Raw genomic sequence first — 57,671 nt, 5'->3', positions numbered from 1 at the left:
GAGACTATTAGGTTCGCAACCATCAGCAGAATTTATTAACGCATTGCGCGATCGCCAAGTCAAACCTCTGTCAGTTGGTCGTGTAATTGTCGCTACATGGCATCCCCATGAAACCACAGTTTTAGAAACTATCCGCCACTTGGGATTAGAATTACAAGTCATATTGAACAAAGCTGCGGTGATGGTTCTACCGTCAGGAATTAATAAAGCCACAGGGTTAGCCGCCGTTTTGGCTCAGATGCAGTTATCATCTGAAAATGTAGTCGGGATTGGCGATGCAGAAAATGACTGTGATTTCCTGAGTTTTTGTGGTTATTCAGTAGCAGTTGCCAATGCTTTACCGATGCTCAAAGAGCGCGTGGATTTTGTGACTAATGGTAGTCGGGGGGATGGTGTTATCGAACTAATTGAAAAACTCCTCACCTCAGATTTAGCTTAATTGTACAGTGACTAATTACAGCAGTTTGCAACAAGCGTGAGGTACAAAACCGAGGACTCAAAAATTAAATTATTCTTCTGCCTCCAGCATAACTGCCTCCTGCCTCCTGCCTCAAAACTAGTGACTTTGTACTTCATCCAAACGAAAACTGCTGTAAATGTCGCCGTGACAAATTAAAGCTAGGTGGGAGCGATTTCATTTTAATCCTCGTCCTAGCCAAAAAGAGCTGGAGGCGATGTCTGCGACGGGCTTCGCCTATGCATCTGTAGTAAAGCTAGATGCCAAAACTACCCATCTCAGGCAAAGTCAAATGCTCTCTCTTTTCTCTCCCTTACTCCATAAGCCTTACATCCAAGTGTTTCTTCAGAGTTACAAACTATCTGAGTCAATACCGCGCTGTTTGAGACGATTTTGCAAGTCTTGTAGAGCTTGTTCTGCTTGTTCGGCTCGCTGTTGAGCTTGTTCGACTCGCTCATCTGGACTAGAAAAGCGATCGCCAGCTCGATCAAACCAAAACAACCATTCCCGCTCCCAACCTTTGTAAATACCCGCAGCTACACCAATCGCCAGTTGCAATTCCGGTATCCAAAACTTCTCTTGCGATTGCAAAATAAACTTATCGTCAAATCGCTGGTACACTTCAAAGGGAGCATGATTATCTCGCTGCCAATAGTCAGGATTGTAGATCGCGTAATACAACACTCCCAAATCCAGATATTTGCCTAGTTTAATGTCGTATTCTCCGTCATAGGTTTGGGAAACAACTTCTACAACCAAAGTTGGTGGAATCCAATTCTCTTCCCACAGCACGTAACTGAGTCTTCCACTCGGTTGTCGCCGCCGTTCCACACCCAAGCTCAAAAAACCATCGGGGACGATGGCTTTCCGTGGCGCAGTCGGTAGGTAATAGATGCCCATATCCACACCAAAGAACCAATCCTGGCGATCGCTCCAAATAGCTGACAAAATAGCCAATAGTAAGTTAGGAACTAGGTTTTGCAGTTCGTTATCCACAGGGCAATCGTCAGAGTCGGGAAGTTCAGCCGCCGTTGGGAGCAGAGGTAGAGCAATGGGGTTTTCCACAGGATTGATTCTCTGGCAACAGATAAGCCGATTCTATCAAAGGATGGAAACGAGTAATACCTTAGCTCGACTTTATTCATTTTCTTCGCAACGCGATCGCTTGATTTCAAAATATGCGTTGGTGTACCCAAACCCAGGCATCGTTTAATGACAGTTTCAGGTAAAAAGAGGATGGATGCCTTGGCGTAGCCCGCACTTCTCTGCCAGTTGCAAAGGTTGTTCGTGCGATCGCGTGGATAAGGCTATTCAAAAGAATGGGCTGAAGTTGCAACCGTCCTCTCAGCAATGGGAGGGTTGAAAGACAAACAACCGTCCCCACGGGTAAAGCAGCATTGCTTGCAACCGTCCTCTCAGCAATGGGAGGATTTAAAAATCTTTCAAACTGAGATTAGAGCTAGGTTTTAGTAATTATTAAATTTAGGGATGCGTTGAAAGCAAATCCTTTCATCCGCTTGTTTTAATTGTTCTGTATGATAATTACAGGGTGTATTATCTTAACGAGATTAAATTTGTCTCTAGTCCTTAAGCGACACTAATTTGTCATAATGACATTTTAATTGTCATTATGAGATTAATCTGTCACCGACGATAAATAATTAGTCCTTGTATAACAGATGAGCCTGTTGACTCATGCGATTTTCCACAATTACAAGTGCGGATGAAAGGACTTGAACCTTCACTCCTTTCGGAACTAGAACCTAAATCTAGCGCGTCTGCCAATTCCGCCACATCCGCATCAGTTTATTATATTACCATAAGAAATTATTTTTGGGAATAGGGAATAGGAAATAGGAAGTGGACAATAATAAAGCAGAGCAAAAGTTGCAGTAAGTCTTCTTCCAATGCCCAATGCCCTTCAGGAGTGCTGAGTGCTGAGTGGGGAATCTCACTTCTTTACTCAGCACGGGCTAAACGCCCCGCTTCCGCTAACGGAACTCGAAACTCGGAACTGTTTTGTCCCATGCCCAATTACATAACTGCAACACGAGGCAGACGATGCTTGAATCCACAGAGAATTTCCCAAGAAATAGTGTTTAATTGTTTTGCCCAATCGTCTGCTGAAATTTGTTCTTTTCCCTGTTCCCCTAGCAAGGTGACTACTTCCCCTTCTTGGATATTGGGTATGGCACTCACATCCAGCATCAACTGATCCATTGTAATTGTCCCAATTTGCGACACCCGCTGACCGCGAATTAACGCCTGCATTTTGTTGGAAAGACTACGGGGAACACCGTCAGCATAGCCAATTCCCACGACGGCGAGGCGAAGTTCACGTGGGGCAATAAATTGATGCCCGTAGCTAACAGCAGTTCCTGCGGCAATTGTTTTGACTTGGGTAACTCGTGCCTTAAGTTCCAAAACAGGCTTGAGGTCGATCGCATTTTGTAAATGCGGTGCTGGATATAATCCGTAAACAGCTAAACCTACACGTACCATGTCGTAGTGCAGTGCTGGATTTGTGAGTGCAGCAGCTGAGTTTGCCAAGTGCAAACAGCGTACTTGAATTCCCATTGCTTTGATTTGAGCGATCGCATCCTCAAATCGTTTATGCTGTTCTTCCATTGCCGTGGTATCGGGATCGTCTGCTGTCGCCAAATGAGAATAAATACTGGCAATGTCAAGATGTGGTAATCGCTGCACTAATTGCACAAATTCGCCAGCTTGCTGCCAATTAGTTCCCAATCTAGACATTCCCGTGTCTAATTTGATGTGTACGGGTACTGGAGAATCATGATTCATCGATTCTAGAGTATCAGAAAATACTAAAGCTTGTTTAGGGCTACAGAGTGTGGGCTGAAGTTTCCATTGAGCGATCGCATGAATCTGCTCTAGTGTATGAGTTGCCCCTAAAATCAAAATGGGCGCTTCAATCCCGCCTTCTCTCAATTGAATAGCTTCTGGAACTGTAGCCACTCCCAGCCAACTAGCTCCCGATTGGATGGCAATTTGGGCGACTGTTACCGCTCCATGTCCATAGGCATCAGCTTTTACTACTGCCATCAACTGGGTACACGGCGATAAAAACTCCACCAATTGCTTTACATTGTGCGACAACGCCTCTAAATCAATTTCGACCCAAGCTCGTTGCGAAAACCATGCGTAGGTATCGCACTGCTGATTAGGAACTACACCAGGGATTTGTTTGCGACTTAACATTTGTACTGACTCCTATCCCGCCACGGCTAAACTTTCAAGTTATCTATCTATACACGCTCCTAAAAGCGAGATCAGATTAAATAGGAAGTTTAACCTTCAGATTGGAATTGATACAAGATGTTGCGGCGCTAAAGTTAAGAGTTATGAGTGAGGAATTAGGAGTTAAAAGTAAATCTTACGGCTTCACTTTTCACTCCGTTCTTCTCTACAAGACGCTGCGCGATTGCGTCAGTCTACGTAATAATTTTAATCAAGTTATAAATTTTACTTCTAAACTCCTAATTCCTCACCCCTCACTCAATTTCCAAATTCTCTCCAAAGTATAATTTCTTCTCATTTCCCTAGCAGGGTGTATTTGTGTTAATATATTGTAAAACTCATACCCTGAGCGCAAATAATGGGGAAGGTTTTAGTCTTAAACGCCTCTTACGAACCTCTCAATATAACGAGTTGGCGTCGTGCTGTAGTTCTTTTAATCAAGGGCAAAGCAGAACGCGTGGAACACAACGGTAAATTTCTGTATACGGATTTCCCGTTGCCGACCGTGATCCGGTTGCGTCATTATGTACGCGTTCCTTATAAAGAAATCCCTCTAACTCGCCGAAATATATTGCACCGTGATGGTCATGCCTGTCAATACTGTGGTTACACAGGGGATGAGTTGACACTAGACCATGTAATACCGCGATCGCGCGGCGGGGGCGATGCTTGGGAGAATATTGTTACCGCTTGTGTCCGTTGCAATGTCAAAAAAGGCAGTCGGACTCCCCACGAAGCTCACATGCCTTTGCGTCATCCTCCGCGCCAACCTTATAGCAGTCTCTATTTCGAGGTCAGCAAACATCTTAAGAGTGGACTGCATACAGAGTGGCAAAAGTATGTTATAGGGCTTTGAACAAAAAATCAGAGGAGCGGAGGAGAAAGAAGAAATACCCTTTTTATTTGGGAGATAGCCAATAACTTTAGTTATGGAGTGTTGAAAAATTGGCGGCTATATGGCTTTTGACAACGAAGGCGCAATGCGTCAACGCTCAAGCCTTTACATTTGTTATTATAGAGTTTCCCCTTTGCTCCTCATTTCCCCTGTATTTTGCCCTTTTTTATTAGAGTTCACTCTAAATTTTCAAAATTTTTGAAGAGGATACGAAACACGCCTTGTTCATCAAAAATAATTGTTAATTGCTCAATAGTCACAAGAATGAGAATATTAAGCATAAGAATATTTCAAATATCAAGGACTAATCCTAAAGTACAAGATAGAAAGTATACCTTAAGTTAGATAAAAATCCCTCTGATTCAATTTACGGAAGAGAAAAAACTCCTAAAACATATTTATGCTGCCAAATACAGCTTGATAAACTAAAGTTCCTTGCTGTACGCCCTCTAGTAGGATTGAGTTGATTGTTGAGCGCTGTCACTGATAAGAAATATACTTAGATGTATAGTGCAATGTCTTGAGATTTTTGCGAAGATCATAATTATGTGGCTAAATTCAGTGAATTGCTGCTCGTAGTATTTCTGAATGAAAGGAGCCTCACACTTTAAAAAAGTTCCCTATGTACTTTAATTCTCCCGTTACTCAGTTTGAGAGTTTGTCATTGACCACAGAGCCAAACCCAGAGGAACCTGAAATCGAGAAAGCGCCAGTGGAAGTTGCATTTAAAAGTCCGTCATTACCGCCATCGGTAGGTGATGGGGCTATATATCTTAGTCAGCGTAGTAATTCTCTGACACAACAAAAGTCAGAAGAACTGCAAAAAACCCTTTTGGCACACCGACACGATCGCCAACTGATAATTCTGCAAGACTTTCCTGACCCTGATGCCCTTTCCTGTGCCTGGGCTTACCAGTTAATTGCCCAGCAATATGATATCAAATGTGAAATCATTTACGCTGGCGCATTGAGCCATCAAGAAAATATTGCCTTGGTAAGGCTGACTAATTTACCTATCCAACGCTGGACAACGCAAACCTTGAAAACTAAAGATTTGTCATCTTATCAAGGTTTTGTATTAATTGACAACCAGGGAACCACTTCACAACTACTGTCAGCGGTGCAGCAGGCTGGAATTCCTTTAGTGGTACTCATCGACCATCACAGTATCCAAGGCGATTTGCAATCAGAGTTTGAGGATATCCGTCCTTATGTAAGAGCGACAGCAACAATTTTTACTCAATACCTCCAAACGGGATTATTGGCATTAGATAGCAGCATAAATCAACACGTCAAGTGCGCTACTGCTTTGATGCATGGCTTGCGTTCAGATACAAATCGGCTCATGCAAGCGCAAGAAGAAGATTTTATGGCAGCTGCGTATTTAAGCCGATTTTATGACGCCCAATTGCTGAACGCCATTTTACAGGCGAACTGTTCCAAGCGGGTAATGGATGTGATCGAGCGATCGCTAAAAAATCGCATCGTCCAAAATAACTTTTCCATTGCCGGTGTTGGTTACTTACGCTACGAAGACCGTGACGCCATCCCCCAAGCGGCTGATTTTCTCGTCACTGAAGAAAATGTTCACACCGCCGTAGTTTATGGCATTGTTCACGACGAAGACGAAGAACTAGAAATAGTCATTGGCTCCCTGAGAACCACCAAACTCACCCTTGACCCCGATGAATTCATCAAAGAAGCCTTTGGACAAGATAGTGCAGGGCGCTTTTTCGGTGGTGGAAGGACAAGCGCAGGCGGCTTTGAAATTCCGATGGGCTTCTTATCTGGCAGTAACGAAAATTCTGCATACGCGAAAATGAAATGGGAAGTATTCGACACTCAAATTAAGCAAAAACTGCTGAGGTTAGTTAATCCCAGAGATAACCCGATTCAGTCAGAATAGAGGGAGATGATAGAGACGGGAAGAACTTCTAACTCATGCAGCAGTCAAAGTGTTTGGTCAGATAGCATCCCTAAATCATTCATGATAAACATATTTCCCGACTTTTCTAAAAGGCCGGGAATTTTGGTCTTTTCACAGAGGCTGAACTGATTGAGAATTTAGTTCGTGCTTAATGTTAAATAGGTAGGCAAAAATAAAATTAACTCGCGCCTACCTATTTTATTTGCGAAGAAGGAGCGCCATGAAGTCTATAGAACTGCAAATGTTACAAACTCTCTATGAGCAAGATTTTTGTGCGTGGGTAGAGAAGACAGCAGAGCTTTTGCATTCGCACCAGTGGGACACGCTGGATTTAGAACACTTAATCGAGGAAGTGGTGGACTTGGGTAAAAGTCAACAACGGGCGTTGCAAAGTGCGTTGCGGTTGGTGTTGTCGCATTTGCTAAAGTGGAACTATCAACCCGAATGTCGCAGTCGCAGTTGGCAAGTTATTATTACCCGTGAGCGACTTAATATAGATGAATTACTGCAAGAAAGTCCTAGCTTGCAGCGTTTGTTAAATGATGCTGAGTGGATTAATACTATCTATCAAAGAGCGCGGCGAGAAGCAATGGTGGAAACTAGTTTATCAGAGGATAACTTTGCGATCGCCTGTCCTTTTTCTGTAGATGAGATTTTAGACTTAGACTTTTATCCTAACGCTGAGGAATAGCTATGCAGAAATTTTGTATAAGTGTAGATATGCCCAATATCATGAGGAGTCATCTGTGAAAATTGCTGTAAGTTTGTTAACTAATTATCAAGATATGCACTTGGAATGCGAATAATACCTTTTGAATTTCTCATCCCCAGACGACCTGTTTCGTTACAGACAAAGAAAAGAGAAAATCTTCAGGCATGGAAGAATTTTGTGCGCGTTGAAGCCCAAAAGGTTTGGAAAGATAATAGTCCCATCACAAAAGGCGATCTACAGTTAACGCTAGTTTATCTTTGTGATGAGTATCCGGCTGACATCAATAACATTATCAAGCCAATTCAGGATGCACTTGTAGACTTAGTTTTTGAAGATGATAGCTTAGTCTCAGATGTAGATAGTCATCGTCGGTTTCTGTCTGAGCCGATTGAGATTAAAAGTCTACCTTCCTTATTACAGAGTGCTGTCATCACAGGTAAAGAGTGTGTTTATGTAAAAGTGAGTGAATCTCAATCACTGGAAAAATATTTATGATTAACAATACTAAAACTCTACATGATGAAAAAATAAAATCTCTGGCAGATAAGTATGTTAGTGAAGGATTTCACGTTTTGATTAAACCGAAAACGGATGAATTACCCTTTTATTTGGATAACTACCAGCCAGATATCATTGCTACTAAGAATAACTCAGGTTTAGTAATCGAAGTAAGAACCAGCTTCAGCCGAATTTCTGTGGAGCGTTTACAGGCTTTAGCAGAGCAAGTTAGTACGCATCCAGGTTGGCGTTTTTTATTGGTAACGCTTGAAGACATCGAAGCCAAGTCATTACCTGGAACATACGAACAACTTCCTTCATGGCAAGAGCTAACCAATCGGTTTGTCCAAGCACATAAGCTTATTGAAAATGATGAAGTTGAGCCTGCTTTTCTTTTTATGTGGAGTATATTTGAGGGAGCTTTAAGAAAGCGAGCAATCGATGTTTCAATTCCTATTGAACGTTTCCCAGTCATAGGATTACTAAGACATTTGTATTCTTTGGGAGAATTATCAATTTCTCAATTTGACCTTGCTCTAGTTTGCTTTGAAATTCGGAATCCTCTTGCTCACGGATACATTGAAAGGCTAAATTTGCAAGTTTCGCATGATTTTGACAATTTAGTTCGTGAATTGCTAAAGGAATGGGTAAATGAAAGTGAGATAAAAAAAATAGCGGCGATTCTGATGAAAAGACTGACAAAAGATTATCAGACATTTAACGAAATCGTTGCTTCAGAATTAGGGGATATTGACAAAGAAACAAAGGGTAAAATACTCTTAAGTATTAAAACTCGTTTACAACAAGAAGGTTTAGAAAATCAGTTCAATGACTTACAACACTTAATTGATGAGTCTTTTGACTCTTCTATTGTTGAATCAAATAACCAGCAGTTAAAGACAAACCAAATAGTTGAATCTGCCTATCAATCACCTGATATTGACTTGATAAATGATAGCTTTATTGGGATGTGGAGCGATCGCCAAGATTTAGCTGATAGCACTGCTTGGGTACGTGGTGTTCGAGAAAATCAGTGGTCAAAGTCACATGACTAACTCAACCATCGTTGATACTGATATTCTAATTGATGCAGGTCGCGGTGTTCTGGAAGCAGTAAAGTGTTTGCAAAATCTGAAAGCTAGTTCTGGCATAGCAATTAGCATAATCACACAAATGGAACTAATGGTTGGTTGTGCTAACAAAGCAGAGCTACAAACACTAGAAAACTTTCTCAAGCAGTTTTACATCATTAAGATTGACCAGGCTGTATCTGACACAGCAGTTGATTTATTGCGGTCTTATCGGCTCAGTCATGGTTTAGTCATTCCTGATAGTCTTATTGCAGCTACAGCAATAGTGGGAAATTACCCGTTTATCACAAAAAACCAACGTGATTACAGATTTATTCAAGGTTTAAACCTATTGCCATATCCATAATACTTAGAATGTCTAACACCGTACTGTAAAGGACAGATGGCACGACGAATACGTAATAATGATTAAGATTAGGATAGATTAAGTCACACCAGACTTAACTCCTAACTCAGTACGGGCTATACCCCGCTACGCTAATAATATTAAAAATATGGAACTATACTTAATTCGTCATGGCATCGCCGAAGACAAGGGATTAGGCATCAAGGATGAAGAACGCAGCCTTACCAAAGAAGGAAGGCAAAAAACTGAGAAAGTTGCCCAGAAACTTGTTAAATTAGGTTTAAACTTTGATTTAATTCTCACCAGCCCCTTAGTGCGGGCCCGCCAAACGGCTGAAATCCTGATAGCAGAAAAACTAAGCTCCCAGTTAGAGGAATCTAGCCACCTCGCCCATGACGGTCAAATTTCTAGTTGGCTAAAAGACTGGTTAGAACCGAGAAATTATTCCCAAAATACCCAACTGGCGCTCGTTGGACACGAACCTGATTTGACCAATTGGGCAGAAATTCTCCTGTGGGGGGAAGTCAAAGCAAGCTTAGTCTTGAAAAAAGCAGGTATGATTGGGATAAAACTACCAGAAACAGGATCTCCTCTGGGTCGTAGTCAGATGTTTTGGTTGACACCACCCAAGTACCTGCTATAACAGTTTTTCAACATTTTCGATTGTTGTTAGAACGGCTACTGTTATGGCGACAATAAATTTCTGGTAAGTTAGCTCCAGCAGATATTTCAAAAAGCAAATGGTGTTGCCATGATGGTGTGCGAATACAAGCCTGGTTTAGAAGGCATTCCCGCCGCTCAATCAAGTATCAGCTATGTTGATGGGCAAAAGGGAATACTAGAATATCGTGGCATTCGGATTGAAGAACTAGCAGAAAAAAGTACATTCCTAGAAACTGCTTATCTCTTAATCTGGGGCGAACTTCCAAGCAAAGAAGAGCTGGAAACATTTGAGCATGAAGTTCGTTACCACAGGCGGATAAAGTACCGCATTCGGGACATGATGAAATGCTTTCCAGAAAGCGGTCATCCAATGGATGCCTTGCAAGCCTCCGCTGCTGCTTTAGGCTTGTTTTATTCGCTTCGCGATTTACATAATCCTGTCTACATTCGAGATTCGGTGGTGCGCCTGATAGCAACCATTCCCACAATGGTGGCGGCGTTCCAACTGATGCGAAAAGGCAACGATCCGGTACGTCCCCGTGATGACTTAGACTATTCCGCCAACTTTCTATATATGCTCAATGAGCAAGAACCCGATCCCCTGATGGCGCGGATTTTTGATATCTGCTTGATACTTCAGGTCGAGCATACAATGAATGCTTCCACTTTCAGTGCCAGGGTGACAGCTTCCACCTTGACCGATCCTTACGCTGTGGTTGCTAGTGCTGTGGGAACCTTGGGCGGGCCTCTGCATGGTGGAGCCAATGAAGAAGTAATTCAGATGTTGGAAAAAATTGGCTCTGTGGAAAATGTCCGTCCCTACATAGAGCATTGTCTGCAAAGTAAATCTAAGATTATGGGCTTTGGACATCGTGTTTATAAGGTAAAAGACCCACGAGCCACAATTTTACAAGGACTAGCAGAGCAACTGTTTGAAAAGTTTGGGCATGACAAGTTCTATGACATTGCTCAAGAAATGGAACGAGTGGTAGAGGAAAAACTCGGTAGCAAGGGAATTTATCCTAACATTGACTTTTACTCCGGTTTGGTGTATAGAAAAATGGGAATTCCTACAGACTTGTTTACGCCAATATTTGCGATCGCCCGCGTTGCCGGTTGGCTAGCCCACTGGAAAGAACAACTAGCAGAAAACCGGATTTTCCGTCCTACACAGGTTTACAACGGTCATCACGAAGTTACTTATACCCCCATTGACCGACGGTAAATGGGCATGGGGCAAAAGAGGCAGAGGGGCAGGGGGCAGGGGGCAAGGGGGAGAATTAAAAATTACATCTTTCCCCTCTGCTCCCTGCTCCCTGCATCTCCTCAATAGCCAATCTCAATGCCAACCATAAGTAGGAGTTCTCATCTCGCTTCAGGGTGGGCAAACCATCCAACGATATACTAGGCATGGGAATTGGCAACAAATCTTCAATCGGGCGTCATTACAGCAAAAATTAAAAATGGGTGAATTTACAGGTATTAATTTAACTAATAGTTGTAACTCGCCATGACTCGATGTCTTAAAGAGCACCAAACATGAATTCAGGAATTGACCTCCAAGGAACTTTTATTGAATCCCTCCGGGATTTAGGTATACCAGCAGGAACAGCCAAAGCGATTTGGATGCCGCTGCCAATGATACTGATGCTGATTGGGGCAACAGTGGGGGTATTAGTTGCTACTTGGCTAGAACGGAAAATTTCTGCCTCCGCACAGCAGCGAATTGGGCCAGAATACCAGGGACCTTTTGGGTTGCTGGTGCCTGTAGCCGATGGTCTGAAGCTGGTATTTAAAGAAGATATAGTACCAGCCAAGTCTGACCCCTGGCTGTTTACTCTCGGCCCAATTATTGTTGTAATTCCGGTGTTTCTGTCGTTCCTGATTGTGCCCTTTGGACAGAATATCGTAATTAGTAATGTGGGCATGGGCGTATTCTTGTGGATTGCCTTGTCAAGCATTCAACCCATTGGCTTGCTGATGGCTGGCTATGCATCTAATAATAAATACTCCCTCTTAGGGGGCTTGCGGGCAGCAGCGCAATCTATTAGTTATGAAATTCCTTTGGCGCTGGCAGTGTTAGCGATCGCTATGATGTCTAACAGCCTCGACACCGTTGATATTGTCAATCAACAATCTGGCTACGGTATTCTGGGCTGGAACATTTGGCGACAACCAATCGGTTTTCTGATCTTTTGGATAGCCGCCCTCGCTGAATGCGAACGATTACCCTTTGACTTACCCGAAGCGGAAGAAGAAATCGTCGCCGGCTATCAGACTGAATACTCAGGTATGAAATTCGGTCTGTTCTACCTGGGTTCCTACGTTAACTTAATCCTTTCTTCCTTACTAGTAGCAATTCTCTACCTGGGCGGTTGGGACTTTCCCCTTCCCCTCAACCTCATCGCTGGTTGGCTGGGAGTCAGTGAAGTAAATCCCGTGTTCCAGATAGTAACTGCTTCTTTGGGGATTACGATGACCGTCTTCAAAGCCTATTTACTAGTGTTTGTCGCCATCCTGTTGCGCTGGACAGTGCCACGGGTACGGATTGACCAACTGTTAGATTTAGGATGGAAGTTTTTGTTGCCAGTTGGTTTAGTTAATCTGCTATTAACCGCCGCCCTGAAACTAGCCTTTCCCTTCGCTTTTGGTGGTTAGTCATTAGTCATTGGTCATTAGCATACACAAATGACTAATGACGAAAGACAAAGGACAAGGGACAAATAAGGCTGATAGCTTGAAAAGAGAGAGTGAAACACAATGCTAAAGTTTCTAAAACAAGTTGGTGATTACGCCAAAGAAACAGTACAAGCTGCGCGTTACATTGGTCAGGGACTTTCTGTCACCTTCGACCACATGCGGCGGCGTCCAATTACTGTACAGTACCCTTACGAGAAACTAATTCCTGGCGAACGGTTTCGCGGTAGGATTCACTTTGAATTTGATAAGTGCATCGCTTGCGAAGTTTGCGTTCGCGTTTGTCCAATTAACCTGCCTGTAGTAGATTGGGAATTCGACAAAGCCAGCAAAAAGAAAAAACTCAACCACTACAGCATTGACTTTGGAGTTTGTATTTTTTGCGGTAATTGTGTGGAATTTTGCCCCACTAACTGTCTATCTATGACAGAAGAGTATGAGCTTTCCACTTACGATCGCCATGAATTGAACTACGACAACGTAGCGCTAGGTCGTCTGCCTTATAAGGTAACAGACGATCCAATGGTTACACCACTGCGCGAACTAGTTTACCTACCCAAAGGCGTCCTCGAACCCCACGGACTGCCTGCAGATGCGCCACGTGCAGGTGCGCGTCCAGAAGACTTGGTAGAACAAACAGAAAAATAAATGTCATTTGTCATTTGTCCATTGTCATTTGTTATTTGACCAATGACTAATGACTAATGACCAATGACTAATGACCAATGACCAATGACCAATGACCAATCCAATGACTAAGGACAAAAAACAGTGAATCTAGCAGAAGGAGTACAGCTTGTATCGCTTGGCATACTGGGCATGATGATGATTGGGGCGGCCATTGGTGTGGTGCTATTCTCCAACATTGTCTATTCTGCCTTTATGCTGGGGGGCGTGTTCATCAGCATAGCGGGAATCTATCTGTTGTTAAATGCTGATTTTGTTGCAGCTGCACAAATACTAATTTACGTTGGGGCGGTTAACGTGCTGATTTTGTTTGCCATTATGTTGGTGAACAAACGGCAGAATTTTGTAGCATTTCCCAACTCTTGGGTGCGGAAAGCACTTACGGGTGTAGTCAGTGTAGGATTGTTTGGTCTTTTAAGTACGATGGTGCTGGCTACTCCTTGGGCCTACTCAACTGCTCCTGTGGCGGGTGGTGAAAGTTCTATAGTTTTAATTGGAGAACATTTTTTCACTGACTTTTTACTACCTTTTGAACTAGCTTCCATTTTGTTGCTGATAGCAATGGTAGGAGCAATTATTTTGGCACGCCGTGAGTATTTGCCAGACCTATTAACACCATCCCAACTGGGGCAAACTGTTTTGACTTTGCAAGAACGCCCTAGAGAACTAGTATCAACAACCAGTGAAACAAAAGAGTAATATTTGCGACCTGAGTCGCAGATAAATAGCGCAATTTTTTCGGGAGGGATACCCAGATTCATGCAACTCCAGTACTTTTTATTACTAGCAGCAGCTTTATTCTGCATCGGCATCTACGGTTTAATTACCAGCCGCAACGCTGTGCGGGTGCTGATGTCAATTGAGTTACTGCTCAATGCTGTTAATCTGAATTTAATGGCATTTTCCAACTTCCTCGACTCAACATTAATCAAGGGTCAGGTTTTCACAGTATTTGTGATTACCGTGGCCGCAGCCGAGGCGGCGGTGGGTTTAGCGATTGTGCTGGCCATTTATCGCAACCGCGATACCGTCGATATGGAGCAGTTTAATCTCCTGAAGTGGTAATTGTGCGTGCAACTCAAGCAGGTAATCATTGCTTATAAAGCGCGGGATGCCCGAAGTAAAGAATGGGCAGAAATCTGTGCTAAACAACTAGAAAGTCGCGAGTGCCAAGTGTTGATGGGGCCTAGCGGGCCGAAAGACAATCCTTATCCAGTCTTTTTGGCTTCGGCGGGTCAACCAATCGATCTCGCTTTGGTACTCGGTGGCGATGGTACTGTTTTAACTGGTGCCAGACATTTAGCCCCAGCTGGTATCCCAATTCTGGGAGTGAATGTGGGAGGTCATCTGGGGTTTTTAACTGAGTCAGTGGAAGAGTTTCAGGATACGGAGAAAGTTTGGGATCGGCTGTTTGAGGATCGCTATGCTATCCAACGACGAATGATGTTACAAGCTGCTGTGTATGAGGGTCATGGATCTAATTTAGAACCAGTGAGCGAACGTTACCTGGCTTTGAATGAATTCTGTGTCAAACCCGCCTCCGCTGACCGAATGATCACCTCAATTCTGGAAATGGAAATCGATGGTGAGGTAGTCGATCAATACGTTGGGGATGGATTGATTATTTCCACTCCTACAGGTTCTACAGGTTATACCGTTTCTGCTAATGGGCCAATTATGCATGATGGTATGGAGGCGCTTACCATCACTCCTATTTGTGCAATGAGCCTTTCTAGTCGTCCCCTCGTTTTACCCCCTGGTTCGGTGGTGAGTATTTGGCCTTTAGGGGATTACGATTTGAGTACCAAGCTGTGGACAGATGGGGTTTTGGGAACTTCAATTTGGCCCGGACACCGCGTTGATGTGCGGATGGCAGAGTGTCGGGCTAAATTTATTATTTTGCGTGAGAACAATTCCTACTATCAGACGCTACGGGAGAAGTTGCTGTGGGCAGGTACAAGGGTTCACTATAGCAATAATCACCGTAATTAATTAAGTATTTTAGAGTGCATTTACCGCAGATAGCGATCGCGTACCCGCCCGCTTTATAGCGATCGCAACCAAAATTATCCCAGCCCTTGGATTCATCCGGGGGCTTTCTGCTCTGATTGTGACTTTCTTTGCTGATACCGTTTATTGGCTGAAAATTTAGAGTAATGTGAAAAAAGTCAAGTAGGGAAAACCTCCTTTGCTTCCACCTCTTTTTAACTCAGCCGCAACTGTTTCTTTAAGGCTTTTGGCACATTCACTGCTGTATCAAGTCCTTCCACGTTTTCCCAGTTTGTATTTTCATCCCAGTCCATATCTCCCCAACTCTTCTGGCTAAGATTTGCGCCTTTGAGGTTTGCACGGCTGAGGTTTGCACCGCTAAGGTTTGCGCCTTTGAGATTTGCGCCTTTGAGGTTTGCACGGCTGAGATTTGCACCTTTGAGATTTGCGCCACTGAGGTCTGCGCTGCTGAGATTTACGTAGCTAAGGTCTAAGAAGATAAGGTTTGCGCGGCTGAGATTTGCGCCGCTGAGGTTTGCTTCGCCAAGGTCTGCGCCTCTGAAGTTTGCACCCCTGAGGTTTGCTTCGCCAAGAACTGCGAAGAAAAGGTTTGCACCAATGAGGTTTGCGCCGCTAAGGTTTGCGCCGCTAAAGTTTGCGCCGCTAAAGTTTGTACCATAGAGGCTTGCAGCACTGAGGCTTGCGTAGCTGAGATTTGCACCATAGAGGCTGGCGCCGCTAAAGTTTGCGTCACTGAGGTTTGCGTAGCTGAGGTTTGTACCACTGAGGTTTGCGAGGCCAAAGTATGCGCCACTGAGATTTGCGTAGCTGAGGTTTGCTTCGCTAAGGTTTGCACCTTTGAGGTCTGCGCCGTTAAGGTTGGCGTCGCTGAGGAATTGCCCAACTACACTACTAAAAGTTCCAAGCTGAAAGCAATCACTGTAATTGATGACACGAGTTAATTGGTATTCTTCAAAATTGTCTGCACCAGTTTGACCAAACGGATAGAAAACAATTTCTTGTTTGAGATCATCTCGCCCTTTAGCATAACGGTGCAACACCAAAAGCAAAATCATCACATTCAACCCAGTATAAATATCCACCTCACGCTGACCTAGCCCTTGAATCCCATACTGTTGCAACTGTTGTAGTTTTTTCTGAGGCAAAGTCTGTTTCGCAGAGTCAATAAACTTCCCCTTACACCATTTATAGTAAAAATTTTCTAAGCGTTTAAATAATTGCTCCCAATGGAAATCTTGTTTTTTAGTCAGCAACCCCATCAAATATTCCACAATTTCTGGTGTGAGTCTGCCAAAACCCAGCAAATCATAAATTTGCCAATTCATTTCGCCTTCGAGAATAACTAGTTGTCTTCCGTCTTCTGTTTCTTCGTATTGTGTCCACGCTTTTAGGTGTTCAGCGGCTTCCAAAACTGCCTTGCCAGTCTCAACTGTGGTGTTCAGACTCTCTTCTCTTGAGAGGGATTGCTGAAACTTCTGCCAGGTTTGCGATAAACGCTTGTTCATTCACCGGGACTCGTATAATTACTGGTTATTTAGAGTTTAGTGTAAAATTTGGGGTTGATGGGTGTGGGAAGAATGACGTAGACGCGCAGCGGCTTGCCGTAGGCTACCACAGAGGTGCAGAGGACACGGAGGAAGAGAAAAGGCGATCGCATCAAGCTTGGGTTTTACCTTTCTCCTCATCTGCCTCATCTCAATTCAGTCCCAGTTCTTCCTTCAACGCCTCCGGTACATTAACTGCTGTCTCTAATCCCCGCACACCTTCCCACTGCTGCTTTTTACCCCAGATCATTTCTTCTAGATTGGCGTCGCTAAGGTCTGCACCACCCAGAATGGCGTAACTGAGGTTGCTATGGCTGAGATCCGCGCCGTTGAGGATAGCACCACTGAGGTTACTGCCACTGAGGTTAGCACTGTTAAGGTTGGCATAGCTGAAGTCTGTGCCAAACAAGATGGCGTCGCTGAGGTCAGCACCACTGAGGTCGGCGTCGTTGAGAATCACGCCGCTGAGGTCAGCTTCGTTGAGAATCACCTGACTCAGGTCTACGCCGCTGAGGTCAGCGCCTAAGAACATTGCACCGTTAAGTCTGGCATTGTTAAGTTTGGCACCGTTAAGTTTGGCATAGCTGAGGTCTGCGGCAGCAAGGATAGCATTGCTGAGGTTGGTACTGAAAAGAATTGTGTCACTGAGGTTAGTACCGTTGAGGATGGCGTAACTCAAATCAGCACCACTGAGGTCGGCGCGGCAAAGGTCGGCATGGCTAAGGCTGACGCTACTAAGATTGGCTTCACTCAGATTTGCACCGAAAAGGATGGCGTTACTTAGGTCAGCATGGCTGAGGTTAGTGCTGCTAAGGTCGGCGCGGTTGAGGTCGGCGCGGCTAAGGTCGGCACGGCTAAGGTTGGTATTGCTAAGGTCGGCGCGGTTGAGGTCGGCGCGGCTAAGGTTGGCACAGCTAAGGTTAGCACCGCTGAGGTTGGTGCTACTGAGGTCGGCACCGCTGAGGTTGGCACCGCTGAGGTTGGCACCGCTGAGGTTGGCATCGCCGAGATTGGCACTGCTAAGGTTAGCACCACTGAAGTTTACGCCAGTTAAGTTGGCATCGCCGAGATAAGCTTGACTGAGGTCAGCACCACTAAAGTCTGTCCCCGTGAGGTTGGCATCGCCGAGGTAAGCATTGCGAAAGTTACCGCCTTTAAGGAATTGTCCAACTATACTGCTAAAGTTGCCAATTTCCAGGGCATCGCTATAATTGATAATCCGCAGCAGTTGGGATGTAAAAAAATTGTCTGTGTTCGGTTGGGCAGATGGATAAAAGGTAATTTTTTGTTTGAGTTCATCTTGCCCTTGGGCGTAGCGGTGTAACTCTAATAGTAAAATCAGTACGTTCAGTCCTGTATATACGTCTACCTGTCTCAACCCGATCGCAATATTTTGTGCCGCTAGCTTTAACTTTGTTTTCTGAGGCAGGTTATCATCTGGTGTCTCATCGATAAATTCTCCCTGACACCAGCGACGATAAAAATCTTCTAGCCGCAAAAAAAGCAATTCTGGACGAATTTTTTGACCAGTTACAACCAATTCCATTAGTTGCTTGACTATTTCCGGCTTCAGGGCACCATTGCCCAATAAATCATAAATCTCTTCATGCATCTGGCGATCGCATACTCTAAAGCAAAACCCAGTGGGTAAAGTTCCCAATGTCCGATCGTCTATCTCAGAAGTCAAACCGTTTTTTGGTATTGTCCATTTTTCTAAGCTTTTTTGCAGTCTTGGAGAGTATAAATATTCCTGCAAATTATTTTGAGCCAATTTAACGCTTTTGTCTGGTTCTTTAATATTTTTTCCTAGAGGTAAAACTGCTTCAGTTTCTGGCGATGTGGTCTTTGGCATCTCTTGTAACCTTGTACCCCTCACATAATTTCTCAGCAGCTGCCAGACTTGAGATAAATATGTTGACATTTTTGTTTCCGTTGTTACATTTAAATAACTGTTTTTGATAATCCTGAATTAAAAACTTTTTTATGCTAGTTTGCTTTTCATTTCCAACAATCAATAGTATAAATAAATACTATAGTAAAAAAATCATGAGTTAGCGATGTTTACGGCGGGCTACTTCTGGTAAATTTGCCAAGAACGTTCTTGGATGGCGGCTTTTGGCTCACCTGTAATAGCCTTAAGCTTCTTCTCATGATGTAAACAAAGTGTTAACTTAAAAATTCTTTCAAAAATCAAGTAATTCCATGCTTTGCCTAATTTGTTAGACTTTTTTCCCAGAAATTTACTAATCTGATGTAAAAATCATACTTACTGTTTGTTGGAGATGCAATTGTTAGGAAAAATCCTACACTAAAACAGCACAACAAAGCTGAAAAATTGCAATTAAAATTAAAATTGATTTGTTGCCTAATATAAAGCAGCTAAGAGAGAGAATTGCCAGAAGGCAGGCTATTTGGCTTTGCAAAAGTTAAAAATTAACCAGAGATAGTTATCAGGTCATGAATGCGATGAACAGATTAACCTTTTATATGATTTTGTTACATAGTTTGTTTTTAGGGATAGCGACAGCTAGCGCTAAGTCACCGTTTGTTAACAATGTTGATACAGCCAAGCATATTCTTGTAGAAGATGTCGTTACAGCTAGAAGTGGAAATAAATCCAATAGTAAGTTATCAACAGAAACTTCTTCAACTAAAATTTCAGCCTTATCATTAAAGGATATTAATATTCCTCAGAAGAGACTACCGTCAGGGCAAGTTTGGGTAGTTAATCAAAATAAAGACGTACAGCCTCAACCGTTTATTTGGATAGTAGAAAACCTGAAAAAAGCAGGTCAGCAACCATTTTTACAAGTTGCAAAACCCCCAGAAAAACCGGATGGAAAGCCCAATACTACTGCTAAACCAGCAGCAAAGGATGATTTAGAGCCATTTAACGAAGTAATTAAAAACACCCAAAAGTCAGGGGGATTGTTCACACTTTATCGCAATAAAGAAAAGAATAAGATTTATCTAGAAATTAAGCCAGAACAACTTAATAAAAATTACCTAGCTACGGCAACCCTGGAATCGGGCATTGGCGAACAAGGTATTTACAGTGGTATGCCTCTGCAAGATTTTTTGTTTTATTTCCAACGGGTGGATGATAAACTACACTTTGTCATCCGCAATGTGAATTTTCGCACTCGTGAGGGAGATCCGCAAGTGCGATCGCTGACGCGATCTTTTAGCGACTCTGTTCTCTACAATATTTCCATCAAAAGCATTCATCCAGAACGCAAAACTATTCTTATTGACTTGGGAGATTTGTTACTCACAGACTTAGCTGGATTATCTGCAAGTTTAGGAGTCCCCGCAAGCACAGACCAGTCATATTTTGGTACTGCTAAAGCCTTTCCCCAAAACTTAGAAGTCGAGTCAGTTTTGAATTACTCTGGTAGCGTTGAACCCAACAGTGAAGTGGCAAGCTTTGCGTCGCTAGCTGACAACCGTGGCTTTACCCTGCGCGTTCACTACAGTCTCTCCCAACTACCCGATCTAGATTATCGACCACGCCTTGCTGACGATCGCGTCGGCTATTTCATCACCGCCTATCAAGATTTATCCAAAGACGACGATCGCGGCGATTCTTTTGTCCGTTACATCAATCGCTGGCATTTAGAAAAACAAGACCCGAAAGCAGTCATTTCTCGTCCCAAAAAACCGATTGTCTTCTGGATTGATAACGCTGTACCTTTAGAGTACCGCGATGCCATGAAAGAAGGCGTGCTGATGTGGAACAAAGCCTTTCTCAAAGCCGGATTCAAGGATGCAATTGAAGTTCGCCAAATGCCAGATGATGCTACCTGGGACCCGGCAGATATTCGTTACAACACGATTCGCTGGATTAACACAGTCGATGGATACTTTGCAATGGGCCCATCCCGCGTTAACCCATTGACAGGGGAAATTTTGGATGCAGACATTCTTGTAGATGCTAGCTTTATCCGCGCACTCAAGAGTGAATATCGCAAAATCGTCCAACCCAGCCAAACAGAAAATCGCACTACCTTATCAGCTTTGATGCAAAATCGTCTACTTTGCGCCAATGGTTTAGATGCGAAAAACAATGGTGTGCCCCAGAAGATGCCAGGACAAGAGGGGTTGTTGAATCGCTTATCAAAAATGGCAGGCGAATACGATTTATGCTACGGGATGGAAGCTGCTAACCAGTTTGCTTTAGGTTCACTGGCAATGTCACTGCTGCCTGATACTATGGCTACTCCAGACCAGGTGAAAGAATATATTAATCAATATTTACGTTTAATCATCGCTCACGAAGTTGGACATACTCTTGGTTTACGTCATAACTTCCGTGGTAGTACGCTGCTACCACCACAGGAGATGAATAATACGGAAATTACCAAAACTAAAGGTCTGACAACTTCCGTAATGGACTATATTCCCCCAAATATCGCCCCTCAAGGGACAAAACAGGGAGATTATTTTCCTAGTATGGTGGGGCCTTATGATGAATGGGCAATTAAGTACGGTTACACAACAATTCAGACATCAACTCCTCTAGCAGAAAAGCCAATTTTGGAGGAAATTGCTGCACAATCCTACAAGCCAGAGTTGAGTTATTCCACAGATGAAGATGTGTACGATCTTGACCCCACAGCTGATGCTTGGGATAACAGCGGTAATGTGCTGCTTTATTCTCAGTGGCAGTTGAATAATTCGCGGGTGATGTGGGAACGTCTTGATAAGCGTTTCCCAATGGCTGGGGATAGTTACAGCGATGTCAGCGAACGTTTTAGCACAGTATTAGGTAACTATTTCCAGCAAATATATTTCACCACAAAATACATCGGGGGACAATCTTTTTATCGCATTCACCCCAGCGAGATACCTTCTGAGAAAGTCTCTGGAGTCCCCCAACACCGTTTACCATTTGAACCAGTGCCAGTTGAAGAACAACGGCAAGCTTTAGAAACGCTACAGAAATATGTATTTGCAGAAGATGCCCTCAGTTTTTCACCAGAATTACTGAATAAATTAGCACCTTCCCGTTGGCGACATTGGGGTAGTTCTCCGCAAGTTGGTCGTTTGGATTTTCCCATTCATAACTTGGTGCTACTGATGCAGGGTTCTGTGTTACGAGATTTACTCTCAGGCGATCGCCTCTCTCGTCTCAAGGATATTGAACTCAAAACTCCCGAAGGAAAAGCACTGACCCTGCCAGAACTATTTGACACTTTACAATCAGATATTTGGACGGAAGTCATTAAACCAAAAGGTAAATCAATGAAGATTGCCAGTTTGCGGCGAGGCTTGCAGCGTCAATATTTGGACATTTTGACTGGTATGGTATTGCGAAAAGAAAATGTTCCAGAAGATGCTCGCACTTTAGCTTGGTATAAACTTAAACAGCTTGATGAGAAGCTTAAGGGTGTTAATTCTGAGGATGAATACACCAAAGCGCACTTATTAGAAACACGCGATCGCATCGAGAAAGTCTTGAATGCACCATTGCAAGCGAATTAAAAAAGTTAGGAGTTCGCACTTTCAAATTAGTGAGTGGTGTTAAAAATGACCTATAACCCCAACCCAAAAAACACTATTTGTTTGAATTTCATGCGACTAACATCCTTTATTCCACTTACATTAGTCTTTTTTTCAACACTTATACCGATTAATTCTGTCTTTGCTTATCCATCTGGCTGTACTACTCCCCCAGCCGGTTCACGCTATTACATGGGTGGTCTTCAAGGTTTATCTGTAGTATGGGGTTCTCAAGCTACCATCGAAACTCAAGATATAGATATGTGTGCTGGTACTTCAGCAGAGTCAAATCAGAATGCCATTTGGGTTGGAATAGATAACCAAAATAGTGGTTGGGTACAAATAGGCTACCGTAGGTTATCTAACCAGCTTAGTAATCACGTTTACCAAGAAGCTCGTTCTAACGTTACCAGCAATTATTACTTTAGAGAAGATGAAGTACCGAGTGGTACCAATACATACAAAGTCGATTTAAGTTGGGGAGGTACTAATACTACGTCTCAATGGAATTATTACAAAAATGGGGTATTACGTCCAGGCTCTCTAGCATATACCGATGTACAAATTACCCCGAATCTTTTACAGGTACAAGATGAAATGAATAACCCAGGAAATCAAGTTGCAGGAACGATTAGCAATCCTGTTAGCTGGTCTGGAATATACATTAAAACGTCTCTTACTGGTTCATATACGTCAACTTCTGTAAATAAGAATATCAGTTCAGGAATTTCATCTCATGTTGGAACTAATATGTCTAATACAGATAATGCTTGGGAAACCTGGGATACAAGATATCCATAAACAAAACATTTAGTAAAAGCAAAGTTAATAATAAAAATAGATACAAAGAAGGTGGCAAATGCAACACAAATGGATAGTTTCACTCGTCGTTCTACCTTTATTAACGGTTAGTTGTATTTATGCTGTACGTGGACAGTCAACTCCTCAAGTTGTGCAACCAGGAAAACCTGTACTTACAGTAGGATCTGATATACCTGTAATTATCTCTCCTTTAGCAGAAAAAGTTTTACAAGGAAGAGATGGGGTTCAATTCCTGCCAATGAATCCTCCAGATAATTTACCTGTTTCTGCTACAGAAGCTCTTGAATTAGCAAATAAAACAACGCTTTCACTTTTAACTAGAAAGCCAATTAAGACTACGGTTGAGTTTATGAATTATACAGACGCTTCCCGAGGTATGCAGAACAGAATGGTATGGAAAGTTACTTATTGGGGTGCTCCAATGGTAATGGTTGGCCCTGCTCCTAGTAGAAATATTTCTCAACCTCAAGTTCAACAACCAAATAGCCAAAGGGCAATAACTTATGTTCTAATAGATCCTCTCGATCCTAATCCCAAAGACGACTTTATTTCTAGGGTTTCAGCAGGCCCAACCAGTGACTAACAAGGGGGTAAAAGTAGTGAGAAGCTCAGATCCCCGACTTCTTGAAGAAGTCGGGGATCTTTTTGTTCGTAACTCCTGCAAGGATTGCTATATTATCCAGCGCAGTCAAATCAATCTGATAGTTTATGATGTGGAAACGGAGGAAATTATCTGATGGCAGATTTAGATAGATATCGAGAGTGTATTCGGCAATTACTTACAGAATATGCTCAACGCGCCTCCTCTAATAATGAAATTGAAGCTCAAACAATTTTTGACGTAGAACAAGACCATTACCAACTGATATATATTGGTTGGCAAAATAGACGTAGGGTTTTTGGCCCTGTGATGCATTTTGATATCAAAAACAGCAAAATTTGGATTCAGTGGAATGGTACGGAAGAGGATGTAGGTGAGCAACTTGCGGCGATGGGAGTACCAAAAAACAATATTGTAGTTGGATTTCACCCGCCCTATATCCGGCAGTATACAGATTATGCTGTGAGTTAAAGGCTTGTTGCTAAACTACTTGTAAAAATATCATTCGCTCTATGTGTGTTACACCCTTGAAAAACTGTACGCAATACACATCTGGATTGCTCAGTTTTTCCCATTTAGTATAACCAATGCGATCGTCAAAATGCTTCAGAATCAGCGCCATTAAATTGCCATGCGTCACGATCGCAGTTGTGCTTGCTTCTTACTGCAATACTTCATCGACTACGGCGATCCCACGCACCATAGCAGCTAGCTAGTACACTGTGACGGAAGTTTGCCTACGTTTAAGGGGGGCTTAATCAATTGTCTGGTTGATTGAGACTGACCCACCCGTAACTCGGCTAATGATATTTTGAATATCTACAGCATTATTAAAGGAGGCAGTGCCATCAGTAGGCACAGAAAACTCCCTAAAACTGTGAAACAAATTATTTCCTGCTTGCGTTCCTCCAGTGATATTGAAGATGTTTCCATCCCTTGCAACGTTAGAATTATTAGGCAAGCTGGTATCCGGGGGAATTTGGTCAAAAACACGCTCTTGTAAGGAAGCAATTAACACACTTCCCCCCAAGCAAGTGATTGATATTACAAACCTACTACACCAACACCGCCAATTTTGAGTTATCCCTGACATAGCACCCCTAATAAATCAGTAACTCGACCGTGTGACCGAATAATTATTAATTCATAATTCCTAATTAATGGTCACAGAGCAAATAAATTTATTTATGGAAATGATGCAAAGCGCAGCATTATTCTCTTACAAAGTTATGATGCCTGCTGCGGGCTGCGCCAACGGAGTCAGCTTTATCTGTGACTTCTCTTCAAATGAGCAACTTCGTGCGTGGGATACTAATTATGAATTATTAATTATGAATTATATAGTGCGATCGCCTAAGTTGTTGCTCTGCCAAAGCAGCGATATCTAGCAACAAATCGCTTTGCGTCTACGCACTCGCCAACAAACTGAAGCGGTCTTGCTCGTGACGATTTACTATCAAAGGATAAATAAAAAACTCAAAATGAGGCAGCAGACGATCGAGTTTCCTCCTGCTACCTCTGCTTTATTTCCTTTCTCCTAACTACTCAACGCTTTTAAGAACCGTTGCAAACTCTTAAAGACATTGGGCTTTCTCGCAGGTGTCGCATCTGTTGTTTCCGGTTGTCCCTTCATCAGGATGAGATCCAAATCATCACCCGCTGGTTTTGTGGGTAATTCGGCAATTCTTTGATATTCGCCGCCAGTTTCCAGCCAAACTTCCCACTGTCCTGGGTAGCAGCGATATAGTGCACTTTCATCGTCTATGGGGCGCACGTAATAGGCAGATTCAATGGTACTGATAAAACGATCGCGGATTTTTCTCGCTGTATAACCAATGCCCACGGTTCCAGAATCTTCTAAACGGGGATTTAACAAGACTAAAGGGCGATCGCCTATTACTTCACACAACTTTTCCAACTGCGGCACTTCTACGGATGTCGGGGCAATGAATAAGAAAATTTCATCCTCCGGCTGAATTTTTGTCTGCAAAGAAGCAGCCCTACCCGTACCAATATCCAAAATTTGAAATGGTGCATCTGCCCAATCACGTCGGGCTAAGGCCGCAGCCCCAGCGTCAGCAAAGAAAATCTTCAAACGGGAATCATAAGCTGTAAATGCCGGCAGAAATTGTTCCGCCACCGGCATAAACTTCAGTTCTGGGAACAGGAACTCAACTTGTAAGCGAGTACAGCCATCTGCAAGGGCAGCTTGGACGGCTACACGAGATTGGGCGATCGCATCTTCAAGACTATTTGGAAGTTCACTCATAATCTGCATGGTTCAGTAGTGTCTACTCCCATTGTTTCAGTATTGGCTCTTAATTAGGACTTACGCAGAGGAGATCGCCTCAACCAGTTGAAAAAATATTTTATTTCAGTACAGTGTCTTGTTTTTTACAATTTTAGTTATATCTCTATTGATTATTAATAAGGTTCAGCTTCAGTCTTTCCCTAATAATAAATAAATTTTCAAATATCTCCATTAAACTCAGTCGCCAGCAGGAGGATACTTAGCACAATATTTTTTACACTAGTAAATAAACCTTATAAACAACTGTAGGAACAGCGTATGCCTCTTCATAAACTTGAGCATTTTGACCAAAATTATCGAGATACTTTTGGCGGAGACGATCTCAAAGCGCTGGATCTTTATACTGACGGAGGGGACAGAGTTGGCTCAGTTGCCGATGTTTTAGTTGATGATGATGGTCATTTCCGGTATTTAATTATTGATATCAGCTTAGATTTTATTAGCAAAAAAATCTTACTACCAATTGGTCTTTGCCGGATCAGTTATCCAGAAAGACGCGTCTATGTTGATGGGTTAAGCAGACAGCAAATAGAAGGTTTACCCGATCATACAGAAGACGCGATCGTTAATAATGATTACGAAAAAAAGGTACGTAGTGTATTTCGTTCTCCAACTAGCGGTGTGACTTCCGATCGCGATACATACAATTACCAAGAAGATCCAGATTTATATGGGTTGAATGAGCAATCTCATCAAACTTTTAAACTCTATGAAGAACGATTAATTGCCAACAAACACCGCATCAAAACCGGAGAAGTAACTGTTGGTAAGCATATTGAAACAGAAACTGTACGCATTACAGTACCCGTTCAAAAAGAACGAGTTCTGATTGAGCGAGTTACGCCAACTGAAGCAGGAAAGGTTGTAAATCCCAATGAACTTCAGTTTCAAGAAGGCGAAGTAGCACGCATAGAAGTGTATGAAGAAACGCCTGAGATACATAAAGAAGCGTTTGTGCGTGAAGAAGTCCGGGTGAAGAAAGTAGTAGAACAAGACACTGTAGAAGCACAAGACACTATTCGTCGAGAAGAGTTAGATGTTGATACTGCGGGGAATTTACATCTGCAATAATATGGTTTTACTGCACATGAAGCTATTTAATTAGCTGGTTTATATTGTTTGATAGATTTATCTGAAAATAATCATGCAGGCAAAGTTAATTTTTATCGTAAATAAAAGGGTTTAAGACCCCTACCTCTACAGGTAGCCCTAGTTTCAGTCGGGGTTTAAATCCCCGTCTGAAATTGTCTTTAATTTTGAATTTTGAATTTTGAATTGTTAACTCTGCCTGTATTTTTTATTCAATAACAAGATTCTCGACTTTCTAAGAAGTCGGGAATCTTAACATTTAAAAAAAATTACATTTTGAGAAACCGCGTACAGATCCAAAAATACAAAACTTTGCGGTAATAATCTTAATATATCTGGTGAATACCGTGTACTCAAGCTAGACATATCTTGACAAAAATAAAGTGAGAGGCTCTCAATTTCATATCTTTTTCATGTCTTTAGTTAGCTATATCGATCAAAATTCTCTATAACTTTCGATTATTTAACTCTGGAAATAATTCATTCGGCAGATGGATGTACAAAAATAAATAAATGTCTAGTTTAGTTATTAAGAGATTGACAAAAAAATATTTGAGGTTTAAACATAATGGTTCTTTACAAACTAGAAGATTTTGAGCCTAGCTATCAAGAGAGTTTTGATGGTCATGACATTAAGGGGTTGGGTGTATATACACAGGGAACTGATGAAAAAGTTGGTACTGTTAGCGATGTTTTAGTTGATGAAGAAGGTCATTTTCGCTATCTAGTTGTTGACTTAGGCTTCTGGATTTTTGGTAAAAAAGTATTACTACCAATTGGCCGCGCCCGTATCGACTATAACGTTGATCGCGTTTACACAATTGGCTTGACTAGAGAGCAAGCTGAAGATTTGCCTGAGTTCAATGAACGTCAAACGCTTGATTACGACTATGAAGAAAGGGTGCGTGGGGTATATCGCCAACCCACAGACTACAACCTTCCTGTAGAAGCTGCAACACCATTAGACCCTTTAGTAGGATTAGATCCTTTAGGATCGCCTGTAACACCATTAGGTACAACTCCCACTTACGCCCGTGATAGCTACACTTACGAAAATGAGCCTGCTTTATACGGGTTAAATGAGCAAGATCATCAAACTCTGAGATTGTATGAAGAACGGCTGATTGCTAGCAAACAACGCCGAAAAACTGGAGAAGTAACGATTGGCAAGCATGTTGAAACTGATACTGCACGGGTTGCAGTGCCAATAGAAAGAGAACGAGTTGTGATTGAGCGTGTAACTCCAGCAGATGCGGGTACGGCTGTTTCTGGGCGTGAAGCAGACTTTCGTGAAGGCGAAGTTGCTCGCATAGAAATCCACGAAGAAACTGCTGATGTTCGCAAAGAAGCATTTTTGCGTGAAGAAGTCAGAGTTAGAAAAGTCGTCGATCAAGACACAGTTGAAACTCAAGAAACCGTGCGTCGTGAAGAGTTAGATGTGAATTCTGGTAATCTTCCGATTGAAGAACGCTAACTAAACATAGTCATTAGTTACTAGCTAATGACTAATAATTAATTATACACAGTACAGGTGAGGCTGTTGAATTAGCTTTACCTGTGCTTACAATAGCTGATACCACTTAAGTTTTTTGATTGCAAATATTACTCTGGATATGAGTTGGATAAATCCATCGATCGCAAATGTTTTCTAAATGGTATCCAGATGATTAATACATTTAATTTAGCCAAGTAGAAAGCAGTTAGTAAACTTCCCAGATGAATAGCCAAACTATGGCAAAAAACACTTTAAATGCAAAGGGTAATTCTCGCACCATTTCCTCGCTGGCAGATTTAAGAAAGAAGGTGAACAATTATGCTGTGTTTGATAATCAAGGTCAGCTAGTAGGAGTAGTTCATGATTTAATTGTGGATGGTAATCGTCGGCTAAACCTCGTTATATCTAACCAGGCTAATCAAAAAACTGCTGAATATAGCCAGCACTTAGCTGATAAACATCCTTCTTTATTTCAATTGCAGAGCCAGAGAATAAAAAAAATAGACAAGCCGACTCAATCTGTTTTCATAGACTTAAACAAATCAGAAATTGAATATATGCCTGAATATTTAGAATCAGAAACACCAGGCGATTTTAACTCAACTGAGCAATTAGCTAAAAATCAAATGACAAATAGTCCAGTTGAGTCATTAAATAATTTAGAACAGGTTCCTGAAGAACAGATTATTCGTCTAATAGAAGAACGACTAGTTGTTGAAAACAGTAAGCGTAAAGTTGGTGAGGTAATTGTTCGCAAAGTAATCGAAACCCGGATGGTACAAGTTCCTGTCCGGCGTGAAAGGCTGATTGTGGAACAAATTAGCCCAGAACACAAACAACTCGCAGAAATTGATTTAGGACAAGGAGAAATTCCTGGCGTTGATTTGACCGAAGTAGAAAGACTTGAAGCTACACATTTCAACAACGGTTTAACGGTAAGCGGCGAATTTAGCTCGCCTAAAATTGCTAATTTATTGTTGAATGCGATCGCACTAGAACGAAATCATGGCTGCAAGCAGGTGCGTGTTACCATTGCTGTTGAAGATGAGTCGCACCAGAAAAAATACCAGGAGTGGTTTGATCGGTGTTCTAAAGGTCAATCACTAAAGCCATAACAATAAGTTTCTAGCAGATAAATTAGTAGGGTGAGCATTGCACACCCTATTTTTTTGCTGATTTAAGAAAAGAAAGTTTAAATTTCCACTCCCTACTCCCTAATTGTCTAGAGTGAATGTCTCTAAAGCAACTTAATTTACAATACTAAGTAGTTGCCGTTCTTTTGGCTACTTGCAATGAAATTTCGACTGAAGAGACTTTTACCGAAGAAACGACAGCGTTTGATCCCACCTATTCAGATTAAAGTTCTAGATGGAAAATTTGAGATTATAGGTATGGGTGCATGGCATTCCTACTGGCGCGATCCTTATCATCTGCTGCTAACGATTCCCTGGACTGGCTTTCTGTTCCTGATTTGTACTTTCTATGTAACTATTAATGCTCTATTTGCCCTAGCTTACTTGAGCGGAGGAGATTGTATTGCCAACGCCCGACCTGGCTCTTTTTTTGATGTCTTTTTCTTTAGCGTGCAAACCCTAGCATCCATCGGCTATGGGGCAATGTATCCGAAAACAACTTACGCTAACATTATTGTCACCATCGAAGCAATGATCGGTTTGGTGGGAATTGCTGTGATGACAGGACTAGCATTTGCTCGATTCTCTCGGCCTACAGCCCGTGTACTCTTTAGCCGTGTTGCTGTCATTACAGCTCATGATGCGATGCCGACTCTGATATTTCGCAGCGCTAATAAGCGTCGCAATACAATTCTGGAGGCGCAGATGCGAGTCTACTTGATGCGCGACGAAATAACCCAAGAAGGACAATTCATGCGTCGGTTCTACGATCTCAAACTGCTGAGGAACCAAACACCTAGCTTCACGTTAAGCTGGTCAGTGATGCATGTCATTGATGAGTTTAGTCCTCTATATGGGATGACACCAGAATCGTTAACCCAGACAAATACTATGCTGATTGTCTCTTTGAGTGGCATTGATGAAACGGTTGTCCAGGTCGTCAATGCCCGTCATAGCTATAGTGCTAATGAGATTTTGTGGAACAATCAATTTGTCGATATCTTTCACCACACACCCGATGGACATCGCTACATTGATTACAACCGCTTCCACGATGTTTTACCTTTAGAGTGAAGAGGTTAAATTTCTGAAAGTTACTCAGAAGTCTGATTGAGTGGTGGTTGTAAGGGTTTAACGACCACTCGACCATTTTCAATTACAGTGCAACTTTTAACCATGCTCTTACTGTGGTTAACAGGCACATCCTGGCACTGCTTTTGGTGGGAGATATTTTGCTCTTGTTGTTGGTTGAGGACGACAACAGAACAGGCGCAGGAAGTAAAGGACATATAACTTAATTTTGATCTCTATTTCTATTATCGCGCTCCTGATGCCGTTTGGCTGAAAAATTTGCTACCCATGTCTTTTGATCTTTCAAAGCTCTTGTCAAATTTTTGGTAAGTACTTGCTTTATTATGCTTGTAGCCTGTTTGATATATCTAAACCAATTAAACAGGAAAGCGGTTATATATCCCGCCCCGCTTTCCTTCCTGCCCAAACTTATTTGCTAGGGTTAGATAGTGGGTTTTTCTAATGAAAAAATTTTTGAGATATCTGGGTTTAGGTTTGCTATCTACGTTCTTGACTGCTACTCCCGGATTGGGGGCTGAACGCATTAGCTTTTATTATCCTCCCTTCGGCGAATTTTCCTTATCGGTGAACTCGCTGGAAACCTTTGCTAAAGAAGGTAAAATCGATCAAGATTTTTCATTTTATGCTAGTCGTGCGACTCCCGAACAACTTGCTCAATTGCGGGATCTACTCCAGCAGCGCTTTAATGTCACTCCTACATTAGTATCTCAAGTTACCTACTCACCGATAGGCGAGCAGCTGGTGCAACAACTGGGAAAATTACTTCTCACTGAGTCTCGAAAGAATGGCTTCTATGCCATACGTGCCTCTTTAATTTTGTCTGCTGCCGATCAACAAGAGGGTTTGACGGTTGTGAATTTACTGCGGAAATTTCCTAGCGATACTATCCGGGTGAATTTCACAGAGGGGTTAAGGATAGTCGATGACTTGTCGCAATTGATTAAAAAAAAGGATGAAGTATTTGCCTCTCTGCAAAAAGAAGCGATCGCTCAAGCAGCCACTTCAAAAATTGATTTCTCCCAAAAACCAGATTTGCGATCGCCAGGAAAATTCACCTGGCAGAAAAAAAGCCTGGAGTTAAATGACATTTCTCGCTCACGCCGTCTACCTGTGGATATCTATCTGCCGTCAGCCGGTTCACAAAACACTAGTGAATTACTCTCGCCTCCCTTTCCCCTGATTGTAATTTCTCACGGACTGGCCTCAGACCGCTCTACCTTTGTCTACCTGGCTGAACATCTAGCATCCTATGGTTTTGCCGTTGCTGTACTAGAACACCCTGGTAGTAATGCCGAACGCTTTCAGCTATATTTTGCGGGTTTGGCAGGACCGCCAGATGCAGCAGAATTTATCAACCGACCTTTGGATATAAAATATCTACTCAATGAACTCCAGCGTCTAGATAAATCCGATCCCACCCTCCAGGGAAAATTCAATTTTCAGCGAGTTGGGGCGATCGGTCAGTCTTTTGGTGGTTATACTGTTTTGACTTTAGCAGGAGCGAATATTAACTTTAGCCAACTGAGGCAAGATTGCAATCCCGATAATTCATCTTTTAATTTATCGCTGTTTTTGCAGTGTCAAGCAAACGATTTACCTCCAAAAAATTACGAACTCAAAGACGATCGCATCAAGGCGATCGTTGCGATTAATCCCATTGACAGTTCAGTTTTGGGTCAGGGGGGAATCAGTCAAATTAAAATTCCCGTCATGCTGGTAGCAGGTAGTCAAGATGTTTTTGCACCACCCGTATTTGAGCAAATTCGCCCCTTTACCTGGCTTTCTGACTCCAATAAGTACCTGGCTTTGATTGAAAATGCCACCCACTTTTCAGCGATCGCCGAACCTACTCCTCAAAATGATGTCTTACCTGTGCCACCTGCCTTACTGGGCCCCGATCGTGCTGCTGTTTATTCCTATCTCAACGCCCTCAGTGTAGCTTTTTTAGAAACCCATCTCCTTAACCGCCCTGAATACCGTTCCTATTTGCAGCCTTCCTACGCCACATTTATCAGCAAAGAGCCGCTTAATCTCAGTATTTTACAGTCGTTGTCGGTAGCTCAGTTCAATCAAGTTTGGAGTGGGTCAACTCCCCAGTCAAGCAAGCCATCAAATTCTCAAACTATCCCTACCACTTATCAGCCTTTGAGGCAATGAAACAGCCCTGTTGCTTTTACAGGGGGTTGGAGGGATCAAAAACCTGTGGTGCAACTCTCAAATACTTGTGTGTAGACACAAGTATTTGAGGAGAATTAGGGAGGATCGAGGTTTCCGGTTTTCAATAGACTTCTTGCATAAATCAAAAGCCCTCACCCTAAATCCCTCTCCCAAAGGAGAGGGACTTTGAAATGGACTTTAAAATTGGCTCCCCTTCTCCCAAGTGTGGGAGAAGGGGTTGGGGGATGAGGGCTAGTTTTACATTCGTGCAAGAGGTCTAATGCGTAAATCCTGAGTGGTTCTCAATGGCATGGAATACAGAAAGAAGCCTACAAATCTGTTAGCAGCCTTGCTTTTCTCAGAATAAATGTCATTACGGTTTCTTTTTTAGAAATGATATCAGCTGTAACTTCCATCCCTGATTGAATGGGATAGGATTTATCGCCCTTTTTTAAATAAAGTCTCTCTGCCTCAATTGTCACCTCATAGTAAGGTGCAATTGGATTGCCGTTACTTTGAGATGTAATCGCGTCGGCGGTTATGGCTCTGACAGCACCTTTGAGGATGCCATAATCTGGGTACGGATAGGCAGAAAGCCGCATTTGTACCTCCCCCTCTGAACATTTTGTTACTTGTACGGCTTTACATACCTGTACTTTGCTAATATCAGAAGCGGCAACACGGGCTTTGATCACCAGAGGTGCTTTACTAGGAGCAATTTGAGCGATCGCATCCCCAATCCGCACGACTTGCCCAGGATTTCTTAATTCTAGTTTCAGGATAGTACCTGCCTCTGAAGCCTGAATTACAGTTTTTTGCAGTTCTGTTGAGAGTTGTTTTAGTTCTTCTTGAGCGCTGCTGATTTGATTTTGAATTTCTACTTGACGCCCAATCAGTTCTTGTCTTTCTTTGTTCAATGCCGCAACCATAGACTCACCCTTTGCCCGTTCTTGGGCAATGCGTTCTTGGGCGATCTCCACATTTGCGCTAGTGGGATTGAGTCCAGTTTTGATCCCTTCTAATCTGGCAAGTGCTGCTTTGAAAGCTTGTTCTTTTTCTTTAATCTGTAAAGCTGCGATCGCTCCAGTATTTGCTAGCTGCTGATATCGCTTCAGTTCCTCCCTCGCTAACTCCACAGAGGCTTCTACTTCATCCACTTCTGCCTTAGTGGTAATTCGCTTGTCTCCATAATCCCGTTGATTACGACTCAGATCGGCTTGCGCGGAGATAATCGCCTGTCCCATCGAATTGGATTCAGCTGTGATTTGAGTCTGTAGCGCTCTTAGTTGTGCATCGATTTGGGTTCTTTGTAAATGATTCTGCCGGATATTTCCGGCAACTTGGCTTTTTTTACTTTGTAATTGGGTGTCGTAGAGCAGTGCAATCTCATCTCCCCTTTTCACAACTTGATTTTCTTTCACCCTAATGCTTCTAACCGTCCCCTCTGCTGCTGCTTGCACTAACCGTATTTCTCCTGTTGGACGGACAGTACCATCTGCTTTCACTACTATGTTGTATTGAATGACACTTGCAAGGCTGAAGGCAGCGCCAACAGCTCCAATTAAAAATACTCCTCCGAGCCTTGTCCAGATGCTGATTGGCGGAAGATATTCATCGTTTTCAACTGGGCGGAGAAAGTCTGGTTGGGGGTCAATAAGCATGAGCGCTAAAAAACATTTTGGTTGTGCAAAATAGCTAGGCAATCCAAAAAGGTAGTCGCGATGAACTTTGTACACTACCAAATATGAAAATGCCGAGCGAGATTTATCTATATATATAGATAAATATTTATTGAAAGAACAATTGAACGAACATTTTTAAGGCAAGAGCCTGTTTTCTGACTCTTAATAAGTAGAAATACTCTGAGGTTAGGGAGCCACTTGATTTGACCTGAGTCCACGCTAGTGGAATACTTTGCGGCAAGCAAGCTACGTTCCTTAAACGCAACTTTGTTCAAATCTCTTAGCCAGAGCACATGAGTGTCTCCCCAGCCTACCCCTAGATTCATCAAGCGAAAATCAAGGTTTTTGATTTTCGCTTGATGAGAATACTAGATAGGGCTAAAAAGTGAGTATAGCCTAAGTCTAAATAACAATTAGTGCCTTTTACTAAAAAGACCAAATCTTTATAATTTTTTCTAAAACTTTACCATTTCTTTATTTAATTGCAAAAATTTTCTATAATTAAAAAACCTTCTTTCTAATTAATAAGCAATTAAGCAAGTTTAAAAGTGTTACTATGATAATCTTTTATACTTTTTTAAAGTGTTTCTGTCAAATTAAAATCAAAGATGAATTTTACTTACGTGATAGTACGTAAGATAAAAAAGTAAAATAAAACTTTTTGAGTTCTCTAAATTTGCTTGTTAACAATTTGTATAACAAAATACTATTTAATTTCTTCTCTATTTTATCTTTATCGCTCTTTAATCACTCTTCCCAGAGAAAAAAACAATAATTCTTGCTAAACAAGACATTTCAGGCAAAAGGGATGATTTTAGCCATAATGTTAGAAAATAAAGCTCCAAACCTAGTTTCTGACTCTTGTTTAAAAGTTGGCTGAGATTTTTCTTTGAGCAGAGTGATGGAAGAGCGTTATTATCAATCAAAGTATGTACTTTTCAGATTTTTACAGTATTAATACGTATTTACTCTGTTTTTGTTGCTAAAAAAGACATAAATTATATTTTATAACTACTTAATTTTATACATCCTATCAGTGCAAATTCTATCTAAAAGCTCTATGCCTTTAGATAGAATAAAATGTATATATTTTCTTAAAAAGAGTATAAAGACTAGCTCAGTAGTATCTTTTTTAAAGAACCGTAATACATATTTCTTAAAAAAATAGTTGTTTTATCACACTAGTTTCACCCATATAATGTTCTTAACGGCATATAAACAAGCAGTAAATATGATATTTGATATTTACTACTTTGATGTGACGTTATCTAAATTCCAACAATCAAGTGAGAACTAAAACTATGGAAAGTACATTGTTTACTGCATTAAGCACCAACGAAGAAGCCAATCTGTCTGGTGGTGGTTACTTTAACGTGTCCAATAATAATGTAGTAGTAGCAAAACAAGTTGCTGTTGCTAAAGCAAAAGGTTTTTATCCAACTGCATATGCTAGCAACACCATTGTTATCAAAGACTAGCACTAGGGCAATAGGCAATTTGTATGAACTTTAGTAGAAGGTAAATAATGAACGTCAAGACATGATTAATAGAGTCCTTACAGAAATAAAGCATTGCCTCTCAAATAATTTACCCTGTTGACGCAGGTTAAATTACTTCTGTGTATGACTTTATTGCTAATCGGCTTAATCTTAGCAGCCATTAAGTGTTTCTGTATCGTAATCATGTTAACATACGTTTATTCCTACCCACCTACTTTTCTTCAACAAACTTAACAAAGTCTTATTGATGATTGCCTACTAGCAATTGTCAGTAGGACTTTGTGCGGCTTTTCCTTCAAGATATTCATCACCTTTGATTACTTGTAAAGACAGGTAAGAATAATAAAAGTTGATACAAGGTGTATCAACTTTTATTTAACAAAGCGAATTTAATATAACTAATGTAAGTTGCTGGTTACATTCCTCTGAGCATCAAAATCTGATATTTTGTCTAGTGTATTAGAACTATAGTATGACTAAAGTATGGGCTACATTTTTAACCATGCAGGGATAAGACCCTGCTATTTTTTTGGGTTTTGTCACGATGTTATTGGATACTGGAGTGCAAAATGAAATACCAAGTTGTTACACAACATAGTGAAGAAGATTGTGGAGCTGCTTGTCTTGCTTCCATTGCCAAACACTATCGGCGCAACTTTACACTAAATCGCATCCGGGAAGCTGTAGGCACTGGTCAATTAGGAACAACATTGTTAGGACTGAGGCGGGGAGCCGAGGCGCTTGGTTTTAATGCACGCTCAGTCAGAGCATCTAATGAAATATTAGACCGGATGAACCAAGCACCACTGCCAGCAATTATTCACTGGAGAGGCACGCACTGGGTTGTTTTGTATGGTCAAAAAGGTAAGAAATATATAGTAGCCGACCCAGCCGTTAATATCCGTTATGTCTCTAAAAAAGAGTTAATGGAGGGTTGGTCAGATAAAGTGATGCTTTTACTAGAGCCAGATTCGGTTCGCTTTTATGCTCAACCTGATGATAAAATAGACGGCTTTGGGCGCTTTATGCGGCGTGTATTGCCTTATCAAGGCATACTATTCGAGGCTTTTTTGTGCTCTCTACTTATCGGTCTGCTTTCATTAACTTCTCCATTCCTAATCCAAATTCTGACGGATGATGTACTAGTTCGGGGTGACACCCAGCTTCTTGCTGGTGTAATTATTGCCGTTGTGGTGATGAATCTTGTGTCAAGTAGTTTTAAACTAGTTCAATATAACCTGATTGCCCATTTTGCCCAACGGCTTGAGTTAGGATTAATTTTAGAATTTGCTAGGACAATCCTGCGGTTGCCTTTGACTTACTATGAATCGCGTCGTAGTGGCGAGATTGTGAGCAGATTGCAAGATATTCAACAAATTAATCAACTAATTTCTCAAGCAATTATTAGTTTACCAAGCCAATTATTGATTGCAGCAGTTTCTTTAAGTTTCATGCTGTTCTATAGCTGGAAACTTACCTTAGTTGGTGTGATTATTGCGATTGTAATGAGTTTGTCTACGATTATTTTTCTGCCTACACTTCAACAAAAAATTAGAAGTGTATTAGTCTTAGATGCAGAAAATCAAGGTGTTCTAGTTGAAAGCTTTAAAGGCGCCTTGACACTCAAAACTACTACCGCCGCTCCCCAGTTTTGGGAAGAATTTCAGAACCGATTTGGTCGTTTAGCAAATCAAACATTTCGTACAATTCAGATTGGAATTATTAACGGTATCTTCTCTAGTTTAGTTTCTAGTATTGGCAGCATTAGTCTGATTGGTTTCGGCAGCATCCTAGTTATTAACAAGGAACTCAGCATCGGTCAACTGCTGGCATTTAACGGTATGAATGGTAATTTTTTAGCATTTATTAGTACTGTGCTCAACTTTATAGATGAATTCACTCGTGCCAAAACTGCCACACAACGCTTAACAGAAGTTATCGATTCCACACCAGAAAATGAAGGCGATACTAAAAAACCTTTTACGAAGATTCCTAGCAACGCTAATATTATTTGTACAAATCTCAACTTTCACTACGCTGGGAGACTAGAGTTACTGCAAGATTTCTCTCTAACTATTCCTGGCGGTAAAGTTATTTCCCTAATTGGTACATCAGGATGTGGTAAAAGTTCTCTCGCTAAACTGATTGCAGGATTATATACACCTAATTCTGGTAACATTCGCATTGGTATTTATAATCTGCAAGATTTAGCCCTTGATTGTTTGCGACAACAAGTTATCCTTGTTCCGCAAGATGCTCATTTTTGGAGTCGCTCAATTATTGAAAACTTTCGGTTAGGTTCTCCTCACGTCACCTTTGAGCAAATTGTCAATGCTTGCCAAATTGCGGAGGCAGACGATTTTATTAGTAAACTACCTGAAAAATATCAAACTGTATTAGGTGAATTTGGCTCAAATATTTCTGGTGGACAACGGCAAAGATTAGCTATAGCAAGAGCCATTATCAACGATCCCCCTGTCCTGATTTTAGATGAATCAACAGCTGGACTCGATCCAGTTAGTGAAGCTCAAGTTTTGAATCAGCTGTTGTTGCATCGCCAAGGCAAAACTACGATTCTGATTAGCCACCGTCCGAGAATAATTGCCCGTGCTGATTGGATTGTGCTACTAAATCAAGGCAAATTACAAATTCAGGGAACTGTGGAAGATTTGCGTGCCCAACCAGGAAACCATTTAGACTTTTTAATCCCTTAATTAAGCTAATGGACTTTATAGCATTTTTTAGGTACTTAGACCACAACTTAGACGAAGAATAGGGAGTGGTGTCAATACTGCGCTGCGTAGGTTTTGCCTAAAAAATAGAAATGTGTAGCGACTATTTTAAAAGTCAAGCGCTCGCTTTGTTTGTGAAGATTTATGAAAGCGATGCCTACGGCGGGCTACGCCTACGCACTTGTGTAGTTGATCGCGGTGCGACAAAGTTTGAAGTACTTCAACACGACTTCGGAGTACCTCAACACGATTTTCAAGTACTTCAACACGACTTCGGAGTACCTCAACACGACTTTGGAGTACCTCAACACGACTTTGAAGTACCTCAACACGATTTTGGAGTACCTCAACACGACTTTGAAGTACTTCAACACGACTTCGGAGTACCTCAACACGACTTTAGAGTACTTCAACACGACTTTGGAGTACTTCAACACGACTTCGGAGTACCTCAACACGACTTCGGAGCACCTCAACACGATTTTGGAGTACCTCAACACGACTTCGAGGTATCTGTTGCTTATATATAGGACTAGTATTTGATTTTTAAAAAAACTCAGCACAATTTCAACAGGCTTCTTTCCTGTTCCCTGTTCCCTCCCTACACAAATAATTTTAGAAATCAAACCGGATTCCTATATAGGACTCATATTTGATTTTTGAAATACACGTAGGGTGCGTTATGCCAAAGGCTAACGCACCACTCCGAATTTTAGGTGCCGTACTCTCGGCGATAACACAACGCCAGTCCGCTCAAGTCGGGAAACCCGCCCACGCGGCTGGCTCCCCTACACATACTTAGATTTTTTCAAAAATCAAATACTATTCCTATAGCAGTCCTAAATCATTCGTGAGAATTTGAGATCGTTTTAACCCCCCTGTAGTCCTCCCTTACTCAGGGTGGTTTCATACAAGCAAAGAAAAATTAAAACTGGGTTTCAAAGCCTCTCCCCCCGTGGGGGAGAGGAATGGAAGTGAGGGAAAAAACCATGCCACTTTCACGAGAAATCAAGACTTATGTATTTTTCTTTTTTCGTATGAAACCACCCTGCCCAATTTATCGGGGGATTGAGGGGGATCTACAAGTCTCGAATACAATACCAAAAAGTTTTCAGATATCCTCTAAGAAGTTGGGGGTCTTATTGTTCATGAATGATTGAAGTTTGCGATAGACAAAGCAAGTCTCAAGCATTACTTTGATGAACTCAAAGCTAAACCTAAACAAATTACTATTTATCCTAAAGTTTTGGCAGATAATTTCAGATAACAATCTAGCCTTTTTTGATGTCTGGGTTATAAATTTCTGGACAAGTCTATTGCAACCATCAGCCAAAATACTATATGTCTTTTTTCTTTCTAAACTGTGAATTAGATATCACAATTTCCTAAAACAAGGCTATTTGTCAGGAAAATGAGATATTTATACTGAGGGATTCATAAAAACTTATTTAATAAAATCTTTTGTATATATATACTTGTCGTTAAGAAGTATTAAGAAATACTTATTAAAGAATATTGCAATAGCTTGATTTAATTGCTAACGTGTGTATGACAGCAATGCTGATGAACGCTCGGATCTAGGAGAAATAAAATCTATGAGCTATACCCATTCAGCCAAGTGTGTTAGGCTTTGACGGGTTAAAAAGGAGAAATTTCTGCCTCGTATAGACAATTATGAGGGATTGCAGATTAACCAAGAAATATCTCGTTGCTAAAGGCTTAGTTTCAGTTTGATTTCAATTACGATTGATTATTTGTCTTACTTTGTGCCGACAAGCAAGTAGCTCTTGATTGTGTGTATCGGCAATAACGAAGAGTTTGGTAAGACTTAAATTTTAGGGGATAAAATCAATGGAGATTCAAGGTAAAGTTGCCCTAATTACAGGGGCTTCGCGTGGGATTGGACGAGCGATCGCCCTCGAATTAGCGCAACAAGGCATCAAGCGGATGATATTGGTAGCACGCGATCGCCGCAAGTTAGTGGAAGTAGCCAACGAAATCGAGGCTATGGGTACAGAAGCTGCGATCGTGGCCTTAGATTTGACGCAGACAATTGAAGTAAATATCGCTGTTGCCCAACTGTGGCGCAATTACGGACAGATTCACCTGCTAGTTAATTGTGCGGGAGTCGCATATCAAAGTTCGTTTTTGCAATCTAAAATGCCTCAAGTTCAAGAAGAAATTTCTGTGAACTTGTTAGGAATGTACAACCTCACTAGTTTGATTGCTCGACGCATGGCTAGCCAAAGACAAGGGACAATTGTCAATGTATCGAGCCTGATGGGGAAAGTGGCTGCACCAACGATGGCGACATACTCAGCAACCAAGTTTGCCATCTTAGGATTTACCCAAGCTTTGCGCCAAGAACTAGCCGAACACAATATCCGCGTCATTGCATTACTGCCTTCTCTGACAGACACAGATATGGTGCGCGACTTAAAATTATTTCGCTGGGCGATCCCCATGACTCCCCAGCAAGTGGCTAAAGCACTCGTCACCGGAATGCAGAATGATTCATCAGAAATTTTAGTCGGATGGCAAAGTCATTTAGCCGTGTTGTGTCAACGCCTCGCCCCTTGGTTGTTAGAGCTAATTTTACGAATAGCAACACCACCAGCACCAAAAAGACAACGGTTTATTGAAAAACTTACCCCTTCGCGTAGCGTCTCGTAGAGAAGGGGAGACGCCGAGGGCGATCGCTGACTCAGCACTCCTGAACAAACTTGTCCGAAATCTTCAGTCCTTTGGCTTTACGCTTGTGCAAAAAAGTAACGCTCACAGTGCCAAGAAATGCTAATAAGCTGAAAGTAGAAGTAGATTCAGGAACAGACTTGGGATTCTCTATTTTGATAACTTGTCCCTGTCCAGGGCGATCGCCTCGGTTTGTCACGTAAATAGCATCATCAGCACCAATAGTTAAAGCAGTAGGAGACTCTAATCCATTGCCACTAAGGATAGTTGTGCGAGTCCCATCCCTCGCTATTTTAATTACAGAACCATCTAGATTACCTTTCCAGAGTGACTGATTAGCGTACTGCAAAGCATATAAATTACCCTCACTATCAAAATCTAAGTCAGTAAGTTGGGTAAAGCCATCGGTATAGACTGTTGGTTGACCATCAGTACCAACTCGGTAGATTTTTGCTTCACCTTCTGGAAAAGGAAAACCAGTTAATTGGCTAATATAATAAGCGCCATCTGGGCCTTTGGCGATATTTGTAGGTACTGCTTGGATTTCAAATGGCGATGACGATGCACCAGAGGGAAAAACTGGATTAGTTAATGTCTGGCGGGGAATTGTGGCGATCGCCTTTAAATTACTTCCATCAGTACCTACGCTGAGTAACTCATTAGCACCAGTATCAACTGCAACAATATTATTTCCATCTAAAAGAAGAGAGAAGGGATTGCTAATTAGATCGCCTCCATCGGGATTATTTGCAAGTTCATAATTAGCTAAATCAGCCACACTAGTCCAGGAATTTGTATTGAAATTAGCAGTGATGATTTTTCCTAAGTCAGTGTTACCTAATGTGGCGCGAAATGTGGGATCAGAAGCATACCCAATTGCAATATAAGGCTTGCCAGTAGCATCAAATTTGATATCATGAGGCCCAGCAGTATCAGTACCATTTGGTAATGCTAAAGAAGGAAGTCCTGTAAGTACACGTTCTTGCGTACCATTTCCAATTTTGGTGACTGCACCAGTTGTGCCATAACATAAAGATTGACCTGCGGCACTCGGTGAAGGAACACAAGCTCCACTTCCGCCTGTTCCTGCCTCTGTGACGTAGAGACTGCCGTCAGGGCCAAAACTTAGACCCCGTGGATTATTAAGATCGTCGGCAATTACCGAAAATGATGCCGCTTCTGCTGCTTTTATTCCCGAAAAAGCAGCAATACAAACACTCAAAAATGTAATTCCAAATTGCTTTAGTTTCATTAGACATCTCCAGAAATTAAATTTGCGTAAAGATAGAATAGAAAATTTTATCTTGATAAATACTAATATTTACTGTGTTTTTAATTTCTTAATTTCGAGTTGTATCATACCATTTTCAAAAATTTTTGCAACATAATGAATCGGCTGTAGGGGCGTACAGATGTACATTAGTGTCAACTTAACGTATAAGCTAGATTTGGCGAACTTTCCAGGTTTTACCCTCACCCCCAAGCCCTCTCCCAATTTTGGGAGAGGGGAGCAAATTCTCTAGTTCCCCTTCTGCCAAGTTGGGAGAAGGGGTTAGGAGATGAGGGCAAAACGTCCTCTCAAAGCAGATTTTTTCTTGAGTTGACACCAATGACAGATGTACGGCTATATCAACAAAATCAAATAGGAGTGCTGTATATTTCCCAACACTTTATATATAAGTAGAATATCCAAATTGTTGAATTACACATATATTGTGGGACTAGAAGACGATCGCAGTTTGCATCAATACATAAAGTTGTAGATCAGAAATTGCTGTGCGATCGCATAATTAGACATACCTTGTTTCGGAGCAATCAGAAATGCTTTCCTTCCCCACAACCCTGACTCCTTTGCCCGAAATCATTGATGGCTTGCCGAATATTTCTGGTTGGGAAACAGAGGTTCTCTCTGTAGTTAACCACGATCGACCAGTATTTTTACCAACAACGAATATCCGCTTAGAAGACGTAAATGCTGTGTTTGCGATCGCCTTACACATGCACCAGCCAACTATACCAGCTGGAAATGGCGGTACACTGATCAGCAATCTGCAATATATGTTTGAACATCCTCATGAAGGGGATAACCACAATGCAGATCCTTTTGCCCATTGTTACAGCCGCATGGGTGACATGATCCCCGAACTTGTAAATCAAGGTTGCAATCCTCGTGTGATGTTGGATTACTCTGGTAATCTTCTGTGGGGACTGCGGCAAATGGGACGCGGTGATGTTCTGGATAATCTTAAACGTATCACTTGCGACCCAACCTACCAACCTTATGTAGAGTGGCTGGGTACAATGTGGAGTCATGCAGTTATTCCTTCCACACCCATAGCAGATATTAAATTACAGATAGTTGCATGGCAACATCACTTTGCAGCAATTTTTGGCTGGGAAGCACTAGCGCGAGTCAAAGGATTTTCACCCCCAGAAATGCACCTACCAAATCACCCTGATGCTCTGTTTGAATTTGTGAAAGCGCTGAAAGAATGTGGATATCGCTGGTTACTTGTTCAAGAACATTCTGTAGAAACTCTTACTGGTCAATCTCTCACTCATAAACATTTACCACATCGTCTGATTGCCCGTAATTCTCAAGGTGAAACAATTAGCATCACAGCTTTAATTAAAACCCAAGGTTCCGATACGAAATTAGTTGCTCAGATGCAGCCTTATTACGAAGCTAAAACATTATCTAAACAACAAATTGGCAGTGTATTTGTACCACCAATAGTTAGCCAAATTGGCGATGGTGAAAATGGCGGCGTGATGATGAATGAATTTCCTAGCGCTTTTAAACAAGCTTGGTGGGATATGGTAAATAATGGGGGAGGAAAATCAGGTGTAGTTGGGATGTGTGGTACAGAATATTTAGAATTAATTGAAGCTGCTGGATGCAAACCTGAAGATTATCCAACTTGTCAGCCAGTGGGACAACATCAAATTTGGGAGCGAGTTTCACCAGAGAATATTCAACCGCAAGCTGTAGAGAATGCGATTCAAGAATTAAAGCAAACAAACTCTAATTTTCACATGGATGGAGCCTCATGGACAAATCATATTAGTTGGGTAAAAGGATATGAGAATGTGTTGTCTCCCATGTATCAATTAAGCAGTTTATTTCATCAAAAAATTGATCCCTTACTGCAAACTGACTCAGCAGAACCGATTACTAGACAATCTCAATACCGTAACGTTCTCCTACATAACCTTTTGCTGCAAACTAGTTGTTTTCGTTATTGGGGACAAGGTTCTTGGACTGATTACGCACGGGAAATTTATCAACGTGGCGAAAATTTATTGCAGATGAATTGAACAGGGGACTGGAAACTAGGGAGTTGATTTTGTAGAAAATGCTCCCCAAGTTTGTTAAGTAGATTTTGTATCGTCCGATACAGCAAAAAAGAAACAATTAGATGAATTGAGATTTAGTTCAAGGAAGTGGGAAGTCTAAATGTAGGTTACTGGGTGCTGATATCGGAATTGAATTAGCACGCTGGTATTCAAACTTACAATAAGGTAGCAAGTAGTTGTGTTTCGAGTTGTTGTAGGTCATAGTGACGATCCTGATTCTCAAAATGCGATCGCTGAAGTTCTTCAAGAATGTAGCCGTTCCCTTGCAGGAGCAATTCCTCAGGCTGGACTTTTATTCACTGCTATAGATTTTGACCATGCGTTAATTTTGCAACGCATCCAGGATGCTTTCCCCGGAATTGAGTTGATTGGTGGAACTACAAATGGAGAAATCTCCTCAATTCTGGAGTTTCAGCAAGATTCTCTTACCTTAATGCTGTTTGCTACGGATGAAGTGGAAATTCGGGCAGGTATTGGACGAGGAGCATCCAAAAATCCAGCTCTTGCAGCCCAAGAAGCGATCGCCCAAGCAAAGGCAAAGAGTGCCTCCTTGCCACAATTGTGCCTTACCTTTCCTGATAGCCTGACGAGCAATGGGGTCTTGATTTTAGATGGTTTAAAACAAAGCTTGGGAGAGGATGTTCCGATCGTTGGAGGAATGGCTGCCGATGACTATACCTTTGATAAAACCTACCAATTCTTCCAGGGTGAAGTCTTAAGTGATTCAGTGCCAGTGCTGCTGTTCTCTGGACAACTATTATTTTCCTACGGAGTTGCCAGCGGTTGGACTCCTATCAGTCAACGTAGCCGTGTAACTAAAGTTAATGGCAACGTAGTCTATGAAATTGATGGACAACGTGCCTTAGATTTCTACCAGCACTATCTCGGTGAGGAACGATTTGCGGCTAACTTTGCGATTCATGCCTTGGCGGTTTTTGAGGATCGAGACCATTTTTATATGCGGGCACCCAATGGTTACGATCAACAATCCGGTAGCGTTACCTTCTTCTCTAATATTCCTGAACAGGCAGTTGTGCAAATTACCGATGCAACTCGTGACAATATTCTGTCAGCTTCTGAGGCATCCCTAAAGAATGCTCTTGCCGATTATCCCGGTGTGGAGCCAACAGCAGCGTTACTTATTTCCTGTGCAGCCCGACGGCGAATTTTGGGAACTCTGACAAAACTTGAGTATCAGCTTGTGAAAACTCATTTACCAGAAGCTTTGCCTTGCTGTGGTTTCTATGCTTACGGTGAAATTGCTCCTTTGGTCGATAAAGGTCAAACGCAATTTCACAATAAAACCTTTGTCACATTGTTAATGGGAACAAAGTAAGTAGTGTATGGATAACCAAGACTATTCCATACAAATCCAAGAGTTGGAAAAGAAAAGCCGTATCTTGCAAAAAAAGCTGGAACGCTGCGAAGCTGAACGCCGCCAGCTAGAAACTGACATTAGCACAAAGGAATTTTTATTGAAGAAAGTAATTTGTGAGTTAGAAGACTCTCGCACAAACTTGCAGTACAGAAGCCAAGAGTTAGAAAATACGTTAGATAGTTTGCATAAAATGCAAGCTCAAATGATTCAAAGCGAAAAGATGTCTGCCTTGGGTCAAATGGTGGCAGGCATTGCTCACGAAATCAACAATCCCGTTAGCTTTATTTACGGAAACCTCAGCTATATAAAGCAATATACCCATGATTTACTACGACTGGTCGAGCTTTATCACCGTTACTTCCCCAACCCACCTGCTGAAATTCAAGCCGAAAGCAAAACCATCGATTTAGACTTTCTAAAAAAAGATGCGATTATGGTATTGGATTCAATGAATATTGGGACGGAGCGTATCCGAGATATTGTGCTGTCACTACGTAACTTCTCACGCTTAGATGAAAGTGAGTTCAAAGCAGTAGATATTCATGAAGGCATCGACAATACTTTGATGATTTTGCAGCACCGCATCAAAGCCAGTGACAAAAGTCCAGAGATTCAGATTATCAGAGACTACGGCAATTTATCCAATGTAGAATGCTACGCCGGACAGCTAAACCAGGTATTTATGAATATTCTAGTAAATGCTCTCGATGCCCTTGAAGAACTCAATACCAAACGAACTTATCAAGAAATCCGGGATAATCCCAGTTGTATCACGATTCGTACCTCTGTCGTTGATTTGGAATGGGTAAAAATTGCGATCGCAGACAATGGCTCTGGGATTCCCGAATCGATTCAAAAACAGATTTTCGATCCCTTCTTCACAACCAAACCTGTTGGTAAGGGAACAGGAATGGGAATGGCTATCAGTTATCAAATCATCACCAAAAAACATGGCGGCAAGCTAGAATTTTTTTCGACACTGGCAAAGGGAACGGAGTTTGTGGTTCAAATTCCTATCCAGCAGAAAATTTGTCTAATAATCTAACGCAACGTTATGATGCGTATTCTGAATTCTGAATAAATCAAACTAAAGGTAATAATATTTCAAATTTTGTACCTATACCAATCTGTGAATGGAAATTTAATTTTCCGCCATGTCTGACGGTGATAATTCGGTAACTTACTGCTAAACTAGTATTTTTACTATTCTTTGTCTCCAGAGAAAAAGACTCCATAATTTGCTGTTGCAATTCTTGAGATATTCCAGATCCATTGTCAGCAATGCGAATTAATATCCAGCGAGAATCTGGTGCATTTGGGCTGCTTGCTTCTTGCGAAATAACTTCTGTAGTAATCTCAATTCGGGGTTTTTGAACAGTATTTGTCTCTTCTAAATGCAACTGCTGTCGCACCCCTTCATTGAGTAAAGTATCCACCACTTCGCTTAAAATATTCATCAAAACCTGGTTTAATTGCCCCATAAAACAATACACTGGGGGTAATTGACCGTAGTATTTGACAATTTCAATTTCTCCTTGAAGACGGCTATTAATTAGTAAAATAATACTATCTATACAGGCGTGTAAGTCTACTGGCTTGGGATAAAGCTCATCAATATGACAGAAGTTTTGCAAGCTAGTAACAAGTTTTTTTAATCTTTCTGCTCCCGTGCGAATACTAGCAAGCGATCGCGACAAATCTTGTTCTAAAAAATCAAATTCAATTTCTTCTTTAATCTGATTAATTGTCTGAGGAACTGATGGTAACTCTTGCTCATAAGCCGCTATGAGTTTGAGTAAATCTTGGCTATAGTTTGAAACATAAGTTATGTTACCCCAAATAAAACCCACTGGGTCTAAAATTTCGTGGGCTACGCCGTCTACCAAACGCCCCAAATTTGCCATTTTATCATTTTGAATCATTTGGGCTTGACTGCGTTCATAGCGGATCAAATTGTCGATCCCCCGAATTTGCCAAGAAATAATATTTAATTCTTGGACATCTAACAATCTATAAGCGCCAGATTCCGTTTGTATGACAATTGGTTCTGCCAATAATTCAGGCGATCGCTTTAAGCTAAGTTGCATTGTTGTTAAAATCGATGTTGTATCACTAACAAGCAACATCGGTGTCCGCACATAGCTGTAGAGAACAGCTAATGGTTGCTGAACAAATAACTCTTGTCCGAATGGACGAATCAAAAAGTCCAGTAGTCGCCGCCGCGAAATCATTCCAATGAAATGTCCTTGTTCTACCAAAATTACTCCTGGTAGCAAGGGGTATTTCTCCAAAAAACTAGCCACTTCCATACCAGTGTGGTTGATTTCCACCGAGAAGTTATACATTGGTAGTTCTTGGAGGGTTGAATTTAAACCAAGATCGCGATCGCTACCCTCAGACAAAAATGGCGGTGAAATTTGGTAACTAAATTCTTCTGGCACTAGACACCCTGATTTTTTCAAAGACAGGTAAAGAATAAGTTAATATTTTACATTCTGCCACCCTCAAAATCCGGTTTTAGTTTAGGTATCTAATAAAACTAGTGGTCTGTCAAGCTAAAAATCTTTCTCAGGCGACTGGAAGTAATTAGTGTGCAATTTATAATCTGGGTGGAGAATATTGAGAAAGCGATCGCAAGCTAAACTAAAAATAACCTTTACGAAGAGTGCAAAGGTAGCGTTATGACCTCTGTAACCAATCCACCCAATGCCCTCGCTCCTTTCCCTTTCCCGGATCATACTCAACTTCCTGAGTCTAATGGTACGTTCGTGAAAAATTGGCAAGAGCATCCCCAAAGCCTCCTACTAACTGACTCAATTACACCCATCCTCAAGCAATTAAATCCTGAAGGTGAATACTGTATAGGGCAGGACTTAGGCATTTACTGGCGCTTGACCGATCCCCCTGAAAAAGGCGCAGAAGCACCAGATTGGTTTTATGTACCGAATGTACCGTTTTTGCTCAATGGACAAACACGACGTTCTTATGTGTTGTGGCGAGAATTTATTGCCCCGTTGATTGTCTTAGAATTTGTCTCTGGGGACGGTAGTGAAGAACGGGATAAAACTCCTTTGAAGGGTAAATTTTGGATTTATGAGCAAGTCATTCGTCCTCCCTTCTATGGCATTTATGAAGCGAGTAAAGCCAGCTTAGAAGTTTATCATCTGATTGAAGGACAGTATCACGTTTTATCAGCAAATGAACGAGGACATTATCCTATAGTTGCTTTGGGTGTTGAATTAGGTTTATGGCAAGGAGTTTATCAGAATGTGGAATTACCCTGGCTGCGTTGGTGGGATTTACAAGGTAATTTGTTGCTGAGTGGCGATGAAAGAGCAGAACAGGAATCCCAAAGAGCAGAACAGGAACACCAAAGAGCCGAACAGGAACACCAAAGAGCAGAACAGGAATCCCAAAGAGCAGAACAGGAATCCCAAAGAGCCGATCGCCTAGCTGCCCAATTGCGATCGCTCGGCATTGAACCAGAAGCTTAATATTTTAATAAGAATTACGAATTACGAATTAAAAAGGGCTGGTGTAAAAGAGTCATCTGTGGCTTAATTTGTTTAGACACAAATTTTACTGCTACCTGGGTAATCATGATGACAAATAGACCTCCTTCCGAACCGGAGTCATCCCCAAAAACTGCCCTTGGCTTTGATGAATTTATAGCCATTTTGGTTGCCTTCGCCACTATCGGAGCGATTCTTTTTTGGTCATTGTCTGGCAGGGATTCTAGTTGGAACTTAAACGGGCTGCTGTTGCCTTCATCTACTCCATCTCCTAGTGTTCGACCAAATCCACTATTGCCCTCTCCTACTGCCAAGGTAAAACCTTATGCAGTCCCCCAGAACGTTTTGCCCTCTTCTCCACCTGAAGCTGTTGTTGAACCCAAAACACCTTCATTCCCAACTAACAGCGCAACTCCTTACCGTGCAATGTTACCATCTATTCTGGTAATCCCAACTCAATCCCCACAAGCACAAACACCTGTATCCTCTCCAATAGAACTTGAGTCATCAGTTAAATCATCAGCGTTGCCTTTAGTAACTCCGGCAAAACCAAAATCAATCATTCCGCCGCCAATTGCATTTAACGATGTGCCCAATGACCTTTGGAGTCGGCGTTTTATAGACGTTCTTTCTGCCCGTGGGATTCTCAAAGGGTTTCCTGATTATTCTTTTAGACCAAATCAGCCTGTAAACCGTGCTGAATTTGCTGCCATACTAGAAAAAGCTTTTGACCAAGAACCGTCTAAGACTGCGATCGCATTTCAAGATGTACCAACAAAATTCTGGGCAACTCCAGCAATTGACCAAGCCATCAGTGCGGGATTTCTCAAAGGCTACCCGAAAAAAACCTTCAAACCACAACAAAATATTTCACGAGTGCAAGTTTTAGTTGCCCTTGTCAGTGGGTTGAATTTGAAAGCACCCACTTCCCCAAATCAGATTATCAGTGTCTATAAAGATGCTAAAGATATTCCACCTTATGCTATCGGCAAAATAGCCGCTGCTACAACCAATGGCTTAGTAGTTAACTATCCAAATCCCCAAGTCCTCGATCCCAACAAAGTAGCTAGTCGGGCAGAAGTGGCGGCCATGATTCATCAAGCTTTAGTCAAACGAGGCAAACTGGCGGCAATTACATCTCCTAATATAGTGCGTAGCCGTAACCTGCCGCAGGCATCGCCCAAAATATCTCCAGAACTTCCACAGACTCCAAAACCGAACCCAAAGGGTAAATTGCCCACCAGAGGTTCGTCTCAACAATAATTACTAATTTGTAATTCAACCAAGGATTCAGAAGGAGCGAGTTTTATACGAAGTGTTAATCAACTTCGTAGGGAATTTTGAGAGAAGTCTGAACGCCGTAACTCGGCGTTCAGACTTCGGTAATTTGGAATTACAGCATACTTCTACACAGGAGCAAGCTACGCGTAGCGTCTGGTAGAGAAGCGATAATTAGATACTAAGCTTCTGGAATTTCTTTACCGACAACTTGTGATTTAAGAGTAGTGATTTCACTAGTTAACTCTTTCCTCGTTGAGGCTTTGAGTAAATAGCGGTAAACAAACCAGGCAGAGTAACCAATACCGATCAACTCAAAAGTAGGTGCTACCAAGGGGATATCATTCAAAGCATCTAATATTGCCAAGAGTACTTTAACCCCAAGAATTGATCCTACAATTAAACCAACTGTTACCAGGGGTTGCTTATATTGATTAAAGAAGCTTCCCAGATATTCTGGCAATGTTGCTAAAAAGGTAGAAATTTGCTCTCCGTATTTTAGCCATTCGTCTTGAGACTGTGCAGGAGGCTGAAGTTTGGTGATGGTTCCCGTTTGAGTGTTGATCTCTGCCACTGTAGTATCTTTGGATGCGGTTTCGGTAAATTCTTGTTCTGGCATTTTCACTCCTATAAATTTGACAGTTGAGTTTTTCTAATTTGGATAATTACAACCAAAAGGTTGTTGATTAGTTAATGCACTTGTGCATCAGTTCAATTAGGTGAAGGGCACAAAAGGGTTTTAGTGTCCTATAACCATAATTGACCCGTACTATCTACTGCATCAACTACAAGGTAGACAGTCAGTAGGAGGATAAAACTCAGAAGGCAGCAGGATGTATTATAATCAACTTCCTGAGTTCTATTTTTGGAATCAACTGGAATCCTCAGGTTGTGATTATCCCATTCATGTCATTTGCTCATAATCCTACTAAATATTAAGTACAAATCATGCAAAAATCAGTCTACCTCTAATTTATATAAGCCTAGAAGCCGATTTTACCTGATATTAAAGCTATCTTAAGCCGCGTTCGTCAATTAAGGCATTCGTATTGATTTTAATACGTAATAAAAATTTTTGTGTGTTAACATAGACTAGACTTTTAACCTGTTTTATGATATGTACGCCTGGATGAGGGAGAAATAATCAATGCCCAATATCCAATGCCCCATCCCCAACAAGTATCAAACCTTTTGTTTTTTTTCCTGATTGTATTAATTTTATGGAGAAGCAGTAAGGTAGAGTAGTGGCGTCGGCGATCGCAAGAACTCATTGCTTGCTATCAATCGCATATTTAGGAAAGGAGTGTGGTAAGGATAAGAGGCTCTCAGACGGGTCTTTAGTGCAGGAAACTATATCGTTGATCCTAAAAAAGTGAATTTCTATTAAATCCAGTAATTATATTTAGTAAATTTGTTATAAAAGTTACTTATGTAATCTCAGGTGATGCTAATTATCTAGCAAGCAATGATTTGCTCTTGCGATAAAAGAAGATAATGTAGATGTTAATGACTAAATTAAAGTATTTTGACAATCTAGACTAATTTGATTATTTTTGCGGGAAGGCAAGGAGGTTTGAGAAATGCCAACTCAAAAGCCAACCCCTATCTACAGCAGTTCAGAAAGCAAAAAAGTGTCAGCCGAAGAGCTATCGACAGACGAACTCCCAACTATAGAATTTCCTTCACGAGGGAAACTCAAAGCTAGTTCTTGGCGTATCCATCAAAAAATTGGCTATGGGTACTTTGTAGCTATCGGAATTGGCTTTTTTGGCTCACTGACTGGGTTAGTGATTGCTAATTACTACCGGGGAAGGGAAGTTAGACAATTCAATCAAGCTTATGAACAAGGACAACTACTGAGTAATTATAAAGATGCAGTAGTAGGGGCGCAATTACATAGTTCTAACTTAGTTGCTGTATTAGAAAATTCACAACAACTGCAAAGCAAAAAAGCTGATTTTCTGAAGAATGTTGAAAAAGCCAAGCAACTAGAGTCAAAAATTGGCGGATTTATCGATAGTAAACCTAAAAGACTAGCAGCAACAAGTTCGACTTTACAGACCTTATTGCTGGATTATAAGACTAATTTAAAAGCCTACGTTGACCAAATAGAGGCCGTATTACGGAAAATTGACTCTTCAAAAGTACAACCTCAGAAGATTTCCTCTGCCCGATCGCAGTTATTGATAATTATGCGTGGTCAAACAGCCACACGGCTAGATCAGCTTTCTCAAAGCTTGACTAACATCCTGCAAACTGCTGAAGATCAAGAGCAAGAAAGGCAAAAAGCCGTTGAGCAGGCGAGAATAGTTGAGCGATTCATCGTGATTATAAGTATGCTGGTTTCGGTGGCGATCGCAGCCATTGTAGCTTGGCGTACCAGTCGGGCGATCGCTGAACCAGTCATCACTGTAACCCAAGTAGCTGAACAAGTTGCAAGGAAACATAATTTCGATTTGCGAGCGCCCGTCACGACTGAAGATGAAATTGGTCTACTCGCCAAATCTCTAAATCGTCTAATTGAGCGCGTATCCGAGCGAACAAAAGAACTACAACAAGCTAAAGAATTAGCCGAAGCTGCTAGCAAAGCAAAAAGCATATTTTTGGCCAATGTCAGCCACGAATTACGCACACCGTTAAATGCTGTTATTGGCTTAAGCCAACTACTAGAAGACGACGCTACCGATCTTGGTTTATCGGCAGATTTCATCACAGATTTAGAAACAATTAACGCTGCTGGTAAGCATCTACTGCACTTGATTAACGAAATCCTCGACTTGTCAAAAATTGAAGCGGGGAAAATGACTCTGTATCCTGAGACATTTGAGATTGCAACGCTGATTCATAACGTTGTCCTCACAGTCAAACCAGCTATAGAAAAAAATGCCAATGTTTTAGAAGTAAATTTTGATGAGCAACTTGGCACCATGTACGCCGATCAAACTAGGATGCGGCAGGTGTTGTTAAACTTACTCAGCAACGCTAGTAAATTTACTACAAACGGCAAGGTGATGCTGACAGTCAACAGAGAAAAGGATGAATTTCGACCGGAGGCTCCTTTGGGCAGCATCATTTTCACCGTTACCGACACAGGTATCGGTATGTCTAACCGTCAACAGCAGCAGTTATTTCAACCTTTTACACAAGGTGATACTTCAACTACGAAAAAGTATGGAGGTACGGGACTGGGGTTGGCAATTAGCCGCCACTTTTGCCAGATGATGGGTGGTGAAATTATTGTCAAAAGTCAACCAGGAATTGGCTCTACTTTCACTATTCGTCTGCCAATGACTGTGCAGGATTGAATTGGGCATTTGTCATTTGTCATTTGTCATTTGTCATTTGTCATTTGTCATTTGTCATTTGTCAAAAGTTAGGAATTCTCTCTCTGCTCCTCTGCTCCTCTGCCCCTCTGCCCCTCTGCCCCTCTGCTCCCCCTCATCTGGGAATCCTTTGCCAAATTAAGTAATAATATTCACCCTCCCTGTATCCAAATCATAACGACCCCCGACAATTTTCAATTTGCCTGACTCCATCTGCTCAGTTAAAAGCTTTGAGTGCTTCAACTGTTCAATTTGATATTGCACATTTGCCACCACGGCATTTTCAACTGCATCACCCGGCTGATCCTTGACTTTTTTTACAGCTGGCTTAATTGCCTTAACAAAAGTACTAATATCACCAAGCAACGATTCATTTTGTACAGCAGCGGTTACAGCCCCGCAACGCTCATGACCCATCACCATCAGTAGCGGAGAACCTAACAAGACGACCGCATATTCAATACTGCCGATCGCTTCATGTGTAGCAATATTTCCGGCAATCCGAACATCAAAAATGTCCCCAATACCTTGATCGAAAACAATTTCTGCGGGTACTCGTGAATCCGCACAACTAAGAATAGTTGCAAATGGATGTTGAGCTTGAGCAACTTCCTGCAACCGCAGCGCAGATTGATCGGGGTATTGAGGATGATGCTGAATAAATCGCTGATTTCCCTCTATCAGCTTTTGTAAGGCTGCATCGGGACTGAGGGATTCAGGAGAAGTTGAAGGTATTTCGGCAGCTTTCGCCTGTTCAACGCGCCAGAGTAAATCGCTGGCAGATAGCATTATTCCAAATGCCCCGGTCATTCCTAACTTCAAAAAGTCACGACGTTCCATGAAATGCTTCATTGAATTTATAACTCTCTTACATTGACGCAACACATCTGACAGAGCGAATTTCCATCACATCGGAAACGTAGCAAGTACCTCCGAACTTATTGAGAAGTGGTTTGATATTCTCTACAACACGCTTGAGTTCTTCTGGCATACAAAACGCGAGGATGTAAACATTATCAAGCATGGTCATGTCTAAATCTTCTGTCGTTCCTCGTAATCCTTTACCAGCAACATTTCGGATTATGGCATGGTTATGTACACCCGACTTGTCTAATTTATCTAAAATTTTGGCAAGTTCAAAGGAGTTAGCGATAATTTCTATCTTTTTAACTACGTGCATATTATTACCTCCAAAATAGGTTAATTCCGTAGAGATATAACGGAATTCCCACAATAATATTGAACGGAAATGTCACCGCTAGAGCGGTAGAAACATACAGGCTGGGATTTGCTTCTGGAACAGTCATCCGCATCGCTGCTGGGACAGCAATGTAAGAAGCACTGGCACACAATACAGCGAATAACAGCGAATCTCCGCGAGGCATACCAATCAATTTGGCGATCGCTAACCCAATGCCTGCATTGACTATTGGAATTAGTATGGCAAATAAAATCAGGAAAACTCCGGTTTTTTGCAAGTCTTTAATTCTTCTGGCTGCGACTAGTCCCATGTCCAGTAAAAAGAAGGTGAGAACGCCATAAAACAACCCTTGAGTAAAAGGTTCTAATACGTGCCAACCGCGTTCTCCTGTCAAGACACCGATCAAGAGACTACCGACTAGGAGAAAAACTGAACTATTAAGAAATGCTTCTTGCAAAACTTCCGGCCACGAAAAGTCCCGCTTTCCATCGGCGGTGAATATATTCACCAAAATTAGACCAACTATAATCGCTGGGGATTCCATCAGGGCAAGAGCTGCCACCATGTAACCATCAAAAGTAATACCAAGCTCAGTTAAAAAAGCACTAGCCGTGATGAAAGTGACGGCACTGATAGAGCCGTAGGTTGCTGCGATCGCAGCAGCATCGTAAGTATCCAGTTTCAACCTGAGAATAAAAAAGGTGTAAATTGGAACAAGGCAAGCCATCATCATTGCTGCCACGAGTGTTAGAACTACTTCCTGAGTGATGCCACTTTTGATTAGTTCTACCCCTCCCTTAAAACCAATGGCAAACAGTAGGTACAGCGAAAAGAGTTTGGGCGCTGGTGCGGGAATTTCCAGATCGGACTTGACAAAAACAGCAGTCATGCCTAAAAAGAAAAACAGGATTGGCGGATTCAAAATGTTGGATACAATTAAGCTAACATCCATATCCCTCCCTCCTTGTATTGGTTAAACCTGAAATTAAAGAAATTTTTCATCTTTAAAAATTTAACGGTTGAATCATGATGTATCGTGTATTGCTACCCTATGTCAATTGGGTACTCAAGGAGTGAATAGTCCGATTGGTGACAATACTCTCAGCTAAGTATTACAGCGTTTTTCACTTCAATAAACTATGGGCTAGGGAACATTGCTGTGTCCCTACGAAAATCCGTAGTTAAATTAATTGAAAATAGCTGTGAAGCTCTGTTAACAACAGAACAAGTGAGAGCTTGCCCAATATTTTTATGATGTTTGATTCCCCGTCGCTGATTTTACGACAGAACGTGCAAGAATAACTCGTGGCTAACTTATCTACGTAAAAAAGTTAACGTATTGTCGGGGCAATTCATGAATTGCCACACAATCTTTATTGACCAAGTTTCGTTAGGATATTGTAACCTGGGCAATAGCCACTCTCTATTGATGTGACACCAGGCGTAGGCGTAGCCCGTCGTAGACATCGCTTTTTCACATCCATGACAACAACCATCGACTTTCTCAGTCACCTTAACCCCAGCCAACGTCAAGCTGTCGAACATTACTGCGGCCCGTTGCTAGTTGTTGCTGGCGCAGGTTCCGGTAAAACACGAGCGCTGACTTATCGCATTGCCAATCTAATTCTCAAACACCGAGTCGATCCAGAAAATATCCTGGCGGTTACTTTTACCAACAAAGCCGCGCGGGAAATGAAAGACCGGATTCAACGGCTGTTTGCGGAACAACTGGCAATGAAACAACACGGACAACGTTTTGATTTGTTGACAGAATACCAACAAACATTACTGCGATCGCAAGTTTACAAAGATACGATCAAAGACTTATGGTGTGGCACTTTCCATAGTCTATTTTCTCGCATTCTCCGCTTTGATATTGAAAAATATGTAGACGAAAAAGGACGGCGTTGGAATCGCAATTTCTCTATCTTTGATGAATCAGATGTAATCAGTCTGATCAAAGAAATCGTTAATAAAGAGCTAAATTTAGACGATAAGAAGTTTGACGCCCGCTCTGTCCGCTACGCT

Annotated in this window: 52 protein-coding genes and 1 tRNA gene (2 of these 53 cut by a window edge); 36 read left to right on the top strand and 17 right to left on the bottom strand. The window is 41.7% G+C overall.

Annotated elements, in window-relative coordinates; translation table 11 throughout:
• On the top strand, nucleotides 1–439 hold the 3' portion of the coding sequence (locus V7K41_RS23475; RefSeq protein ID WP_334852105.1) for an HAD family hydrolase. 233 nt of this gene lie to the left of the window's left edge; the window shows 439 of its 672 coding nt (coding positions 234–672); its start codon lies off the left edge, out of view; the stop codon is at nucleotides 437–439.
• Nucleotides 440–808: 369 nt separating this feature from the next.
• On the opposite strand, the gene V7K41_RS23470 is transcribed toward V7K41_RS23475, so the two are convergent.
• Entirely contained in the window at nucleotides 809–1,522 is a 714-nt protein-coding gene (locus V7K41_RS23470) for a Uma2 family endonuclease (RefSeq protein ID WP_334852103.1), read from the bottom strand.
• Here V7K41_RS23470 and V7K41_RS23465 point away from each other — a divergent pair.
• Nucleotides 1,509–1,670 (top strand): hypothetical protein, encoded by a 162-nt coding sequence (locus V7K41_RS23465; protein WP_334852101.1) that lies wholly within the window; start codon nucleotides 1,509–1,511, stop codon nucleotides 1,668–1,670. The two genes, V7K41_RS23470 and V7K41_RS23465, sit on opposite strands and share 14 nt — an antisense overlap.
• A 505-nt stretch (nucleotides 1,671–2,175) precedes the next feature.
• Here the strand turns inward: V7K41_RS23465 and V7K41_RS23460 are convergent.
• Together V7K41_RS23460 and alr are read right to left on the bottom strand one after the other, a co-directional pair.
• A tRNA-Leu gene (locus V7K41_RS23460) sits at nucleotides 2,176–2,257 on the bottom strand.
• A gap of 234 nt (nucleotides 2,258–2,491) precedes the next feature.
• Entirely contained in the window at nucleotides 2,492–3,679 is a 1,188-nt protein-coding gene (alr, locus tag V7K41_RS23455; RefSeq protein WP_334852099.1) for an alanine racemase, read from the bottom strand.
• A gap of 397 nt (nucleotides 3,680–4,076) precedes the next feature.
• On the opposite strand from alr, the gene V7K41_RS23450 reads away from it, so the two are divergent.
• From V7K41_RS23450 to V7K41_RS23390, 13 genes are all read left to right on the top strand, one after another.
• Entirely contained in the window at nucleotides 4,077–4,574 is a 498-nt protein-coding gene (locus V7K41_RS23450; RefSeq protein ID WP_334852097.1) for an HNH endonuclease, read from the top strand.
• Nucleotides 4,575–5,235: 661 nt separating this feature from the next.
• The gene (locus tag V7K41_RS23445; RefSeq protein ID WP_334852095.1) at nucleotides 5,236–6,519 is read left to right on the top strand and encodes a DHH family phosphoesterase; all 1,284 of its coding nucleotides are present in this window, start codon (nucleotides 5,236–5,238) and stop codon (nucleotides 6,517–6,519) included.
• A gap of 241 nt (nucleotides 6,520–6,760) precedes the next feature.
• Entirely contained in the window at nucleotides 6,761–7,231 is a 471-nt protein-coding gene (locus V7K41_RS23440; RefSeq protein WP_334852093.1) for a DUF29 domain-containing protein, read from the top strand.
• A gap of 105 nt (nucleotides 7,232–7,336) precedes the next feature.
• Nucleotides 7,337–7,747, top strand: a complete 411-nt coding sequence (locus V7K41_RS23435; RefSeq protein WP_334852092.1) for a RusA family crossover junction endodeoxyribonuclease — start codon at nucleotides 7,337–7,339, stop codon at nucleotides 7,745–7,747.
• Complete coding sequence (locus V7K41_RS23430) at nucleotides 7,744–8,805, top strand: hypothetical protein (RefSeq protein WP_334852090.1); 1,062 nt, start codon at nucleotides 7,744–7,746, stop codon at nucleotides 8,803–8,805. The genes V7K41_RS23435 and V7K41_RS23430 overlap by 4 nt, the downstream gene beginning before the upstream one ends.
• The gene (locus V7K41_RS23425) at nucleotides 8,798–9,187 is read left to right on the top strand and encodes a type II toxin-antitoxin system VapC family toxin (protein ID WP_334852089.1); all 390 of its coding nucleotides are present in this window, start codon (nucleotides 8,798–8,800) and stop codon (nucleotides 9,185–9,187) included. Before V7K41_RS23430 ends, V7K41_RS23425 begins: the two co-directional genes overlap by 8 nt.
• 148 nt (nucleotides 9,188–9,335) lie before the next feature.
• Nucleotides 9,336–9,830, top strand: coding sequence for a phosphohistidine phosphatase SixA (sixA, locus tag V7K41_RS23420; protein WP_334852087.1), 495 nt, complete (start codon nucleotides 9,336–9,338; stop codon nucleotides 9,828–9,830).
• A gap of 108 nt (nucleotides 9,831–9,938) precedes the next feature.
• The gene (locus V7K41_RS23415) at nucleotides 9,939–11,075 is read left to right on the top strand and encodes a citrate synthase (protein ID WP_334852085.1); all 1,137 of its coding nucleotides are present in this window, start codon (nucleotides 9,939–9,941) and stop codon (nucleotides 11,073–11,075) included.
• Between the two features lie 314 nt (nucleotides 11,076–11,389).
• The gene (gene nuoH, locus V7K41_RS23410) at nucleotides 11,390–12,508 is read left to right on the top strand and encodes an NADH-quinone oxidoreductase subunit NuoH (RefSeq protein WP_334852083.1); all 1,119 of its coding nucleotides are present in this window, start codon (nucleotides 11,390–11,392) and stop codon (nucleotides 12,506–12,508) included.
• 102 nt (nucleotides 12,509–12,610) lie between these two features.
• On the top strand, nucleotides 12,611–13,195 hold the full coding sequence (gene ndhI / locus V7K41_RS23405) for an NAD(P)H-quinone oxidoreductase subunit I (protein ID WP_229462911.1): 585 nt from the start codon (nucleotides 12,611–12,613) through the stop codon (nucleotides 13,193–13,195).
• A gap of 123 nt (nucleotides 13,196–13,318) precedes the next feature.
• On the top strand, nucleotides 13,319–13,933 hold the full coding sequence (locus tag V7K41_RS23400; protein ID WP_334852081.1) for an NADH-quinone oxidoreductase subunit J: 615 nt from the start codon (nucleotides 13,319–13,321) through the stop codon (nucleotides 13,931–13,933).
• A gap of 60 nt (nucleotides 13,934–13,993) precedes the next feature.
• Nucleotides 13,994–14,299 (top strand): NADH-quinone oxidoreductase subunit NuoK, encoded by a 306-nt coding sequence (nuoK, locus tag V7K41_RS23395; RefSeq protein WP_006199065.1) that lies wholly within the window; start codon nucleotides 13,994–13,996, stop codon nucleotides 14,297–14,299.
• Nucleotides 14,300–14,305: 6 nt separating this feature from the next.
• Nucleotides 14,306–15,226, top strand: a complete 921-nt coding sequence (locus tag V7K41_RS23390) for an NAD(+) kinase (protein ID WP_334852079.1) — start codon at nucleotides 14,306–14,308, stop codon at nucleotides 15,224–15,226.
• Between the two features lie 212 nt (nucleotides 15,227–15,438).
• On the opposite strand, the gene V7K41_RS23385 is transcribed toward V7K41_RS23390, so the two are convergent.
• The 3 genes from V7K41_RS23385 to V7K41_RS23375 are packed head-to-tail and all read right to left on the bottom strand — an operon-like array spanning nucleotide 15,439 to nucleotide 18,709.
• Nucleotides 15,439–16,749, bottom strand: a complete 1,311-nt coding sequence (locus V7K41_RS23385) for a pentapeptide repeat-containing protein (protein WP_334852077.1) — start codon at nucleotides 16,747–16,749, stop codon at nucleotides 15,439–15,441.
• A gap of 36 nt (nucleotides 16,750–16,785) precedes the next feature.
• Entirely contained in the window at nucleotides 16,786–16,929 is a 144-nt protein-coding gene (locus V7K41_RS23380; protein ID WP_334852075.1) for a hypothetical protein, read from the bottom strand.
• Nucleotides 16,930–16,939: 10 nt separating this feature from the next.
• Nucleotides 16,940–18,709 carry a pentapeptide repeat-containing protein gene (locus tag V7K41_RS23375; RefSeq protein ID WP_334852073.1) on the bottom strand — a complete coding sequence of 590 codons (1,770 nt, stop codon included), beginning with the start codon at nucleotides 18,707–18,709 and terminating at the stop codon, nucleotides 16,940–16,942.
• A 545-nt stretch (nucleotides 18,710–19,254) separates the two neighbouring features.
• On the opposite strand from V7K41_RS23375, the gene V7K41_RS23370 reads away from it, so the two are divergent.
• The 4 genes from V7K41_RS23370 (at nucleotide 19,255) to V7K41_RS23355 (ending at nucleotide 24,184) form a co-directional block, all read left to right on the top strand.
• A complete protein-coding gene (locus V7K41_RS23370) occupies nucleotides 19,255–22,272 on the top strand; it encodes a zinc-dependent metalloprotease (RefSeq protein WP_334852071.1) in 3,018 nt (1,005 codons plus the stop codon).
• A 90-nt stretch (nucleotides 22,273–22,362) separates the two neighbouring features.
• Entirely contained in the window at nucleotides 22,363–23,091 is a 729-nt protein-coding gene (locus tag V7K41_RS23365) for a hypothetical protein (RefSeq protein WP_334852070.1), read from the top strand.
• Between the two features lie 58 nt (nucleotides 23,092–23,149).
• Nucleotides 23,150–23,695, top strand: a complete 546-nt coding sequence (locus tag V7K41_RS23360) for a hypothetical protein (protein ID WP_334852069.1) — start codon at nucleotides 23,150–23,152, stop codon at nucleotides 23,693–23,695.
• A 153-nt stretch (nucleotides 23,696–23,848) separates the two neighbouring features.
• Nucleotides 23,849–24,184, top strand: coding sequence for a XisI protein (locus V7K41_RS23355; RefSeq protein WP_334852068.1), 336 nt, complete (start codon nucleotides 23,849–23,851; stop codon nucleotides 24,182–24,184).
• A 10-nt stretch (nucleotides 24,185–24,194) separates the two neighbouring features.
• On the opposite strand, the gene V7K41_RS23350 is transcribed toward V7K41_RS23355, so the two are convergent.
• Entirely contained in the window at nucleotides 24,195–24,353 is a 159-nt protein-coding gene (locus V7K41_RS23350) for a hypothetical protein (RefSeq protein ID WP_334852066.1), read from the bottom strand.
• 114 nt (nucleotides 24,354–24,467) lie between these two features.
• On the bottom strand, nucleotides 24,468–24,731 hold the full coding sequence (locus tag V7K41_RS23345; RefSeq protein WP_334852065.1) for a two-partner secretion domain-containing protein: 264 nt from the start codon (nucleotides 24,729–24,731) through the stop codon (nucleotides 24,468–24,470).
• A 175-nt stretch (nucleotides 24,732–24,906) separates the two neighbouring features.
• On the opposite strand from V7K41_RS23345, the gene V7K41_RS23340 reads away from it, so the two are divergent.
• A complete protein-coding gene (locus tag V7K41_RS23340) occupies nucleotides 24,907–25,101 on the top strand; it encodes a hypothetical protein (RefSeq protein ID WP_334852063.1) in 195 nt (64 codons plus the stop codon).
• Between the two features lie 149 nt (nucleotides 25,102–25,250).
• On the opposite strand, the gene V7K41_RS23335 is transcribed toward V7K41_RS23340, so the two are convergent.
• A complete protein-coding gene (locus tag V7K41_RS23335; protein ID WP_334852061.1) occupies nucleotides 25,251–25,982 on the bottom strand; it encodes a DUF1995 family protein in 732 nt (243 codons plus the stop codon).
• A 300-nt stretch (nucleotides 25,983–26,282) separates the two neighbouring features.
• Here V7K41_RS23335 and V7K41_RS23330 point away from each other — a divergent pair, with 300 nt between their 5' ends.
• From V7K41_RS23330 to V7K41_RS23315, 4 genes are all read left to right on the top strand, one after another.
• Nucleotides 26,283–27,095: a DUF2382 domain-containing protein gene (locus V7K41_RS23330; protein ID WP_334852059.1), complete on the top strand. Its 813-nt coding sequence runs from the start codon at nucleotides 26,283–26,285 to the stop codon at nucleotides 27,093–27,095.
• Nucleotides 27,096–27,681: 586 nt separating this feature from the next.
• A complete protein-coding gene (locus tag V7K41_RS23325; RefSeq protein WP_334852058.1) occupies nucleotides 27,682–28,587 on the top strand; it encodes a DUF2382 domain-containing protein in 906 nt (301 codons plus the stop codon).
• 257 nt (nucleotides 28,588–28,844) lie between these two features.
• Nucleotides 28,845–29,723 carry a YsnF/AvaK domain-containing protein gene (locus tag V7K41_RS23320; RefSeq protein WP_334852056.1) on the top strand — a complete coding sequence of 293 codons (879 nt, stop codon included), beginning with the start codon at nucleotides 28,845–28,847 and terminating at the stop codon, nucleotides 29,721–29,723.
• 177 nt (nucleotides 29,724–29,900) lie between these two features.
• Nucleotides 29,901–30,815: an ion channel gene (locus V7K41_RS23315; RefSeq protein ID WP_334852054.1), complete on the top strand. Its 915-nt coding sequence runs from the start codon at nucleotides 29,901–29,903 to the stop codon at nucleotides 30,813–30,815.
• Nucleotides 30,816–30,835: 20 nt separating this feature from the next.
• Here the strand turns inward: V7K41_RS23315 and V7K41_RS23310 are convergent, their stop codons facing one another.
• Nucleotides 30,836–31,030, bottom strand: coding sequence for a hypothetical protein (locus V7K41_RS23310; RefSeq protein ID WP_334852052.1), 195 nt, complete (start codon nucleotides 31,028–31,030; stop codon nucleotides 30,836–30,838).
• A gap of 244 nt (nucleotides 31,031–31,274) precedes the next feature.
• Between V7K41_RS23310 and V7K41_RS23305 the strand changes: the two genes are divergently transcribed.
• Complete coding sequence (locus tag V7K41_RS23305; protein ID WP_334852051.1) at nucleotides 31,275–32,990, top strand: alpha/beta hydrolase; 1,716 nt, start codon at nucleotides 31,275–31,277, stop codon at nucleotides 32,988–32,990.
• Nucleotides 32,991–33,319: 329 nt separating this feature from the next.
• Here V7K41_RS23305 and V7K41_RS23300 read toward each other — a convergent pair whose 3' ends face one another.
• Nucleotides 33,320–34,651 carry an HlyD family efflux transporter periplasmic adaptor subunit gene (locus V7K41_RS23300; protein ID WP_334852049.1) on the bottom strand — a complete coding sequence of 444 codons (1,332 nt, stop codon included), beginning with the start codon at nucleotides 34,649–34,651 and terminating at the stop codon, nucleotides 33,320–33,322.
• 1,322 nt (nucleotides 34,652–35,973) lie between these two features.
• Here V7K41_RS23300 and V7K41_RS23295 point away from each other — a divergent pair.
• The 4 genes from V7K41_RS23295 (at nucleotide 35,974) to V7K41_RS23280 (ending at nucleotide 41,576) form a co-directional block, all read left to right on the top strand.
• Entirely contained in the window at nucleotides 35,974–36,150 is a 177-nt protein-coding gene (locus tag V7K41_RS23295) for a hypothetical protein (RefSeq protein WP_334852048.1), read from the top strand.
• Nucleotides 36,151–36,740: 590 nt separating this feature from the next.
• Entirely contained in the window at nucleotides 36,741–38,885 is a 2,145-nt protein-coding gene (locus tag V7K41_RS23290) for a peptidase domain-containing ABC transporter (protein ID WP_334852046.1), read from the top strand.
• 110 nt (nucleotides 38,886–38,995) lie between these two features.
• Nucleotides 38,996–39,433 (top strand): hypothetical protein, encoded by a 438-nt coding sequence (locus V7K41_RS23285; protein WP_334852044.1) that lies wholly within the window; start codon nucleotides 38,996–38,998, stop codon nucleotides 39,431–39,433.
• 1,321 nt (nucleotides 39,434–40,754) lie between these two features.
• The gene (locus tag V7K41_RS23280; protein WP_334852042.1) at nucleotides 40,755–41,576 is read left to right on the top strand and encodes an SDR family NAD(P)-dependent oxidoreductase; all 822 of its coding nucleotides are present in this window, start codon (nucleotides 40,755–40,757) and stop codon (nucleotides 41,574–41,576) included.
• Nucleotides 41,577–41,607: 31 nt separating this feature from the next.
• Here the strand turns inward: V7K41_RS23280 and V7K41_RS23275 are convergent, their stop codons facing one another.
• Nucleotides 41,608–42,846, bottom strand: a complete 1,239-nt coding sequence (locus tag V7K41_RS23275; RefSeq protein WP_334852040.1) for a ScyD/ScyE family protein — start codon at nucleotides 42,844–42,846, stop codon at nucleotides 41,608–41,610.
• Nucleotides 42,847–43,415: 569 nt separating this feature from the next.
• On the opposite strand from V7K41_RS23275, the gene V7K41_RS23270 reads away from it, so the two are divergent.
• From V7K41_RS23270 to V7K41_RS23260, 3 genes are all read left to right on the top strand, one after another.
• Nucleotides 43,416–44,912 (top strand): glycosyl hydrolase family 57, encoded by a 1,497-nt coding sequence (locus V7K41_RS23270; protein ID WP_334852039.1) that lies wholly within the window; start codon nucleotides 43,416–43,418, stop codon nucleotides 44,910–44,912.
• Nucleotides 44,913–45,129: 217 nt separating this feature from the next.
• Nucleotides 45,130–46,287: an FIST signal transduction protein gene (locus tag V7K41_RS23265; protein ID WP_334852037.1), complete on the top strand. Its 1,158-nt coding sequence runs from the start codon at nucleotides 45,130–45,132 to the stop codon at nucleotides 46,285–46,287.
• A gap of 7 nt (nucleotides 46,288–46,294) precedes the next feature.
• The gene (locus V7K41_RS23260) at nucleotides 46,295–47,374 is read left to right on the top strand and encodes a sensor histidine kinase (RefSeq protein WP_334852035.1); all 1,080 of its coding nucleotides are present in this window, start codon (nucleotides 46,295–46,297) and stop codon (nucleotides 47,372–47,374) included.
• Between the two features lie 37 nt (nucleotides 47,375–47,411).
• Here V7K41_RS23260 and V7K41_RS23255 read toward each other — a convergent pair whose 3' ends face one another.
• A complete protein-coding gene (locus V7K41_RS23255; RefSeq protein ID WP_334852033.1) occupies nucleotides 47,412–48,770 on the bottom strand; it encodes a sensor histidine kinase in 1,359 nt (452 codons plus the stop codon).
• A 240-nt stretch (nucleotides 48,771–49,010) separates the two neighbouring features.
• Here V7K41_RS23255 and V7K41_RS23250 point away from each other — a divergent pair, with 240 nt between their 5' ends.
• Nucleotides 49,011–49,823 (top strand): Uma2 family endonuclease, encoded by an 813-nt coding sequence (locus tag V7K41_RS23250; protein WP_334852031.1) that lies wholly within the window; start codon nucleotides 49,011–49,013, stop codon nucleotides 49,821–49,823.
• A 108-nt stretch (nucleotides 49,824–49,931) separates the two neighbouring features.
• Entirely contained in the window at nucleotides 49,932–51,104 is a 1,173-nt protein-coding gene (locus V7K41_RS23245; RefSeq protein ID WP_334852248.1) for an S-layer homology domain-containing protein, read from the top strand.
• Nucleotides 51,105–51,300: 196 nt separating this feature from the next.
• Here V7K41_RS23245 and V7K41_RS23240 read toward each other — a convergent pair whose 3' ends face one another.
• A complete protein-coding gene (locus tag V7K41_RS23240; protein WP_334852030.1) occupies nucleotides 51,301–51,738 on the bottom strand; it encodes a CAAD domain-containing protein in 438 nt (145 codons plus the stop codon).
• 961 nt (nucleotides 51,739–52,699) lie between these two features.
• On the opposite strand from V7K41_RS23240, the gene V7K41_RS23235 reads away from it, so the two are divergent.
• Nucleotides 52,700–54,424, top strand: a complete 1,725-nt coding sequence (locus V7K41_RS23235; RefSeq protein ID WP_334852029.1) for a sensor histidine kinase — start codon at nucleotides 52,700–52,702, stop codon at nucleotides 54,422–54,424.
• A 156-nt stretch (nucleotides 54,425–54,580) separates the two neighbouring features.
• Here V7K41_RS23235 and V7K41_RS23230 read toward each other — a convergent pair whose 3' ends face one another.
• From V7K41_RS23230 to V7K41_RS23220, 3 genes are read right to left on the bottom strand one after another with little or no spacing between them, the layout of a single operon-like run.
• The gene (locus tag V7K41_RS23230; protein WP_334852246.1) at nucleotides 54,581–55,282 is read right to left on the bottom strand and encodes a carbonic anhydrase; all 702 of its coding nucleotides are present in this window, start codon (nucleotides 55,280–55,282) and stop codon (nucleotides 54,581–54,583) included.
• Between the two features lie 28 nt (nucleotides 55,283–55,310).
• Nucleotides 55,311–55,622: a P-II family nitrogen regulator gene (locus V7K41_RS23225; protein WP_334852028.1), complete on the bottom strand. Its 312-nt coding sequence runs from the start codon at nucleotides 55,620–55,622 to the stop codon at nucleotides 55,311–55,313.
• 4 nt (nucleotides 55,623–55,626) lie between these two features.
• The gene (locus V7K41_RS23220; protein WP_334852027.1) at nucleotides 55,627–56,595 is read right to left on the bottom strand and encodes a sodium-dependent bicarbonate transport family permease; all 969 of its coding nucleotides are present in this window, start codon (nucleotides 56,593–56,595) and stop codon (nucleotides 55,627–55,629) included.
• A 530-nt stretch (nucleotides 56,596–57,125) separates the two neighbouring features.
• On the opposite strand from V7K41_RS23220, the gene pcrA reads away from it, so the two are divergent.
• Nucleotides 57,126–57,671, top strand: partial view of a DNA helicase PcrA gene (gene pcrA, locus V7K41_RS23215; RefSeq protein ID WP_334852244.1) — the start only. The gene runs 1,779 nt beyond the window's last position; the window shows 546 of its 2,325 coding nt (coding positions 1–546); it begins with the start codon at nucleotides 57,126–57,128; the stop codon falls past the right edge of the window.

Origin of the sequence: Nostoc sp. (assembly GCF_036917415.1) — a bacterium.
Taxonomy (GTDB): Bacteria; Cyanobacteriota; Cyanobacteriia; order Cyanobacteriales; family Nostocaceae; genus Nostoc.
Note: the sequence above shows the minus strand (reverse complement) of the source record. Positions and strands in the feature narration are given on the sequence as shown.

What these genes read in the sequence shown, in the direction of transcription:
- V7K41_RS23465 (WP_334852101.1), top strand. Translation starts at nt 1,509, where the DNA reads ATGGGGTTTTCCACAGGATTGATTCTCTGGCAACAGATAAGCCGATTC.
- alr (WP_334852099.1), bottom strand. Translation starts at nt 3,679, where the DNA reads ATGTTAAGTCGCAAACAAATCCCTGGTGTAGTTCCTAATCAGCAGTGC.
- V7K41_RS23450 (WP_334852097.1), top strand. Translation starts at nt 4,077, where the DNA reads ATGGGGAAGGTTTTAGTCTTAAACGCCTCTTACGAACCTCTCAATATA.
- V7K41_RS23445 (WP_334852095.1), top strand. Translation starts at nt 5,236, where the DNA reads ATGTACTTTAATTCTCCCGTTACTCAGTTTGAGAGTTTGTCATTGACC.
- V7K41_RS23440 (WP_334852093.1), top strand. Translation starts at nt 6,761, where the DNA reads ATGAAGTCTATAGAACTGCAAATGTTACAAACTCTCTATGAGCAAGAT.
- V7K41_RS23435 (WP_334852092.1), top strand. Translation starts at nt 7,337, where the DNA reads ATGCGAATAATACCTTTTGAATTTCTCATCCCCAGACGACCTGTTTCG.
- V7K41_RS23430 (WP_334852090.1), top strand. Translation starts at nt 7,744, where the DNA reads ATGATTAACAATACTAAAACTCTACATGATGAAAAAATAAAATCTCTG.
- V7K41_RS23425 (WP_334852089.1), top strand. Translation starts at nt 8,798, where the DNA reads ATGACTAACTCAACCATCGTTGATACTGATATTCTAATTGATGCAGGT.
- sixA (WP_334852087.1), top strand. Translation starts at nt 9,336, where the DNA reads ATGGAACTATACTTAATTCGTCATGGCATCGCCGAAGACAAGGGATTA.
- V7K41_RS23415 (WP_334852085.1), top strand. Translation starts at nt 9,939, where the DNA reads ATGATGGTGTGCGAATACAAGCCTGGTTTAGAAGGCATTCCCGCCGCT.
- nuoH (WP_334852083.1), top strand. Translation starts at nt 11,390, where the DNA reads ATGAATTCAGGAATTGACCTCCAAGGAACTTTTATTGAATCCCTCCGG.
- ndhI (WP_229462911.1), top strand. Translation starts at nt 12,611, where the DNA reads ATGCTAAAGTTTCTAAAACAAGTTGGTGATTACGCCAAAGAAACAGTA.
- nuoK (WP_006199065.1), top strand. Translation starts at nt 13,994, where the DNA reads ATGCAACTCCAGTACTTTTTATTACTAGCAGCAGCTTTATTCTGCATC.
- V7K41_RS23385 (WP_334852077.1), bottom strand. Translation starts at nt 16,749, where the DNA reads ATGAACAAGCGTTTATCGCAAACCTGGCAGAAGTTTCAGCAATCCCTC.
- V7K41_RS23380 (WP_334852075.1), bottom strand. Translation starts at nt 16,929, where the DNA reads ATGAGGAGAAAGGTAAAACCCAAGCTTGATGCGATCGCCTTTTCTCTT.
- V7K41_RS23375 (WP_334852073.1), bottom strand. Translation starts at nt 18,709, where the DNA reads ATGTCAACATATTTATCTCAAGTCTGGCAGCTGCTGAGAAATTATGTG.
- V7K41_RS23370 (WP_334852071.1), top strand. Translation starts at nt 19,255, where the DNA reads ATGAACAGATTAACCTTTTATATGATTTTGTTACATAGTTTGTTTTTA.
- V7K41_RS23365 (WP_334852070.1), top strand. Translation starts at nt 22,363, where the DNA reads ATGCGACTAACATCCTTTATTCCACTTACATTAGTCTTTTTTTCAACA.
- V7K41_RS23360 (WP_334852069.1), top strand. Translation starts at nt 23,150, where the DNA reads ATGCAACACAAATGGATAGTTTCACTCGTCGTTCTACCTTTATTAACG.
- V7K41_RS23355 (WP_334852068.1), top strand. Translation starts at nt 23,849, where the DNA reads ATGGCAGATTTAGATAGATATCGAGAGTGTATTCGGCAATTACTTACA.
- V7K41_RS23340 (WP_334852063.1), top strand. Translation starts at nt 24,907, where the DNA reads ATGATGCAAAGCGCAGCATTATTCTCTTACAAAGTTATGATGCCTGCT.
- V7K41_RS23335 (WP_334852061.1), bottom strand. Translation starts at nt 25,982, where the DNA reads ATGAGTGAACTTCCAAATAGTCTTGAAGATGCGATCGCCCAATCTCGT.
- V7K41_RS23330 (WP_334852059.1), top strand. Translation starts at nt 26,283, where the DNA reads ATGCCTCTTCATAAACTTGAGCATTTTGACCAAAATTATCGAGATACT.
- V7K41_RS23325 (WP_334852058.1), top strand. Translation starts at nt 27,682, where the DNA reads ATGGTTCTTTACAAACTAGAAGATTTTGAGCCTAGCTATCAAGAGAGT.
- V7K41_RS23320 (WP_334852056.1), top strand. Translation starts at nt 28,845, where the DNA reads ATGGCAAAAAACACTTTAAATGCAAAGGGTAATTCTCGCACCATTTCC.
- V7K41_RS23315 (WP_334852054.1), top strand. Translation starts at nt 29,901, where the DNA reads ATGAAATTTCGACTGAAGAGACTTTTACCGAAGAAACGACAGCGTTTG.
- V7K41_RS23310 (WP_334852052.1), bottom strand. Translation starts at nt 31,030, where the DNA reads ATGTCCTTTACTTCCTGCGCCTGTTCTGTTGTCGTCCTCAACCAACAA.
- V7K41_RS23305 (WP_334852051.1), top strand. Translation starts at nt 31,275, where the DNA reads ATGAAAAAATTTTTGAGATATCTGGGTTTAGGTTTGCTATCTACGTTC.
- V7K41_RS23300 (WP_334852049.1), bottom strand. Translation starts at nt 34,651, where the DNA reads ATGCTTATTGACCCCCAACCAGACTTTCTCCGCCCAGTTGAAAACGAT.
- V7K41_RS23295 (WP_334852048.1), top strand. Translation starts at nt 35,974, where the DNA reads ATGGAAAGTACATTGTTTACTGCATTAAGCACCAACGAAGAAGCCAAT.
- V7K41_RS23290 (WP_334852046.1), top strand. Translation starts at nt 36,741, where the DNA reads ATGAAATACCAAGTTGTTACACAACATAGTGAAGAAGATTGTGGAGCT.
- V7K41_RS23285 (WP_334852044.1), top strand. Translation starts at nt 38,996, where the DNA reads ATGTGTAGCGACTATTTTAAAAGTCAAGCGCTCGCTTTGTTTGTGAAG.
- V7K41_RS23280 (WP_334852042.1), top strand. Translation starts at nt 40,755, where the DNA reads ATGGAGATTCAAGGTAAAGTTGCCCTAATTACAGGGGCTTCGCGTGGG.
- V7K41_RS23275 (WP_334852040.1), bottom strand. Translation starts at nt 42,846, where the DNA reads ATGAAACTAAAGCAATTTGGAATTACATTTTTGAGTGTTTGTATTGCT.
- V7K41_RS23270 (WP_334852039.1), top strand. Translation starts at nt 43,416, where the DNA reads ATGCTTTCCTTCCCCACAACCCTGACTCCTTTGCCCGAAATCATTGAT.
- V7K41_RS23260 (WP_334852035.1), top strand. Translation starts at nt 46,295, where the DNA reads ATGGATAACCAAGACTATTCCATACAAATCCAAGAGTTGGAAAAGAAA.
- V7K41_RS23250 (WP_334852031.1), top strand. Translation starts at nt 49,011, where the DNA reads ATGACCTCTGTAACCAATCCACCCAATGCCCTCGCTCCTTTCCCTTTC.
- V7K41_RS23245 (WP_334852248.1), top strand. Translation starts at nt 49,932, where the DNA reads ATGACAAATAGACCTCCTTCCGAACCGGAGTCATCCCCAAAAACTGCC.
- V7K41_RS23240 (WP_334852030.1), bottom strand. Translation starts at nt 51,738, where the DNA reads ATGCCAGAACAAGAATTTACCGAAACCGCATCCAAAGATACTACAGTG.
- V7K41_RS23235 (WP_334852029.1), top strand. Translation starts at nt 52,700, where the DNA reads ATGCCAACTCAAAAGCCAACCCCTATCTACAGCAGTTCAGAAAGCAAA.
- V7K41_RS23230 (WP_334852246.1), bottom strand. Translation starts at nt 55,282, where the DNA reads ATGGAACGTCGTGACTTTTTGAAGTTAGGAATGACCGGGGCATTTGGA.
- V7K41_RS23225 (WP_334852028.1), bottom strand. Translation starts at nt 55,622, where the DNA reads ATGCACGTAGTTAAAAAGATAGAAATTATCGCTAACTCCTTTGAACTT.
- V7K41_RS23220 (WP_334852027.1), bottom strand. Translation starts at nt 56,595, where the DNA reads ATGGATGTTAGCTTAATTGTATCCAACATTTTGAATCCGCCAATCCTG.